This window comes from Tychonema sp. LEGE 07196, assembly GCF_963890365.1.
Taxonomy (GTDB): Bacteria; Cyanobacteriota; Cyanobacteriia; order Cyanobacteriales; family Microcoleaceae; genus Microcoleus.
This window is the reverse complement of record NZ_CAWPRX010000152.1, coordinates 1-55,679: the sequence shown is the minus strand read 5'-3', so window position 1 is coordinate 55,679 and position 55,679 is coordinate 1. Positions and strand designations below refer to the sequence as shown.

The 55,679-nt window shown below is 44.9% G+C and carries 66 protein-coding genes and 1 tRNA gene (1 of these 67 running past the window's edge); 44 read left to right on the top strand and 23 right to left on the bottom strand.

What is annotated here, in order from left to right:
* Positions 1–284: the 5' portion of a phycobilisome rod-core linker polypeptide gene (locus tag AACV78_RS17820; RefSeq protein ID WP_194012807.1), read on the bottom strand. It extends 2,506 nt beyond the left edge of the window; only the first 284 of its 2,790 coding nucleotides appear in the window; it begins with the start codon at positions 282–284; its stop codon lies off the left edge, out of view.
* Positions 285–464: 180 nt separating this feature from the next.
* On the opposite strand from AACV78_RS17820, the gene AACV78_RS17815 reads away from it, so the two are divergent.
* From AACV78_RS17815 to AACV78_RS17795, 5 genes are all read left to right on the top strand, one after another.
* On the top strand, positions 465–689 hold the full coding sequence (locus AACV78_RS17815; RefSeq protein ID WP_194012806.1) for a hypothetical protein: 225 nt from the start codon (positions 465–467) through the stop codon (positions 687–689).
* Between the two features lie 228 nt (positions 690–917).
* Positions 918–2,141 carry a class I SAM-dependent methyltransferase gene (locus tag AACV78_RS17810; RefSeq protein ID WP_194074318.1) on the top strand — a complete coding sequence of 408 codons (1,224 nt, stop codon included), beginning with the start codon at positions 918–920 and terminating at the stop codon, positions 2,139–2,141.
* A gap of 458 nt (positions 2,142–2,599) precedes the next feature.
* A complete protein-coding gene (locus tag AACV78_RS17805) occupies positions 2,600–2,866 on the top strand; it encodes a hypothetical protein (protein ID WP_194009245.1) in 267 nt (88 codons plus the stop codon).
* A gap of 315 nt (positions 2,867–3,181) precedes the next feature.
* Positions 3,182–3,406, top strand: a complete 225-nt coding sequence (locus tag AACV78_RS17800; RefSeq protein WP_194009246.1) for a DUF433 domain-containing protein — start codon at positions 3,182–3,184, stop codon at positions 3,404–3,406.
* Positions 3,407–3,559: 153 nt separating this feature from the next.
* Positions 3,560–4,153 carry a Uma2 family endonuclease gene (locus tag AACV78_RS17795; protein WP_194009247.1) on the top strand — a complete coding sequence of 198 codons (594 nt, stop codon included), beginning with the start codon at positions 3,560–3,562 and terminating at the stop codon, positions 4,151–4,153.
* Positions 4,154–4,185: 32 nt separating this feature from the next.
* Here AACV78_RS17795 and AACV78_RS17790 read toward each other — a convergent pair whose 3' ends face one another.
* From AACV78_RS17790 to moaA, 3 genes are all read right to left on the bottom strand, one after another.
* A complete protein-coding gene (locus AACV78_RS17790) occupies positions 4,186–4,482 on the bottom strand; it encodes a helix-turn-helix domain-containing protein (RefSeq protein ID WP_194009248.1) in 297 nt (98 codons plus the stop codon).
* Positions 4,479–4,829: a type II toxin-antitoxin system RelE/ParE family toxin gene (locus AACV78_RS17785; protein ID WP_194009249.1), complete on the bottom strand. Its 351-nt coding sequence runs from the start codon at positions 4,827–4,829 to the stop codon at positions 4,479–4,481. The genes AACV78_RS17790 and AACV78_RS17785 overlap by 4 nt, the downstream gene beginning before the upstream one ends.
* Positions 4,830–4,917: 88 nt before the next feature.
* Entirely contained in the window at positions 4,918–5,907 is a 990-nt protein-coding gene (gene moaA, locus AACV78_RS17780; protein WP_194009250.1) for a GTP 3',8-cyclase MoaA, read from the bottom strand.
* 275 nt (positions 5,908–6,182) lie between these two features.
* Here moaA and AACV78_RS17775 point away from each other — a divergent pair, with 275 nt between their 5' ends.
* From AACV78_RS17775 to AACV78_RS17735, 9 genes are all read left to right on the top strand, one after another.
* The gene (locus tag AACV78_RS17775) at positions 6,183–6,632 is read left to right on the top strand and encodes a nitrate reductase associated protein (RefSeq protein WP_194009251.1); all 450 of its coding nucleotides are present in this window, start codon (positions 6,183–6,185) and stop codon (positions 6,630–6,632) included.
* Between the two features lie 457 nt (positions 6,633–7,089).
* Entirely contained in the window at positions 7,090–7,521 is a 432-nt protein-coding gene (locus tag AACV78_RS17770; RefSeq protein ID WP_442922495.1) for an ATP synthase subunit I, read from the top strand.
* A gap of 27 nt (positions 7,522–7,548) precedes the next feature.
* A complete protein-coding gene (gene atpB, locus AACV78_RS17765; protein WP_194009252.1) occupies positions 7,549–8,304 on the top strand; it encodes a F0F1 ATP synthase subunit A in 756 nt (251 codons plus the stop codon).
* Between the two features lie 140 nt (positions 8,305–8,444).
* Positions 8,445–8,690, top strand: a complete 246-nt coding sequence (gene atpE, locus AACV78_RS17760) for an ATP synthase F0 subunit C (protein ID WP_194009253.1) — start codon at positions 8,445–8,447, stop codon at positions 8,688–8,690.
* Positions 8,691–8,717: 27 nt separating this feature from the next.
* Positions 8,718–9,185: a F0F1 ATP synthase subunit B' gene (locus tag AACV78_RS17755; protein WP_228042322.1), complete on the top strand. Its 468-nt coding sequence runs from the start codon at positions 8,718–8,720 to the stop codon at positions 9,183–9,185.
* 101 nt (positions 9,186–9,286) lie between these two features.
* Positions 9,287–9,814, top strand: coding sequence for a F0F1 ATP synthase subunit B (locus AACV78_RS17750; protein ID WP_194009255.1), 528 nt, complete (start codon positions 9,287–9,289; stop codon positions 9,812–9,814).
* Between the two features lie 3 nt (positions 9,815–9,817).
* Positions 9,818–10,363, top strand: coding sequence for an ATP synthase F1 subunit delta (atpH, locus tag AACV78_RS17745; protein WP_194009256.1), 546 nt, complete (start codon positions 9,818–9,820; stop codon positions 10,361–10,363).
* Positions 10,364–10,665: 302 nt separating this feature from the next.
* The gene (atpA, locus tag AACV78_RS17740; protein WP_194009257.1) at positions 10,666–12,183 is read left to right on the top strand and encodes a F0F1 ATP synthase subunit alpha; all 1,518 of its coding nucleotides are present in this window, start codon (positions 10,666–10,668) and stop codon (positions 12,181–12,183) included.
* A 344-nt stretch (positions 12,184–12,527) separates the two neighbouring features.
* The gene (locus AACV78_RS17735; RefSeq protein ID WP_194009258.1) at positions 12,528–13,478 is read left to right on the top strand and encodes a F0F1 ATP synthase subunit gamma; all 951 of its coding nucleotides are present in this window, start codon (positions 12,528–12,530) and stop codon (positions 13,476–13,478) included.
* Between the two features lie 162 nt (positions 13,479–13,640).
* On the opposite strand, the gene AACV78_RS17730 is transcribed toward AACV78_RS17735, so the two are convergent.
* The 4 genes from AACV78_RS17730 to AACV78_RS17715 are packed head-to-tail and all read right to left on the bottom strand — an operon-like array spanning position 13,641 to position 14,728.
* Positions 13,641–13,937, bottom strand: coding sequence for a DUF2442 domain-containing protein (locus AACV78_RS17730; RefSeq protein WP_194009259.1), 297 nt, complete (start codon positions 13,935–13,937; stop codon positions 13,641–13,643).
* Between the two features lie 46 nt (positions 13,938–13,983).
* Positions 13,984–14,196: a helix-turn-helix domain-containing protein gene (locus AACV78_RS17725; protein ID WP_106149042.1), complete on the bottom strand. Its 213-nt coding sequence runs from the start codon at positions 14,194–14,196 to the stop codon at positions 13,984–13,986.
* A 55-nt stretch (positions 14,197–14,251) separates the two neighbouring features.
* Complete coding sequence (locus AACV78_RS17720) at positions 14,252–14,464, bottom strand: helix-turn-helix domain-containing protein (RefSeq protein WP_194009260.1); 213 nt, start codon at positions 14,462–14,464, stop codon at positions 14,252–14,254.
* Positions 14,465–14,515: 51 nt separating this feature from the next.
* Positions 14,516–14,728, bottom strand: a complete 213-nt coding sequence (locus AACV78_RS17715) for a helix-turn-helix domain-containing protein (protein WP_194009261.1) — start codon at positions 14,726–14,728, stop codon at positions 14,516–14,518.
* 210 nt (positions 14,729–14,938) lie between these two features.
* Between AACV78_RS17715 and AACV78_RS17710 the strand changes: the two genes are divergently transcribed.
* The 11 genes from AACV78_RS17710 (at position 14,939) to AACV78_RS17660 (ending at position 22,415) form a co-directional block, all read left to right on the top strand.
* Complete coding sequence (locus AACV78_RS17710; RefSeq protein ID WP_194009262.1) at positions 14,939–15,382, top strand: hypothetical protein; 444 nt, start codon at positions 14,939–14,941, stop codon at positions 15,380–15,382.
* Between the two features lie 566 nt (positions 15,383–15,948).
* Positions 15,949–16,332 (top strand): hypothetical protein, encoded by a 384-nt coding sequence (locus tag AACV78_RS17705; protein WP_194009263.1) that lies wholly within the window; start codon positions 15,949–15,951, stop codon positions 16,330–16,332.
* Positions 16,333–16,513: 181 nt separating this feature from the next.
* Entirely contained in the window at positions 16,514–17,011 is a 498-nt protein-coding gene (locus AACV78_RS17700; protein WP_194009264.1) for a DUF29 domain-containing protein, read from the top strand.
* A 74-nt stretch (positions 17,012–17,085) separates the two neighbouring features.
* A complete protein-coding gene (locus tag AACV78_RS17695) occupies positions 17,086–17,625 on the top strand; it encodes a Uma2 family endonuclease (protein ID WP_194009265.1) in 540 nt (179 codons plus the stop codon).
* A gap of 143 nt (positions 17,626–17,768) precedes the next feature.
* Positions 17,769–18,944 (top strand): YcjF family protein, encoded by a 1,176-nt coding sequence (locus tag AACV78_RS17690; protein ID WP_194009266.1) that lies wholly within the window; start codon positions 17,769–17,771, stop codon positions 18,942–18,944.
* A 54-nt stretch (positions 18,945–18,998) separates the two neighbouring features.
* Positions 18,999–19,178 (top strand): hypothetical protein, encoded by a 180-nt coding sequence (locus AACV78_RS17685; RefSeq protein ID WP_194009304.1) that lies wholly within the window; start codon positions 18,999–19,001, stop codon positions 19,176–19,178.
* A 160-nt stretch (positions 19,179–19,338) separates the two neighbouring features.
* Positions 19,339–19,872 carry a Uma2 family endonuclease gene (locus AACV78_RS17680; protein ID WP_370528832.1) on the top strand — a complete coding sequence of 178 codons (534 nt, stop codon included), beginning with the start codon at positions 19,339–19,341 and terminating at the stop codon, positions 19,870–19,872.
* A gap of 272 nt (positions 19,873–20,144) precedes the next feature.
* Positions 20,145–20,462, top strand: a complete 318-nt coding sequence (locus AACV78_RS17675; RefSeq protein WP_194009268.1) for a 2Fe-2S iron-sulfur cluster-binding protein — start codon at positions 20,145–20,147, stop codon at positions 20,460–20,462.
* Between the two features lie 57 nt (positions 20,463–20,519).
* Positions 20,520–20,711 (top strand): hypothetical protein, encoded by a 192-nt coding sequence (locus AACV78_RS17670; protein WP_194009299.1) that lies wholly within the window; start codon positions 20,520–20,522, stop codon positions 20,709–20,711.
* The gene (locus AACV78_RS17665) at positions 20,708–21,775 is read left to right on the top strand and encodes a DUF3326 domain-containing protein (protein ID WP_194009269.1); all 1,068 of its coding nucleotides are present in this window, start codon (positions 20,708–20,710) and stop codon (positions 21,773–21,775) included. The genes AACV78_RS17670 and AACV78_RS17665 overlap by 4 nt, the downstream gene beginning before the upstream one ends.
* Positions 21,776–21,821: 46 nt before the next feature.
* Positions 21,822–22,415 (top strand): CPBP family intramembrane glutamic endopeptidase, encoded by a 594-nt coding sequence (locus tag AACV78_RS17660; protein WP_194009270.1) that lies wholly within the window; start codon positions 21,822–21,824, stop codon positions 22,413–22,415.
* 175 nt (positions 22,416–22,590) lie between these two features.
* On the opposite strand, the gene AACV78_RS17655 is transcribed toward AACV78_RS17660, so the two are convergent.
* The 8 genes from AACV78_RS17655 to radA all read right to left on the bottom strand — a co-directional run bounded on the left by AACV78_RS17655 (position 22,591) and on the right by radA (position 27,270).
* Entirely contained in the window at positions 22,591–23,007 is a 417-nt protein-coding gene (locus AACV78_RS17655) for a TIGR02588 family protein (protein ID WP_194009271.1), read from the bottom strand.
* Entirely contained in the window at positions 23,004–23,858 is an 855-nt protein-coding gene (locus AACV78_RS17650) for a TIGR02587 family membrane protein (protein ID WP_194009272.1), read from the bottom strand. The genes AACV78_RS17655 and AACV78_RS17650 overlap by 4 nt, the downstream gene beginning before the upstream one ends.
* A 35-nt stretch (positions 23,859–23,893) precedes the next feature.
* Positions 23,894–24,193 carry a type II toxin-antitoxin system PemK/MazF family toxin gene (locus AACV78_RS17645; protein WP_339383704.1) on the bottom strand — a complete coding sequence of 100 codons (300 nt, stop codon included), beginning with the start codon at positions 24,191–24,193 and terminating at the stop codon, positions 23,894–23,896.
* A 33-nt stretch (positions 24,194–24,226) separates the two neighbouring features.
* Positions 24,227–24,460: a hypothetical protein gene (locus tag AACV78_RS17640; protein WP_194009301.1), complete on the bottom strand. Its 234-nt coding sequence runs from the start codon at positions 24,458–24,460 to the stop codon at positions 24,227–24,229.
* Between the two features lie 42 nt (positions 24,461–24,502).
* Positions 24,503–24,742, bottom strand: coding sequence for a DUF2283 domain-containing protein (locus AACV78_RS17635; RefSeq protein WP_194009273.1), 240 nt, complete (start codon positions 24,740–24,742; stop codon positions 24,503–24,505).
* A gap of 306 nt (positions 24,743–25,048) precedes the next feature.
* On the bottom strand, positions 25,049–25,435 hold the full coding sequence (locus AACV78_RS17630; RefSeq protein WP_194009274.1) for a type II toxin-antitoxin system VapC family toxin: 387 nt from the start codon (positions 25,433–25,435) through the stop codon (positions 25,049–25,051).
* The gene (locus AACV78_RS17625; RefSeq protein WP_228042321.1) at positions 25,432–25,701 is read right to left on the bottom strand and encodes a type II toxin-antitoxin system Phd/YefM family antitoxin; all 270 of its coding nucleotides are present in this window, start codon (positions 25,699–25,701) and stop codon (positions 25,432–25,434) included. Before AACV78_RS17625 ends, AACV78_RS17630 begins: the two co-directional genes overlap by 4 nt.
* Before the next feature lie 12 nt (positions 25,702–25,713).
* The gene (gene radA / locus AACV78_RS17620) at positions 25,714–27,270 is read right to left on the bottom strand and encodes a DNA repair protein RadA (RefSeq protein ID WP_194009275.1); all 1,557 of its coding nucleotides are present in this window, start codon (positions 27,268–27,270) and stop codon (positions 25,714–25,716) included.
* A gap of 164 nt (positions 27,271–27,434) precedes the next feature.
* On the opposite strand from radA, the gene rpaB reads away from it, so the two are divergent.
* From rpaB to AACV78_RS17605, 3 genes are all read left to right on the top strand, one after another.
* Positions 27,435–28,166 (top strand): response regulator transcription factor RpaB, encoded by a 732-nt coding sequence (rpaB, locus tag AACV78_RS17615; RefSeq protein WP_194009302.1) that lies wholly within the window; start codon positions 27,435–27,437, stop codon positions 28,164–28,166.
* A complete protein-coding gene (locus AACV78_RS17610) occupies positions 28,159–28,386 on the top strand; it encodes a hypothetical protein (RefSeq protein WP_194009276.1) in 228 nt (75 codons plus the stop codon). The genes rpaB and AACV78_RS17610 overlap by 8 nt, the downstream gene beginning before the upstream one ends.
* An 80-nt stretch (positions 28,387–28,466) precedes the next feature.
* On the top strand, positions 28,467–29,117 hold the full coding sequence (locus AACV78_RS17605; protein ID WP_194009277.1) for a cofactor assembly of complex C subunit B: 651 nt from the start codon (positions 28,467–28,469) through the stop codon (positions 29,115–29,117).
* 203 nt (positions 29,118–29,320) lie between these two features.
* Here AACV78_RS17605 and hpsJ-A read toward each other — a convergent pair whose 3' ends face one another.
* The 4 genes from hpsJ-A to rfbB all read right to left on the bottom strand — a co-directional run bounded on the left by hpsJ-A (position 29,321) and on the right by rfbB (position 33,068).
* Positions 29,321–29,998: an HpsJ-like protein, cyanoexosortase A-associated gene (gene hpsJ-A / locus AACV78_RS17600; RefSeq protein WP_194009278.1), complete on the bottom strand. Its 678-nt coding sequence runs from the start codon at positions 29,996–29,998 to the stop codon at positions 29,321–29,323.
* A 214-nt stretch (positions 29,999–30,212) separates the two neighbouring features.
* Positions 30,213–30,881 carry a cyanoexosortase A system-associated protein gene (locus AACV78_RS17595; RefSeq protein ID WP_194009279.1) on the bottom strand — a complete coding sequence of 223 codons (669 nt, stop codon included), beginning with the start codon at positions 30,879–30,881 and terminating at the stop codon, positions 30,213–30,215.
* Positions 30,881–31,732, bottom strand: coding sequence for a cyanoexosortase A (crtA, locus tag AACV78_RS17590; RefSeq protein ID WP_194009280.1), 852 nt, complete (start codon positions 31,730–31,732; stop codon positions 30,881–30,883). Before crtA ends, AACV78_RS17595 begins: the two co-directional genes overlap by 1 nt.
* 226 nt (positions 31,733–31,958) lie before the next feature.
* Positions 31,959–33,068: a dTDP-glucose 4,6-dehydratase gene (rfbB, locus tag AACV78_RS17585; protein ID WP_194009281.1), complete on the bottom strand. Its 1,110-nt coding sequence runs from the start codon at positions 33,066–33,068 to the stop codon at positions 31,959–31,961.
* A 369-nt stretch (positions 33,069–33,437) separates the two neighbouring features.
* Between rfbB and AACV78_RS17580 the strand changes: the two genes are divergently transcribed.
* The 6 genes from AACV78_RS17580 to AACV78_RS17555 all read left to right on the top strand — a co-directional run bounded on the left by AACV78_RS17580 (position 33,438) and on the right by AACV78_RS17555 (position 40,016).
* Complete coding sequence (locus AACV78_RS17580) at positions 33,438–33,929, top strand: hypothetical protein (protein ID WP_194009282.1); 492 nt, start codon at positions 33,438–33,440, stop codon at positions 33,927–33,929.
* A gap of 719 nt (positions 33,930–34,648) precedes the next feature.
* Entirely contained in the window at positions 34,649–35,254 is a 606-nt protein-coding gene (locus AACV78_RS17575) for a DUF1517 domain-containing protein (protein WP_194009283.1), read from the top strand.
* Positions 35,255–35,551: 297 nt separating this feature from the next.
* Positions 35,552–36,436, top strand: a complete 885-nt coding sequence (locus AACV78_RS17570; protein ID WP_194009284.1) for a hypothetical protein — start codon at positions 35,552–35,554, stop codon at positions 36,434–36,436.
* A 182-nt stretch (positions 36,437–36,618) separates the two neighbouring features.
* The gene (locus AACV78_RS17565; RefSeq protein WP_194009285.1) at positions 36,619–37,665 is read left to right on the top strand and encodes an S-layer homology domain-containing protein; all 1,047 of its coding nucleotides are present in this window, start codon (positions 36,619–36,621) and stop codon (positions 37,663–37,665) included.
* A 230-nt stretch (positions 37,666–37,895) separates the two neighbouring features.
* Positions 37,896–38,603: an alpha-ketoglutarate-dependent dioxygenase AlkB family protein gene (locus tag AACV78_RS17560; RefSeq protein WP_228042320.1), complete on the top strand. Its 708-nt coding sequence runs from the start codon at positions 37,896–37,898 to the stop codon at positions 38,601–38,603.
* Positions 38,604–38,645: 42 nt separating this feature from the next.
* The gene (locus AACV78_RS17555; protein ID WP_194009286.1) at positions 38,646–40,016 is read left to right on the top strand and encodes a coiled-coil domain-containing protein; all 1,371 of its coding nucleotides are present in this window, start codon (positions 38,646–38,648) and stop codon (positions 40,014–40,016) included.
* Between the two features lie 136 nt (positions 40,017–40,152).
* Here AACV78_RS17555 and AACV78_RS17550 read toward each other — a convergent pair whose 3' ends face one another.
* On the bottom strand, positions 40,153–41,775 hold the full coding sequence (locus tag AACV78_RS17550; protein ID WP_194009287.1) for a peptidoglycan-binding protein: 1,623 nt from the start codon (positions 41,773–41,775) through the stop codon (positions 40,153–40,155).
* Between the two features lie 268 nt (positions 41,776–42,043).
* On the opposite strand from AACV78_RS17550, the gene alr reads away from it, so the two are divergent.
* The 4 genes from alr (at position 42,044) to AACV78_RS17530 (ending at position 45,881) form a co-directional block, all read left to right on the top strand.
* Positions 42,044–43,246: an alanine racemase gene (gene alr, locus AACV78_RS17545; protein ID WP_194009288.1), complete on the top strand. Its 1,203-nt coding sequence runs from the start codon at positions 42,044–42,046 to the stop codon at positions 43,244–43,246.
* 228 nt (positions 43,247–43,474) lie between these two features.
* Positions 43,475–44,320 (top strand): mechanosensitive ion channel family protein, encoded by an 846-nt coding sequence (locus AACV78_RS17540; protein ID WP_194009289.1) that lies wholly within the window; start codon positions 43,475–43,477, stop codon positions 44,318–44,320.
* Between the two features lie 41 nt (positions 44,321–44,361).
* Positions 44,362–45,486 carry a patatin-like phospholipase family protein gene (locus AACV78_RS17535; protein WP_194009290.1) on the top strand — a complete coding sequence of 375 codons (1,125 nt, stop codon included), beginning with the start codon at positions 44,362–44,364 and terminating at the stop codon, positions 45,484–45,486.
* Between the two features lie 306 nt (positions 45,487–45,792).
* Positions 45,793–45,881 (top strand) — tRNA-Ser (locus AACV78_RS17530).
* 112 nt (positions 45,882–45,993) lie between these two features.
* Here the strand turns inward: AACV78_RS17530 and AACV78_RS17525 are convergent.
* Positions 45,994–46,932, bottom strand: coding sequence for a serine hydrolase (locus tag AACV78_RS17525; protein ID WP_194009291.1), 939 nt, complete (start codon positions 46,930–46,932; stop codon positions 45,994–45,996).
* A gap of 95 nt (positions 46,933–47,027) precedes the next feature.
* Between AACV78_RS17525 and AACV78_RS17520 the strand changes: the two genes are divergently transcribed.
* Positions 47,028–47,795, top strand: a complete 768-nt coding sequence (locus tag AACV78_RS17520; RefSeq protein WP_194009292.1) for a C40 family peptidase — start codon at positions 47,028–47,030, stop codon at positions 47,793–47,795.
* Between the two features lie 203 nt (positions 47,796–47,998).
* Positions 47,999–49,003 (top strand): glycosyltransferase family 2 protein, encoded by a 1,005-nt coding sequence (locus AACV78_RS17515; RefSeq protein ID WP_194009293.1) that lies wholly within the window; start codon positions 47,999–48,001, stop codon positions 49,001–49,003.
* A gap of 260 nt (positions 49,004–49,263) precedes the next feature.
* Here AACV78_RS17515 and AACV78_RS17510 read toward each other — a convergent pair whose 3' ends face one another.
* Positions 49,264–50,433, bottom strand: a complete 1,170-nt coding sequence (locus AACV78_RS17510; RefSeq protein ID WP_194009294.1) for an IscS subfamily cysteine desulfurase — start codon at positions 50,431–50,433, stop codon at positions 49,264–49,266.
* Between the two features lie 96 nt (positions 50,434–50,529).
* Between AACV78_RS17510 and AACV78_RS17505 the strand changes: the two genes are divergently transcribed.
* The 4 genes from AACV78_RS17505 to AACV78_RS17490 all read left to right on the top strand — a co-directional run.
* Entirely contained in the window at positions 50,530–51,177 is a 648-nt protein-coding gene (locus AACV78_RS17505; protein ID WP_194009295.1) for a hypothetical protein, read from the top strand.
* Positions 51,178–51,620: 443 nt separating this feature from the next.
* A complete protein-coding gene (locus AACV78_RS17500; RefSeq protein ID WP_194009296.1) occupies positions 51,621–52,952 on the top strand; it encodes a four-carbon acid sugar kinase family protein in 1,332 nt (443 codons plus the stop codon).
* A 526-nt stretch (positions 52,953–53,478) separates the two neighbouring features.
* Positions 53,479–54,576, top strand: a complete 1,098-nt coding sequence (locus AACV78_RS17495) for a hypothetical protein (protein WP_194009297.1) — start codon at positions 53,479–53,481, stop codon at positions 54,574–54,576.
* An 89-nt stretch (positions 54,577–54,665) separates the two neighbouring features.
* On the top strand, positions 54,666–55,679 hold a 1,014-nt coding region (locus AACV78_RS17490), incomplete at its 3' end, for a hypothetical protein (protein WP_228042319.1).

Below are 55,679 nucleotides of genomic sequence, written 5' to 3'. Positions count from 1 at the left end.
ATTGCCATCACAGGTTCTGCTGGTCTTTCCAAAAATGCCAGCGGGGAACCGCCGACAAAAATTCGGTTGGCGGCCCGAGACACTATCAGTTCTGAGTTTCTCGTCAGCGTCTCAGAAATTGCGATCCTCATCGCACCGGAACTGAAATAAGTTGCCAGTTCGCTAAGTTCGCCCCGCTGTAGGAAGCGGTCTTGCTGTTCTGCTTGCGAAATCGTTGCGACCGGTACAGTTTGATATAGTTGCGGACGCGCAACTGAGCTTCCACCACTTGCTTTTACAGTCATTAGACTCCTTCGCTCCCTATCTAAATCGTTGCAGCATTTACCCAGACTAACCTTGCCTTCTGATGCAAGTACAACTAGGTATTTTGCTTTGTTTACTTTTTGCCTTGACCTGTCACGAGGTCGGGGCGCTTACTTTCTTAGATTAAAATGTTTTGGTTTCATCTTTCGTCCTGCCGGGAAATGTCCGACCCGAAGACAGGCACGCGGCACTTCCTCCGCCCTTGCTTTGCCCTAGACCCCCGGCAAAAATTATTTGCAGGAAAGCTCGCGATCGGGCGATCGCAGCAACTGCCGTTTATTCAGGAACAAGAAAATCCAAAATTTTCTTCTGCCTTTTGCTGGGCCTTTTACTTTTTGCCGAAAGACGCCTCCGCTTTACCCGAAAGCTCAGCATTGGGTGATTGACAGTCCTCGTTTGTTAAAAAGCCTGTCGAGACTTATTGTATAGATTTAAGAGAGCTTATATGAGAAAAAATGATAAGTTTTATTACGCGCAAGCTGTCAGTCGATTTGAGATTTGAGATTTTTGATTTGAAATTGACTCGCGCGAAACAATAACAGTGTACCACGTAGCGCCCTTCTGTCGGAGATCGCGACAATCTCAAAACTCACGCACTAACCCCTCACCCACCTATGAATACTACGCCCGATATCAGCGCTGCCGTGCGGCGGCTTTACGATACTTTCCCTTTTCCGCCCGATCCTTTGTCCGACGAACCGCCGCCTGGGTACAACTGGCGCTGGAGTTGGCCTGATGCTTATAGCTTCTGCACGGGACAAAAGCCGCCAAAACTCGATATTCGGATTTTAGATGCTGGCTGCGGCACCGGTTCGAGTACAGATTACCTGATCCACCTCAACCCGGAAGCGTCCGTAACGGCGATCGACCTCAGTTCCGGTGCCTTGAAGGTAGCACAAGAACGCTGCAGGCGATCCGGGGCGCGAGAAGCAGATTTTCGCCACCTCAGCATCTACGATGCCGCCGAGTTAGATGGCGAGTTCGATTTGATCAACTGCGTCGGCGTGCTCCACCACTTGCCAAATCCGATCCGGGGCATTCAAGCGCTGGCGGCAAAGTTGGCTCCGGGCGGTTTGATGCACATTTTTGTGTATGCTGAGCTCGGCCGCTGGGAAATTCAACTGATGCAAAGGGCGATCGGGCTTCTCCAAGGCAGCCAAAAAGGCGACTATCCCGATGGTGTGAAAGTCGGCCGTCAAATCTTTGCTTCTTTACCAGAAAACAACCGCCTTGTCAAGTACGAAAAACAGCGCTGGGCAGGAGAAAATCAGCGAGACGAATGTTTTGCCGATATGTACGTTCACCCGCAGGAAATTGACTACAACATCGAGACATTGTTCGAGTTAATTGACGCTTCGGGATTGGAATTTATCGGTTTCTCAAATCCGGGATATTGGCAGTTAGAAAGACTTTTGGGCAAAGCGCCGGAGTTGATAGAAAGAGCGAAGAATTTGACGGAACGGGAGCTTTATCGATTAATTGAATTGTTGGATACGGAAATCACTCATTACGAGTTTTTCTTGGGTAAAAAGCCTGTAGTTAAAGTTGATTGGTCGGACGATAAGGCACTTTTGGCGGCAATTCCAGAGTTGAGTGTTTGCATTCACGGTTGGCCTAGTCAACAAGTGTTTGATTGCAACTACCAATTGATCGATTTGTCAAGTGCTGAGTTTGAGTTTCTGCAAGGTTGTTCACCCCCCCCAGCCCCCCCTTGCCAAGGGGGGGAGAAAGAGGTACAGAAGACTGTTGGGGATATTTTGGCGGATGTGGAGGTGGGATTGGATGAAGTGCGATCGATCTTATCAAAACAGCTAATATTGCTAACACCGACTTTATAGCGGTTTTTAATTATTTGAACGAACCGCGAAGACGCGAAGAGCGCGAAGCAAGAACAGCATCTTCTTCTTTCTCTTCCTTCGCGTCCTTCGTGCCTTCGCGGTTCGTTTAATCTTACTCCATTACAGAATCCAGCTAAAATCCAAAATCCCAAATGGATTGACACAGGCCCCCGTCTGCGACTACGCTTTGAAGTTAGAGGTTACTTTGCTTGTAGAGGAAGTAGCCGGCGTCCCCTCCGCTTCGCTGCGCCCAAAAATCTAGTTGCACTCCCTCCGCTTCGCTGCGCCCAAAGCTGTTGGTAGCAGCAATGGACAGCTAACCGCCAAACTGGTATCAGCAGTCTGGAGGCTAACGGAGTATCTTAACATCCTCTGTAGCCGCCCTGCTATGCGTTGAAAAGCGGGGCGGCTGGGTTTTTGGGTTTTTCTAGAAAACCCAAAACCAGGAGAACATAATTATGTCACAGGAATTCTTGCCTGACGACAACAAATTCGTTAGCGCAGCCCTCGAAGAGGATCGGCCAAATGACGACTCAGCAGCAGAATCGGAACAGGATGTGGTGTGTGTAACGGTGACAGGTTCGCAATCGGGTGTCAGGGAAACCATACTCACCTTGTACCGTCTGGGATTTGCCGAAGTCGGCGATTGGAGTCCCGTACAGCGTGCAGCCAATCCGAAGCAAGTAATGAGTGTGCTGATTCGCCGTCGGAAGCGCAAAGCGTAGGTGTTTGCTGGTTCCCAGGCCTTAGCTTGGGAACGCATTCCATGAGCATCTGCCTCCTGTTTTTGTTTTTATCCGTTAGCGAGGCAGAGCCTCTGGATCTCGGTTTCCAGGCCTTAGCCTGGGAACCAGTTAAACCAGTTAAGAAGACCAACTAATATCAGGCACGTTACTTTACTGAAACATATATATATAAATCAAGCAAGCTAGGCGGGGAAACTTTTTTTCTCACTACTTGCTCAAACCTGAAATCCTGACCTAAACAAACCAGGATTATTTGCATTTATAATTACGCTTATTAGTACCAAATATTGATTTATGGACTACCGCGACATCATCACAATTGAACCGGGAAAACGCAGTGGCAAACCATGTATCCGGGGAATGCGAATCACCGTCTACGACATCTTAGAATATCTCGCCGGTGGCATGACGGAAACAGAAATTCTCGAAGATTTTTCCGAACTAACTTCGGCAGACATCAAAGCCTGCCTTGCTTTTGCGGCGGATCGTGAAAAAAAGTTATTTGTGGCATCCCTGTGAAACCGTTATTCCACAAAAACCTCTCAGATACAGTCTTATAATATAATTGAAACAGTGCTAGCCAGCTTGTTAATTCAACTAGAGTTACTGCGGCCGCCACTTCCCTCGGATGTGTAAATATTTTAATAACGATAGCAATCCTAGAGGTACAAGATGATACAAGCCCACAAACAAAAACTCACCTTTGAAGAATACCTCACCTACGAGGACGACACCGACAACCGCTACGAATTAATTGATGGAGAGTTAGTAACATTGCCACCAGAATCGGGCCCCAACAATTTCATTGCTAACTATCTACTATTCACTCTGGCTAGTAGCGGGTTCATCCCACTGAGGCTGATCAGAACACATATGTGCGAAATCCAAGTTCCGATCCTGCGCGAGGGCGACGCAGCTAACCGTTACCCCGATTTAGTGATTTTGCGGCCCGAACACATATTGCTGACAGCATCTAGGCTAACCATCACCCAAACTATGCCACCTCCTCAGTTGGTTGTCGAGGTTGTTAGTCCAGGTAGAGTTGGGCGCGATCGCGATTACATTAGTAAACGAGCTCAATATGCAGCGCGGGGTATCCCTGAATATTGGATTGTTGACCCTCAAGAGGAGATAGTAGCGGTACTACGACTAGAATCAGGTGAGTATGTGGAAGTTGGGATGTTTCAAGGGGAACAAGCGCTGATATCGCCGACTTTTCCGCAGTTGAATTTGACGGCGGGACAAGTCTTGGGAGGGGAGTTTTAGTTGTAGAATGCGCCAAGTCGCATAATTTTCAACTAAGCTACCTTCGGGCAAATTTCGACTTTGACCGTCATACCTACCTTGTTGAGCATTGCAATCAGAATGTCAACGGAAAACTGCCCAATTTTACCTTGAGTTAGAGCTTTGATTCGATCGTTGGACTGTTGGAGATGTTGAGCCGTTTGATCGAGAGTCCAACCGCGCTCTTTAATCTGATGAGTCAGGGCGAGAATTAGTTGCGATCGGATTAGTAAGTTATCAGCTTCTTCCGATGAGAATCCGAGGTCTAGAAAGATATTATCGGCTGCTTGGGTAATAGTATTTTCGCTCATTGTTCCGGTTCTCTTGAGTTTAAACGATTTTGTAACAACTCTTGGTAGCGTTTCTGCCCAACTTCGATATTTTTCTTGGCTGTTTTCTGAGTTTTCTTTTGGAAGGCATGGAGCACATAAATAGCTTCTTCAAATCTAGCAATATAGAAAACCCTATAGGCATTTTCTGTCCGAATCCGAATTTCTTCAACGCCTTTACCTACGATCGACATCGGTTTAAAGTCTGGTGGTTGTATGCCCTGCTGGAGAGTCCAAAGTGAAAAACCGGCTTCTTTTCGGGCATCTTCAGGAAGAGATTGGATTTCTTCGCGGGCAGGGCCAACCCACCGAATCGGCTTGATGGTCATCGAGTTTGTTGAGAATCGAATACTGTGACAATTATACTCAAGTATTGCCTTAAGTATTTTATGTCTTCAGCGATCGATTTCGGGCAGTTCACCCGCCGATTTGAGACATGGTGCGGCTGTAATTTCCTTGAGTAGTACCCGAATCCCGCTGCTTGAAATTAATCTCCGGTTTAATCTCCAATATGTGCCGCACTCGATCGCGCAATTCAACCGTAGACACCCCATTCCGCAAAGCAGTTTTCAAGTCAATTTGCCCGGTTTCGTTCAGCAGACAAGGCCGCAGCCACCCGTCAGCAGACAAACGCATCCGATTGCAGCGATCGCAAAAACACTCCGACATTTGGCTAATAAATCCTAAAGTACCCTTCGCCCCCGGAATTTGAAACACATCCGCCGGCCCGTTACCGCGAATTCCCGACTCGGCCAACCCGTATTTTTCGCTAATTTGTTGCCGCAAATCTGCCGAAGCTACCCAACCTTTATCGCCAAACAACTCCCCATTGCCGATCGGCATAAACTCAATAAAACGAACGTGCCAATTCCGGTTAATAGTTAATTCTGCCAAATCCAATATTTCCCCGTCATTAACACCGGGAATCACCACAACATTCAATTTCAGCGGGTCAAATCCAGCTTGATAAGCCGCTTGAATTCCCTCCCAAACTTGCATCCAGCGCGATCGTCCGCGACTGCCAATTATCTTATCAAAAGTCTCCGGTTCCAGCGAATCCAAACTAATATTAATCCGGCGCAAACCAGCATTGTAGAGATTTTGGGCCATTCCCGCCAGCAAAAAGCCGTTGGTTGTCATCGATAAATCTCGCGTTTCGGGCATTGAGGCGATCGCCCTCACCAAATCCACCACCCCAGGGCGCAGCAGCGGTTCCCCACCAGTCAGCCGAAACTTAGTAAATCCCACAGGTATAAAAACCTCCCGCAGCAGAGTTAACAATTCCGAGTGAGTTAACAACTGCTGCTGCAACACGTAGTCCAACTCGCTACCTTCCGGCATACAGTAGAGACAGCGGAAATTGCAGCGGTCTATCAAACTAATCCGAAGGTAGTCTACAGGATTCATGTCAAGAGTTTGTAATATTATTTAATTATAAATCCTGACTCGATTTTCTGCAATTATTAATTGAGAGCAAGAAACCTGCATCGATTTCTCTCTCTTACTCTCTCCTCTGCGCCCTCAGCGCCCTCTGCGGTAAATAAAAAAAAATCTCAATCACAAATCAAACAAACTTCCTACTCAACTTCTTCTCTCTATTGCTCTCTCCTCAGCGCCCTCAGCGCCCTCTGCGGTAAATCAAAAAAAATCTCAATCACAAATCCAACAAACTCCCTAAATATATGTTCTTTGAATTTGAAGCTGACTTTGTAGAAGCCCTGCGCTGCGTTCCGATGCAGGTACGACTGAAATTAGATACTTGCGGAATTAAATTAAAGTTGCAAGATTGGAATCACTTCAACCAAGCAGAACGTCAAATGCTTGTCGAGTTACCTTGTTTGACTGCATCAGAAATTAGCGATTACCGAGAACAGTTAAACAAAGTATTAATCAAACAGACTGGCAAACCGGGTACTGATTTGGCGGTTGATGAAAATCCGCCCTGGATGGATGCTGCAACTATACCGGAGTCCGTTTCTGCAAAAGCTCAAGAGTTGGATATTGTGATTAGTTTGGCACAGTGGGCGAGTTTGCAGCCTCTGCAGCGGTTTGCTTTGATTAAGCTTAGTCGATCGAGCCACGAGAATAAAAATTTCATCCCGGCGCTGCAAGAGTTTAAGGTGATTGAATGAGTTGGAGTTTTAATTAACCGCAGAAATTTACATACCCGACGCCTGTTCTACAGAGGAGCGAGATCGGAGACTGTTCCGCATTATATTAAAAGATTATATATATTGAGAAATACATCAAAAAAAAATATAATTGCAGCATAAGAACAGTGATTGTGGTAATGGCGATCGATCTGTGATACAACCGCTGCCTGCTACGAGCGTAAAACGTTTATGGTATGCACGCTTGCCTCGCCACAGTACCTCGGCTCTACTCTTCTCTGACGCCGATCAAAAAATTCATTTTTTTTTAAGTTATGTTACCTGCACGTGGTATTATTCGATCTGAAGTGTACGAGCTGTAGCTTTTGTCACACTTATCGCTACAAGACGGTTTCAACCGAATTAATTGTAGTGGGAGTCAACTAACACCGACTGCTTTAAAAGTCAAGTAACCTTGTCAGATAAATCTCTCGCATCCATCGCTGAAACGGAGGACATCTCTCATACGGGATCGCCCGAACCGGAGTCCACCGACGCTATGCAAGATTTCTACAAGCTTCAACAACAGTTGTTTGTAGTCACGCTTGCTTTCACGGGAATAGTTTTTGTCTCGGTGTGGATTTTGTATTCGCTCAACATTGCCCTAAATTATGTGATTGGGGCGATCGCCGGTGTGGTTTACTTGAGAATGTTGGCTAAAGACGTTGAGCGCATCGGCCAGCAAAAGACGAGTCTGAGTAAAAATAGGTTGGCTGTATTTATTGGGTTGATTATAGTAGCAACTCAGTGGAATCAGTTACAGATTTTGCCCATATTTTTGGGATTTCTGACGTATAAGGGCGCGATCGTCTTTTATGTGGTGCAAAACCTATTTGTTCCCGACCCGGAGAACGGGTCAGGCAGTCGGTGAATCCTCCACTGTGTGAACTTCTTGTGAATGGAAATGCTAAATGTCTTAAATGCTTTTAATGCTTTTCCCCTCGCTGAGTTGGAAGTAGGTAAGCATTTCTACTGGCACATAGGTAGTCTCAAAGTTCACGGTCAGGTATTCATTACCTCCTGGATTGTGATTGCTATCCTCCTGATAGCTGCCTTCGCGGGAACTCGCAATATGCAGAGAATTCCGCGCGGAATGCAAAATTTTATGGAGTATGCCTTAGAATTTCTTCGAGACTTGGCTAGAAATCAACTCGGCGAGAAAGAGTACCGTCCCTGGTTGCCGTTTATTGGCACTTTGTTCCTGTTTATTTTTGTATCCAATTGGTCGGGGGCTTTGCTTCCTTGGAAACTAATTACGTTACCAGAAGGCGAGCTAGCTGCTCCGACTAACGATATCAACACGACGGTGGCACTTGCTTTGCTGACTTCTCTGGCATATTTTTATGCGGGCTTCAGTAAGCGGGGTTTGGGTTACTTTAGTAAGTACATCGAACCAACCCCAATTTTGTTACCGATCGCGATTTTGGAAGATTTCACCAAGCCTCTTTCTCTGAGCTTCCGTTTATTTGGTAACATTTTAGCGGATGAATTAGTGGTGGCGGTTCTGGTGGTATTAGTTCCGCTGTTCGTACCTCTGCCCGTAATGATGTTGGGTCTGTTTACCAGTGCGATTCAAGCTTTGGTATTTGCCACCTTGGCAGGAGCTTACATTCACGAAGCATTGGAAGGACACGGCGACGAACAGCACGATTAACACTCCTCAATTGGGTAAAGGTTAATAGGGAACAGTCCGCAGTTTCATGTCCGATGACTGATGACTGATGGCTGATTGCTAATGACCGATCGCCCAAAATCTGTATTTCATTCTGTACACTAAGGTTAAGGAAATTTATCATGGATCCGACAATTGCCGCAGCTTCAGTTATCGCCGCCAGTCTAGCTATTGGTTTAGGTACGATCGGCCCTGGTATCGGTCAAGGTAATGCCGCCGCTCAAGCAGTAGAAGGTATTGCTCGTCAGCCGGAAGCAGAAGGCAAAATTCGCGGTACTCTCCTGCTCAGCTTAGCATTTATGGAATCCTTGACTATCTACGGTCTGGTTATTGCATTGGTGCTGTTGTTTGCTAATCCCTTCGCTTAATACTGAAGGACTGCCAAAAGGGGGCGGATGTGTTTCCGCCCCAAAAACAAGGAGGAACTAAAAGTGTTTGATTTTGATGCAACTTTGCCTTTGATGGCGTTGCAGTTCCTAGTTTTGACGGTAGTTCTGAATGCGATTTTCTATAAGCCGATGTCTAAGATGCTCGACGATAGGGACGAATACATTCGTACCACTAAACTGTCAGCTCAGGAACGGTTGGCGAAAGCCGAGAAATTAGCGAAGGAATACGAACAAAAACTGGGAGAAACTCGCAAACAGTCTCAAGCAGTAATTGCTACGGCTCAAGCGGATGCCAGAAAAATCGCGTCCGCCAAAGTAGCTGAGGCTCAAAAAGAAGCTCAAGTTTCGCGAGAAAAGGCAAGCCAAGAGATAGAGCAGCAAAAACAAGAGGCTATGCGCTCGCTAGAAAAAGAAGTAGATGCCCTGAGCCGACAAATTCTTGAGAAGCTATTAGGCAAAGCATTAGTCAAATAGCTCGATCGAACAGTTTTAGATTTTGGGTAAATTAGAAAATCTAAAATCTAAAATCTAAAATCGGTTCATCAAACCTGCACGCGCAATTATGGAAGAGAATCATGGGGACTGTTTTATTGCTAGCCACAGAAGCTAGCGGGGAAGGTGGTTTCGGTTTAAATTTTGATATTTTAGAAGCCAACCTGATTAACCTGATCATTCTTGTTGGATTGCTTTTTTACTTCGGGCGCGGCTTTTTAGGAAATATCCTCAGCGAAAGACGCTCCGCTATCGAAGAGGCAATTAAAGAAGCAGAAACTCGCCAAAAAGAGGCTGCAGCAGCTCTCGCAGAACAGCAGCAACAATTGACTGAGGCTCAAGCAGAAGCAGAACGGATTCGAGCCGCTGCTGAACAAAATGCGATCGCAGCCAAAGAAGCAATTTTAGCTCAAGGGGCGCAGGACGTTGAACGCATGAAAGCAACAGCAGGTCAAGAGTTGGAAGCAGAGCAAGAAAGAGCGATCGCCCAACTCAGAGCAAGAGTGGCTGTAATGGCACTAGAAAGAGTGGAAAGCCAGTTAAAAACTAGCTTGGATGACAGCGCTCAACACCAATTAATCGATCGCAGCATTGCGTTACTGGGAGGCTAAAACGTGAGTAAAGTCAGCACAGAAGTCTTGCAGCCTTACGCATCTGCCTTGATGTCACTGGCTCAGTCGAGCAATCTTGCAGAAAAGTTCGGCGAAGACGTTCGTTCTTTGCTCGGCCTGCTAGAAGGTTCGGAGGATTTGCGTCAATTTTTAGGCAATCCGCTGATTAAACCGGATGATAAAAAAGCCGTAATTGGGCAAATAGCGGGTGAAGAAATGAACCCCTTGATGCACAACTTCCTGAAGCTATTAGTAGACAAAGGAAGAATAGTTTTTTTAGAAGGAATTGGTCAACAATACTTGGCAAAGCTCCGAGAGCTAAACCAAACAGTATTGGCTGAAGTTACATCTGCAGTCCCGCTTTCAGATGCTCAAATGCAGACTGTTCGCGAGAAAGTGCAGGCGATGAGCAGCGCTCAAAGCGTAGAAATTGTCACCAAAACAGACGCAGATTTAATCGGCGGTGTGGTAATCAAAGTAGGCTCTCAAGTAATTGATGCCAGCCTGCGGGGACAATTGCGCCGTCTGGGAATTCGCTTGAATTCTTAATTGAAGGAAGAAGGAAGAAGTCCGAGGGAAGTCGGAAAAAGGAAGCATCAAAGAGGAAGTAGGAATAAGTGAATTTCTGTTTTCAAGTTGTTAGTCCCAAATTCTTACTACCAAATCTCAATTCTTTCTTGAAAAAGGGAGAAGGAAGAAGGAAGCCGGCATTCGGGAAGAATAAAACAGAAAGCAGGAATAAATGAATTTATGTTTTCGAGTTGTTAGTCCCAAATTCTTACTACCAAATCTCAATTCTTTCTTGCCGAAAACATCGATCGAAAACTGACAACTGACACATAATAATTAACATGGCAGCAATCAGACCTGACGAAATTAGCAGCATTATTCGCCAGCAAATTGAACAGTACGACCAAGATGTAAAAGTCTCTAACGTCGGTACTGTTTTGCAAGTAGGCGACGGCATTGCCCGGATTTATGGCTTGGATAAAGCTATGTCCGGCGAATTGCTGGAATTTGCCGACGGCACCGTGGGCATCGCACTGAACCTCGAACAAGATAACGTCGGTGCAGTGTTGATGGGCCAAGGCCTAGGCATTCAAGAAGGTTCGGTAGTTACTGCTACTGGCAGAATTGCTGAAGTCCCCGTTGGTGAAGCAATGTTGGGACGGGTAGTTGATGCTTTGGCGCGTCCGATTGACGGCAAGGGCGAAATTAAAACTACTGAGTCTCGGTTGATTGAATCTCCGGCACCAGGGATTGTTTCTCGCCGTTCTGTTTACGAACCGATGCAAACAGGAATTACCGCTATTGATGCGATGATTCCTGTGGGAAGAGGACAGCGGGAACTGATTATTGGCGACCGTCAAACCGGTAAAACTGCGATCGCAATTGACACAATCATCAACCAAAAATCGGAAGATGTAATTTGCGTCTACGTGGCGATCGGTCAAAAAGCTTCTACAGTAGCTAACATCGTCAACGTCCTGCAAGAAAAGGGCGCGATGGACTACACAATCGTCGTAGCGGCCAACGCTAGCGACCCCGCAACCCTGCAATATTTGGCACCCTACACTGGTGCTAGCTTAGCCGAGTATTTCATGTACAAAGGCAAGCACACTTTGGTCATTTACGATGACCTTTCCAAGCAAGCACAGGCCTACCGCCAAATGTCCTTGTTGCTGCGCCGTCCTCCCGGTCGCGAAGCTTATCCCGGAGACGTGTTTTACCTGCACTCTCGCTTGCTAGAACGCGCTGCTAAATTGAGCGACGATTTGGGCGAAGGCAGCATGACTGCTTTGCCAATTATCGAAACCCAAGCTGGTGACGTTTCTGCTTACATTCCGACGAACGTAATTTCGATTACCGACGGTCAAATCTTCCTTTCTTCTGACTTGTTTAACTCTGGTTTGCGTCCAGCAGTAAACCCCGGTATTTCGGTATCGCGGGTAGGTTCGGCGGCTCAAACTAAGGCAATGAAAAAAGTAGCCGGTAAGGTGAAATTGGAATTGGCGCAGTTTGAAGAACTGGCAGCATTTTCTCAGTTTGCTTCCGACTTGGATAAATCTACTCAAAATCAATTGGCACGGGGTCAACGCTTGCGGGAACTGTTGAAACAAGACCAAAGTTCCCCCCTGCCGATGAACGAACAAGTGGCTATAATCTATGCCGGTATTAACGGCTACATGGATGATATAGATGTGGAAAAAGTCACCAAGTTTACTGTTGGTTTGCGCGATTATTTGCGGACTAGCAAGCCGAAGTACGGCGAAATCGTTCAAGGCGGAAAGGCCTTGACTGATGAAGCTGAGAAGCTGCTGAAAGAAGGCATTGCGGAATTCAAGCAAAGTTTCTTGGTTTCTGCGTAATTAGTCATTGGTCATCAGTCATTAGTCATTAGTTAAGTTTCGATCCCCCCTAGCCCCCCTTAAGAAGGGGGGAACTGGAAGAAGTCAAAGCCCCCTTTCTTAAGGGGGAACTGGAAGCAGTCAAAGTCCCCCTTTTTAAGGAGGAACTATAAGCAGTCAAAGTCCCCCTTTTTAAGGGGGATTTAGGGGGATCGAAACTTGGCTGCAACCCTAATTTAAACTTAGTTTTAGCCTGATAGTTGACTCCAATGCGTAATGCCGTGTCTCTACCTTAGCTAAATTTAAAAACTGATGGCTGGGAACTAAGAACTCAGAAATAAAAGCTAAGGAAAAAGGAGAAAGTTATGGCAAATCTAAAAACTATTCGCGATCGCATTAAGTCGGTCAAGAACACTAAAAAGATTACAGAAGCGATGCGTTTGGTGGCTGCTGCTAAGGTGCGCCGGGCTCAAGAACAGGTGACTGCTACTCGACCTTTTGCCGATCGCCTCGCAGAGGTATTGTACGGTTTGGCGGAACGGTTGCAGTTTGACACCCAGGATTTACCGCTGCTGCAAAAACGCGAAGTCAAAACAGTTGGAATCTTGGTAGTTTCGGGCGATCGGGGTTTGTGCGGCGGCTACAACAGCAACATCATCAGATACGCCGAAAATCGCGCTAAGGAAATCAAAGCTGAAGGCTTAGACTACAAATACGTATTGGTAGGACGCAAAGCTACTCAGTATTTCCAGCGCCGCGAACAGCCGATAGACGCTACTTACACTAACTTAGAACAAATTCCGACAGCACCGGAAGCAGCGCTAATTGCTGACCAATTGCTGTCTCTGTTCCTGTCGGGAACTGTGGACAGAGTTGAACTAATTTACACCAAGTTTGTGTCGCTAATTAGTTCGCGTCCGGTAATCCAAACCTTGTTACCCCTCGACCCCCAAGGTTTGGAAAGTTCCGATGATGAAATCTTCCGCTTGACAACGAAAGGCGGACAGTTTCAAGTATCGCGGGAGAAGGTTGCTGCATCTACAAAGAGTTTGCCGGCCGACATGATTTTCGAGCAAGATCCGGCGCAAATTCTGGAGGCACTTTTGCCTTTGTATTTGAACAACCAATTGCTGCGGGCTTTGCAAGAATCTGCAGCTAGCGAGTTGGCTGCGCGGATGACGGCGATGAATAATGCTAGTGAGAATGCTAGCGATTTGATCCGCAGTTTGACGCTGACTTATAACAAGGCGCGGCAGGCGGCAATTACCCAGGAAATCCTGGAAGTTTCCGGCGGTGCTGAGGCTTTGAACGGCTAAGTTAGGGTTGACAATTTGTTGATTTTATGCTATGCGTCTGGGGGAACTCAGGCGCTTTTTTTTGGAGTGATACTTTCTATAATTCGGCGGTTGAAACCGCTTCTTGTCAAACGAAGTCCGCGCAACGCGAGACTAAGAAGGAGATTGAAGGCGGATTTGGTATTAGAGTATTTTTGCGCGTTCTTCTAACCACGGCTGAAATGACTTCTGACTTTCTCCAGATGGTTTACTGAGAATAATATTTTTGATGCTAATGTCTTCGTCAATATCAGGCCAGTGGATTCGATCATTTCCACCAATAAATCGCCAATTATTGCGTTCGTTTGGTGTGCTGTGCAATAGCCGAGGATACCAAGCTAAAGGTACAGAAATAGTACGACCATCGGATAGATCGACTGTTAGCGCGTCGTCTGTAACAACTACGTTTTGTGCTTGGGGGATTTGTAGCAATTCAACCATTACTGATGTCAAAAGCTTACTTCTCTATATTAGCTTGGGCGATCGCTCACTCCTGCACAATTTCCACCAAGTCTTCAATCATTACATCAAAGGTGCGGGCCAATTTGTGTATAGAAATAAAGTCAATGGTTGACACTCCCGGACAGCGGGCGTAGTGTCTGACGGTGCTGTAAATTACTCCCGATCGCTCTGAAACCTCTTTTAGCGTCCAACCTTTCTCAGCGGCGAATTCTCTAACTTTTAGTCTGACTAAACCCATACTTGACAAATGATGGTGTACCATCATTAAATATTTGATCCCAAAAGGCGATCGGCTACTCTTTCACAACCTCAACCAAATCTTCCACCATCACGTCAAAAGTACGTGCCAGCTTCAGCAGACAAGTAAAATCAACCATCGCCATTCCCGGAGAACGCGAATAGGTGCTGAGTGTGCTGTAAATGACTCCCGATCGCTCCGAAACCTCTTTGATCGTCCAGCCTTTCTCAGCAGCAAATTCTTTAACCCGCAATCTAATTAAACCCATTGACAAAATACTAGATTTAGTTTTTAATAAAAATATCGTAACAGCGATCGCCTAATCTTCCACAATCTCATACAAATCTTCGACCATCACATCAAAAGTCCTCGCCAACTTGTGCAAGGCTGTCACGTCAACTGTTGCTAATCCGGGCGATCGGGCATAGGTTCTCAGCGTACTGTAGACTACGCCCGATCGCTCTGAAACTTCTTTTAGCGTCCAGCCCTTCTCGGCAGCGAATTCTCGCACGCGCAACTTAATTAATCCCATAACCTCTTGACACTTGACTAATATAAGTCATGCAATTATAATGTAAAAAGCGATCGCCCCCAGGTCTGGAAAACTAAAAGACGATCGCCTATCAAAGTTCAAATCCCACATAAGGGACTTATCTATCCAAAGCAGGAAACTTATCAACTAAATTCCCAAACAACCAAGGATATTAACCATCCAGGATATTAACCATCGAGGATATCAACCATGTTAGCAAGCTTTCGACCAAAATCAACCCCCAGACACAGATTGAGCCGGTTCGTTACCAAAGAGGCGATCGCCCGCCTGCTCAAAATCAAGGTAGAACAAATATATCGCTTCGAGTGCTGGGCGCATATCCTGTACGTGCACGCCCAAGGGATGAGTCGGTTTGTGAGTTATGCCGACTTTCCGCCAGTGGTGGGAGTAGAATCGCCCTCTGGTTTAGATTTTGGTTACTGGAAGCGCCGGATGGCGAGTCAGAAACAGAGACACGCGCCGAATTTTTGGGTGGATTTCTATGCGGAGAAATTTCATAAAGCTGTTTCTGTTGCTGAATTGTTCGAGTGGGGGAAAATGGTGGGATTGATTAAATTGATGTTAAGTCGAATAGCTGTGGAGTCGCTGCGAAAAATTTACGCCCAAGAGAAATCTCTGCTGGAACATTTTTAAATTATGACTTACACACGGGTGATTAGAAACCGGGTTTTTTTGCGAAAATACGGCATCCCAGCCCTTAACTAAGTGAAAAACCCGGTTTCTTTGCTGTGCGTAACTCTCATAAATCCGATCTCTGCCACAAATATTCAAAAATTGGTTCAAGCTCGACTGCAACAGTTATAATTTCTCCATGCGTTTCCCTCTCTATCTCTTGTTAAGCCCATGAGTAACCTTTCAAACATCCCAGGCGATCGCGGGAATTACTGGTTAAGTCAGCTCAGTCTGCGGTTATGCGTTTGGTGGGGTTCCCGCCGTCAGAGTCGAAGCAGGCTTTGATTGAGTTGGCTGATTATGTTTTTAGTCAACTTTATTAGGTGCGATTTAACAACTCGATTAGACGAGGGGGACAAGCTAGGGATATAAATTATAGATGCTAGGGAATCTGGGTTGATAGAGGCTGAGGCTGAACGAGGTTTGCAAAGGGCGAAAAATATTACACGCCGAAAAATTGATAGCGTCCGAATAATTGGCGATATCTATGACATCACTTTTACTGAGTTTCAATAAAGTAGGTTTTTATGTCTCGCACACTAGATATTTTTGTAGACTTTCCCCAGAAAATCGAACATTTAATCAAAGAATTAGAGTTGATACTGGCTCTAAATTTAGAGTTAGTTTCTGATGGTACTGATAACTGGTATCAGTTTCGTAACTCAACAATCACTCTTACAGTAGGAAAGCATGATTTTGAAAACGATCGAGATATCAAATTTGAAGAATACCCTTATAACCTATCAATCAGAGCGCTGAATATCTCGAATCAACTTGATAGGCAAAAGTGGCGTGATGATTTTGCTAGTTATGTTTTTCAAAAGTTGAAAGCTACAGAAAGCTATCGTTTAATGCTGGTGGATGACCTACAAGTGAAGTTAGAGGAGTTTGCGCCATTGGTGAAGGTTTGATCGAACATCATAATAGGCTTAGATGAAACAGGAAATTTAAAAGTAGTTTTCCATAGCTTTTAACAAACCGATCGCACTTCTTGCATAATTCGGCTCATTTGGACCCGTAAAGCTAACTTCAGCGATAAATTATCGAATATGTTACACTTATGTCTAGAGAAGAGAAAGGGAGTCAAACAAAATGACAACTATTCAATCAATAACAAATGGAATAACATCCCTTTACGAACAGGATTTTTATCTGTGGTTACAGGCAACTATCAACTTATTAAAAGAGGGAAAGTTTTCTGAAATAGATTTAGAGAACTTACTAGAGGAACTGGAAAGTATGGGGAGAAGCGATAAAAATGCTTTAAAAAGTAATTTGAGGATACTTTTAATGCACTTGCTTAAGTATAAATGTCAGCCAGAAAAAAGAACAAATAGTTGGGTTTACAGCATTCGTGAACATCGTAAACGCATCCGAGATACCTTCAAAACCAGTCCGAGTTTATATCGTTTTTTTGAAGAGATATTTAATGAATCTTATCAAGATGCTAGGGAATTAGCCGCAGATGAAACAGGTTTATCTATTCAGATATTTCCCCCAGAGTCTCCCTTTACTGAAGAAGAAGTTCTTAATCCTGATTTTTTACCGCCTGAGTGCGATCGATCTGAAAATTCTGAAAATATTGAATAATTGAATCAGATATCCTTCTCTGTACCGATCTGTCATAATAGGATCGGCGAATATGCAAAAGCGAAAAAATAACTATGGTCGCTGCTACTGTCGCACAGAAGCATTTTACTCTAGAAGAGTTCACGGCTAATCCCCTCGACCAAATCGAATGGGTGGATGGAAAACTGGTTGAGAAAGATGGAGTCACAGTCAAGCATGGTAAAATTCAATCAAGCCTGGGTTGTGCTTGGGCAAATTACAGAACTTTAAGCAAAAATGGAGGTGAACTTTATATTTCACCACCTTGTCGCACTAGCCGACAAATTCGCCGGCCCGATGTCGCTTATCTCACACCCGAATTAGTTGCACAATATGGCAACCTTGCCACTTTACCCCAAAGTTTTCCCCTAATTGCCGAAATAGTTTCACCCACCGATATCGCTGAAGATGTCTTTTTCAAAGCACAGGAATATTTAGCATCTAGCTGTCAAGAAGTCTGGCTAGTTTTTCCAGAAAGTCGTTTAATATTCGTGATAACTCAAGATAGAATGCTGACATTTAGAGCCGGCGATACTGCCACCACCCAACAAATCCTCAGCGGTTTCAGCATCGAGGTCGATCGACTGTTAGCTTAAACATCAAACTAAATTGCTACAATATCTTTAAGACTCCCCCAGTCTCGCGTTGTGCGGACTTCGTTTGTAGAGCCTCCGAATTCTCTTCGGTGGTGTTTGAAATCCAGATTTAATCTCCCATCCTTCTCGGAGCGCAAACCGCCATGTCAGACGACTTTTCCCTAGACGACCTTTTAAACAAAAGTTACGACGCTTTCAAAGAAGCAGAAAACCAGGTGGGACAGTGCAATGTTTTAGTCATCGGCAAAACCGGAGTCGGCAAAAGTACCCTGATCAATTCTGTGTTTCGCCAGCGGTTGGCAGAAACCGGAGTGGGCCGCCCCGTCACTCACGGTATTCGCCAATACACAAAACCGAATTGCCCGATCGCAGTTTACGACACTCCCGGACTCGAACTCAACGCCGAACAAATTAAAATTATTCAATTAAACGTTGCTAAACTGATTGAAGACCAAAGACTCCTGCACCCCAAAGAACACATTCACGTCATCTGGTACTGCATCAATCACAACGCCAATAGAATAGAATCAGTCGAGGAAAACTGGCTGAAAGAAATGGAAGTCAAAGATGTACCAGTGATTTTAGTGCTCACTCAAACTACATCGAAAAAGCCCAGCGAGTTTTTCAAGCAACTGGAACACATTAATTTGCCAGTCAGTCAAATTATCCCGGTAATGGCTGAACCGGAAGAAATAGATGAAGATTATACAGTAAAATCTCACGGTTTAGACAAGTTGGTGGATGCAACTTTTCAACTGCTGCCTGCAGTAGCTCAAAAAGCTTTTGTGAAAGAACAAATTGCCAATGTTTCGCTGAAATCTGACATGGCATTTAAGTATGTAACTGGTTATGTAGCCGGTTCTGCAATTGTCGGTGCGACTCCTGTACCGTTTGCTGATGCGCCGATTTTGATGGCGATGCAAACGGCAATGATTGCTAATATTACTGTGATTTTTGGAATGCCCTTTGACAAGGGGTTTGTTTCGGCGATGCTGTCTGCGATTAGCGGGGCTGGCGGGGTTACTGCTGTTGGCCGAAGTATTGTGACTAATTTGATTAAAATGATTCCCGGTGCTGGTACTGTTGTCGGCGGTGCTATTTCCGGTGCAACGGCGGCAACTCTCACCCTTGCCCTCGGTTTGGCTTACATTGAAGTGCTTAAAACTTACATGAAAGCTCAAATTAATGGGGAACAAATTTCTTTGCAGCAGTTGACAAAGATGTTTGTAGATTTGTACAAGGATTATGCTGCCTCGGGGCGCAAAACTTTGAAGGATGATGTGCCGAAGCCGCCGCCGAATCAAATTGATATTGAGTAGATTGGGAATTGGGAATTAGGGAATTGGGCTCTAGCGTTGCGGAGGGATTGGGAATTGGGCTCTAGCGTTGCGGAGGGATTGGGAATTGGGCATTGGGAATTGGGCTCTAGCGTTGCGGAGGGATTGGGAATTGGGCATCTTGCCCTGAGCGAAGTCGAAGGGTGGGCATTGGGAATTGGGAATTGGGCTCTAGCGTTGCGGAGGGATTGGGAATTGGTTAGTTTCAATTACTAATTACCCATTTTTTATTGCCAATTACCAATTAACAATTAACAATTAACAATTAACAATTGCCAATTAACAATTAACAATTAACAATTAACAATTAACAATTCCTAAAGATGTCTATAATACAATTAGTAAATTCTGCAATAAGGAGTAAATGGTTGTGGTAATGACACCCGTTTTATCAGACAATGTTTCTCTAGAAGACTTTATAGCTAATCCCCCGGACGATATGGAATGGGTGGACGGGCAAATTGCAGAGAAAAATGGTATGACAGTAAAACACAGTAGAATCCAATCTAGACTAGATCGTTCTTGGGGAAATTACAAAGATTCTAGCGGACAAGGTGGCGAAGTCTATACGGAAGTTCCTTGTCGCACTGACAGGCGAGTGCGTCGTCCTGATGTTGCTTATTTGACGGCTGAACTTGTTGCTGAATATGGCGATGTTCCTACTTTTCCTCAAAGTCCGCTGTTAGTTGCGGAAATTGTTTCTCCTACTGATGTGGCGGAAGATGTTTTTCTGAAAGCACAAGAGTATTTAGATTCTGGTTGTTTGGAAGTTTGGATTGTTTTTCCTGAGAGTCGCTGGATAATGATTGTGATTCAATCTCAAAAGTTAGCTTTTAACTTGGGTTCTACAATCAGCACTCAGTTGGTTTTACCGGGTTTTAGTGTTGCTGTTGATGAGTTGTTGGGTTGATGGCAAATATTGGTTAATTAGTTATATTTAACTGCTTTCTGGCAGAGTTCGCCGGTGCTGTTTGCGATTGTTTGTGAAAAAATGCTTGACAAAATGCCGTAGCTTGCGGGGCTGGACGCGATCGCACTGCAAGTTAAGTTAATGAAAGTTATTGGCAATAAACAGTGTAGTTTTAAATTTGCACAAAATCGCCGACAGCGGTAATATACTTATTGCTTCGTTTGCAAATTTAGCGTAAATTCCGATCGAGAATTAAAACGATTAATAGAAATATGTCCAAGATTTACACTGTTGAATTGATCCACCAAGGCACTACCCATACCGTACAAGTGCCGGAAAACAAACAAATTCTGCAGACGGCGGCCGCTGCGGGTATTGAGTTGCCGAGTTCTTGCAATGCGGGGGTTTGTACTACCTGCGCTGCAAAAATTATTGAAGGAGAAGTCGAACAAAGCGATGGGATGGGCGTGAGTCTGGAACTTCAGGCGGAAGGTTATGTATTGCTGTGCGTTGCTTATCCGAGATCCAACTTGAAGATAGAAACAGAAAAAGAAGATATTGTGTACGCTCGGCAGTTTGGCAAACCATAGAAATAAACTAAAATTGACATAAATATCGATCGCGGTAAACCTATTATGGATCGCCCTATGACCACCCATTTCATTTCCGCAGAAGTTGACCTCCACGATACCGCCGAAGAACTGCACTCGGCGATTGAAATTGAACTGCAAAAGCACGGCGAACCGCTGCGCTGGGCTGTCACAGATGTGGATGTCGATCGGCAAAAGGCTGTGATAGAAGGCTACGTGCTCGTGGAATCATCCCCCGTAGCAGCGTGAACTCCCCCCCTTTAACAGTGGTTTTGATAGTCCCCACAGGGGTTGGAGCCTCGATTGGTGGCTTTGCAGGAGATGCGCTGCCGGTGGCTAGGGCGATCGCCCAAGTTTCAGATACGCTGATTACTCACCCCAACGTCCTCAACGGCGCTCAACTTTATTGGCCGATACCTAACGCTCTCTACGTGGAAGGTTACGCCCTTGACAAGTTTGCAGCAGGATGCTGGGGGTTGCAACCAGTACATCAAAATCGCATCGGCTTAATCCTAGATTCCGCGATCGAACCAGAGTTGCAGTTGCGGCACTTGCAAGCCGTTGACGCTGCTAGGGCCACATTAGGTTTGAACGTAAGTGATTGTATTTTGACCGATCGCCCCCTGGAAGTAGAATTGCGTATTTCAGAATCAGGGGCATCCTGGGGGACGATCGGCAATCCCGACAGTTTATTGCGCGCCGCCGAAAAATTGATCCGACAAGCAAAAGTCGAGGCGATCGCCGTTGTGGCGAGATTTCCCGACGATGAAGGCAGCATCGCCCTCGAAAACTACCGCCGCGGCAAAGGAGTTGACCCCCTCGCCGGCGCGGAAGCTGTCATCAGCCACCTGATCGTCAGAACTTTTAAAATTCCCTGCGCCCACGCCCCGGCGCTGTCTGCGCTTCCCCTCGATCCGCAGCTTTCCCCGCGATCGGCTGCTGAGGAAATCGGGTATACTTTTTTACCTTGCGTGCTTGCCGGCCTGGGCAAAGCTCCCCAATTTGTCGGGCCAGAAAGCGCTCTAGGGAGTCAATTATCGATTACTGCCGATCGAGTCGATGCGGTGGTGATACCCGCCACAGCCTGCGGCGGCAGTGCTATCCTGAGTTTGAGCGGGCGATCGTCGGTACAAATTATCGCTGTGGGCGACAACAAAACCCAGATGCAGGCGACTCCAGAAAAACTCGGAATCAAAGCTTTGCAGGTAAACTCATATTTAGAGGCGATCGGAGTGTTGGTCGCTTTACGAGCCGGCATCAGTCCAGCTTCCTTGGGTACAGACATCTCCTCCCTGCGTTGTTTGTCTGACTAAACTAAACAAATCTAAAATCTCAAACCTCAAATATAAAAGTGATTAAGTGGCAGAAAAAATTCCCGAAAATCCTGAAATTGAACCCTTGACGCGCACCCAAGTTTTAGTAGCAATGGGTGTAACAGCCATTATGTTGCTGGCGGTAGCTAAAGTGTGGTTGCTATTTGGATCGGTATCGCTTTTGCCAGTCAAATTGAACGTAATGGATTTGCTCGCAGGATGTGCGATCGGATTGGCAATTACAGGCGGTAGCGCGATCGTTTATCGCCTTTGGCCCGGTTATCGCCGGAGTGCTGACGTTTACTTAGAAGTAGTGCTCAAACCCCTATTTTGGCCGGATTTAATTTGGCTGGGACTGCTACCGGGACTGAGCGAAGAATTGTTATTTCGAGGCGTGATGCTTTCTGCCTTGGGAATGAATTTTACTGGTTTAATTTTATCAAGTTTTTGCTTCGGCATTCTGCACTTAGGAGGCACGGATCAATGGCCTTATGCTGTTTGGGCGACGGCGGTGGGATTGCTGTTAGGTTACAGTGTTTTAGTGACTGGGAATTTGTTAGTGCCAATTACGGCTCATATCTGTACAAATTTGATTTCTAGCTGTGTTTGGAAGTGGGAAAATAATCAAGTGAAGCAGTAGGGCGATCGCACTTCCAAAGCGGCGATTGAAATCGCGCCTGCGCGGAATATAGCAATAAATGCCAACGCGCCAGGTTTTTTTTTAGATTGAACGAACCGCGAAGACGCTAAGGGCGCGAAGGAAGAGGAAGAGTTCACAGAGGTGAAAAGGTTTTAACCGCCGATTTTTATCTGTGTTAAGGCAGTTTGTAGCTGCTCGATCGCACCATCAATTCACCTTGACTGGGGTTGCGGCTGAAAATAAAAGCTCCTTCTTGAGTTTCGCCGCTTGACAAAAAGTCAATTTGTTGGTCGCCGGATTCCAACACTTCACCGTTGACTCGCAGTTCCGCAATAATTTGCACTGATTCAGCCGTTTCGCCGCCCGTGTTAGTCACTGTAAACGGCACGTAAAATTGCCCTTGGGTTTCGCGAATTGGTGCATTGCGAGTGACAGAAATCACCGGAGGTTTCTGTTCTTTAGTCGCCCAGTTGTAGAGTACGAGTCCGGTGAGGCCAGAAAGGATGAAACAGGCGATCGCAAATGTCACCCATTCAGCAGGATTTCTTTTTTGTTGCTGTTCGCGATCGCTTTCTGTATTGTTTTCACTCATACCGTTAACCTCCCCGCAGCGCCGCCAATTGTCGCCGGCAATCCCAATACTAACGTATAGCTCAACCAAATCGACCACGGATCGTCAAAGTTGAGTTTTTGGAAGAAAAATAGCATAAATGCAGAAGCCGCCAGCGACACTAAATACGCCATTACAGTTTCGCTGAGGGGACGCTGAAAAATCCCTTGTTGTTGTTGGCGCTTTTCTTGATAAGTAAAGCCTGCTACAAATACAATACCGTAGGAAATTAGCAGCGAAGCGGCGATAATTGCTAATTGCCAAGGCGGCGAAATAGCTGCCGCTAACATGGGAACTTCGTCGGTTGGGGCGATGTTGAAAGCAACGATCGTAGCGCCGATTAAAGTAGCGCCGATATCTGCTACAGTTGGATTAATTGTAGGTTCGCTGTCGCCGTCTGAGCTTTGATAGCGATCGCCGCTCAAGAAACCCCTTGCTAGTGCCACTCCCAAAGCAAACGGTAAGCCTTCAAAGATGATTTTCCCCAAATTTTCTTGCAGCGGAGTCTCCAGCCTAATTTCCCTGAGCAAAAACAGGATCGCAGCGGCGCAGACAATCCCAATTGCGATCGCTTCTACGGTATCCATTGCAGCATCTCGCCAGCGGATGTCCCTAGTTTTGCGAAAACCTTCAGTACGAATCAGCAAGAAAACGGCGATAAAAGTAGTTGCAATGGCGATCGAAATGTCGATCGGTTTACTGTGCGAACCAATCCACCAAACCTCCATCGTATAAAGCAGGGGAATTCCGAACAAAAAGCCCCCCGATGCACCTCGAATAATGTCGTTGAGTTCATTTGACCACTGATTTTTACGTCTTTTTGACTTGTTCATGTTGGGGTGAAAAAGCTTGCGAGCTTGTATGTTCATCAAAGAAAAGACCAGATTTGTTTGACTCTATCTCGCACTTGCGCCAAATCATCTGGGGTTAATATTCCCAGTCTCCTTTCCACTAAACTTTTTTGTAATGTGTTCAGTTTATGTAAGCGAACCACTGAAGGTCGCTTTAATCCTGCTTGTTGCCATTGCTGAATTTCGACATCAAAGGTTGTACGAGGGATTTGACTGGTTATTTTAGCAACGATCGTGTCTTCATCTCCCGTGTCCAACAGTATCAAACCTGGACGGCGTTTAGTTTCGGTTGTACCTGCAAAGATGAATGCGACTATAACTAATTCTCCAAACTGATAATTAGTCAGAGCTCACTCCTCATCGTAAATTGCGTCTGCTTCGCTGAAATCGGCAAAGAATTGTTGGGCGGCAAGACGATGCCAATCTGTTTTTTCCTCTACTTCATCGGGTTCGGAGTTTGTTGGTTCTTGCACCAAAACAATAACTCTGACTTCTTGGTTAGCTGTCAAGTATTTTAAGATAGTATCGGGAAATTCTATTTTCCCTTCATCTGTGACTTTTGCTGGAAACTCGTAAGCTTTCATGGTATATTTTAATCTGTATTTTATATCGATATATGAAGGCATTTATAGTGCCAGTTGAATCTCTGCTGATTTTCCCAAAGCTTCGTTGACAACAATCAGTTTTTCTTGACTGTCTGCCCCTAATTGTTGATGGGCATTGAGTAATTCAATTCCATAAATAGTACCGTTTGGGGCAATATCTACATTCATTTGATCGCTAACCTGGATAGTTTCTACCTGTGCGGTTTTTTCTTGCAGGTATATATAAGCTACGTTGTATCTCGGATCGTAAGTCAGTTTCACGGGAACCTCCTGCTCCAAAGAATTTGACAATTACAGTGAGAATTATCCAGTCTTCGCCTTCTGACGCTGCGATCCTGCACTTCCTTCATAGCATAAACTTTTCCCTGCCACTCAGCATTGAAGGAAAAGTTGCGCCTAAATCCAGTTCTGCCAAACCCGGCCGGAAAAGTTGTACCACTTTCTACAGTAGCAATTACTTCTGCCTCAGTTGCACCTCACTCAATCGTGCTTGAGCATGGGGATGTAATCTAACGCTCACGTTGCTATTACCTCCTTTTTGCCTCTTTATTTTTATACTAACTTAATTCACCAAAGCCGCGCGATCGCATAAGCATCAAAAATAGCATCAACGCTCAAAACCGGTATCTGTTCCGACATTGATTGAGCAATTATCAGCCTGTCAAATGGAGCGCGGTGATGCAAAGGCAGTGAAGCCACAACCTCAATGTGGTTGAGATTAATCTCCAGTAGCCCGATATTGCTAACACTGAGTTGATGTTCCACAAACTCCATAAAAGGCAGACTAAAGTTTAGCCTGCCTATGCTGTGCTTAATTGCCATTTCCCAGATGCTAGCTATACTGACTAGCTTCTCGTTATTTTCATCTTCAATTAGCAGTTTGACATTGGCGCTAAGTCTAGGGTTGTCCGTGACATACCAAATAAAAGTATGAGTGTCCAACAACAACCTCATTCCATGTACTCCTTAAATTCTTCTAGCGGTTCGTCAAAATCATCAGACATCCAAACCATGCCTTTAGCACTCCCAGCTTTGGATGGCCACCGCTTCTTATTAGCTGGCGGTATCCCTACCAATTTTACAACAGGCTGGTTATCTTTACTAATGGCAACTTCTTCACCTCTCATCGCCGCTTCAATTAATTCAAGCAGTTTTTCTTTTGCCTCAATAATGTCTACTTGATACATAATTTTTGCCTCCTTAATCTCAATTGACAACATCACTATTCTAACTCAATTCGATAAATCTTCTTCCTCCAAATCAAGAGACGGCAACTCCATATCATCAGACTGCAACTGAGCCGGAGTAGCCGGAATTGCGGCAATAATTGCATCGATTACTCTCGCCACCGGAATAATTTCCATCCCCAAATCTGGCACCGGTTGATTCTTCGGAACGATCGCCCTTTTGAACCCCAACTTAGCCGCCTCCCTCAGTCGCAATTCTAACTGAGAAACCGGCCGCACCTGTCCTCCCAAACCAACTTCCCCCAGCAAAACTGTGCGCGCATCAATTACCCGATCGCGAAAACTGGCCACAACCGCGATCGCAACTGCCAAATCCGACGCCGGTTCCTCCACCTTCAACCCGCCCACCGAAGCTACAATAGTATCCAATTTAGACAAAGGAATCCCCACCCTTTTCTCCAAAACAGCTAAAATTTGCTGCAATCTACTATTATCAACACCCGTAGTAGAGCGGCGCGGCGAACCAAAACTCGCAGGACTGACTAACGCTTGAATTTCTACTAAAATCGGTCGAGTTCCTTCGCAAGCAACCGTCGTAGAAGTACCGGGAGAAAATTCATCCTTATTACCTAAAAATAACTCCGACGGATTGTCTACTTCTCGCAAACCCTCTGCTACCATTTCAAAAACACCGATTTCGTGAGTCGCCCCAAAACGGTTTTTCATCGATCGCAAAAGTCGGTGAGAAGCAAAGCGATCGCCCTCAAAATAAAGTACAGTATCTACCAAATGTTCCAACACCCTCGGCCCCGCCAAACCTCCATCCTTAGTAACGTGACCGACAATAAATAAAGTAATATTTTCCCTCTTCGCCACCTGCATCAAAGCCGACGTACATTCCCGCACCTGAGCCACCGAACCCGGAGCCGATGTTAAACTAGCAAAATAAATAGTTTGGATGCTGTCAATCACCGCCACATTCGGTTTGAGCGATTCCAACTCCCGCAAAACTACTTCTAAATCCGTCTCGGGAAGCAAGTAGAAATTCTCCGCTGACTTGTCCTCGAAATCCGCTTTAGCTTCCCCGTTGCTGCCGGATTTATGTCCGCCGTTGCTTGACAAATCAACGGGATTAGCTACACCCAAACGCTGCGATCGCAATTTCACCTGTTGGCCAGACTCCTCCGCACTGACATACAGTACCCGATCCTTGCGCGCCAACATATTCGCCACCTGTAAAAGCAGCGTTGATTTCCCGATACCTGGTTCCCCGCCAATCAACACCAGGGAACCCGGAACAATCCCGCCTCCCAAAACTCGATCGAGCTCCCCGTAACCAGAAGGCCAGCGAGACTGAGTTTGGTCAGCAATCTGCGATAATCTAAAAGATGCTCTCGGTTGACCCTTCGACTTATCAGGAGGCGAACCGCCCACCGTCTTAGTTGTCACCCCAGTTAAACCAGCCCGCGAGCCACCAGCAGTAGGTTGTTCCAACTGCTCGTCAAAAGAATCCCACTTGTGACAGCTAGGACACCTGCCAAAATATTGTGGTGAATCATACCCGCATTCCCGACAAATATATTGTATTCGAGGCTTAGCCATTGTTTATGATGATAAATAGTCACCCTAACATTTAGAAAAATCTGAGTTAAAGCAATTATAAAGCTTTCAGATCGATCGCCACCAATGATTCAATCTGTAGCTTCTATGATAGGGTACAAAAAATTAACATTATCTGAAATGTAACTTAAGGAGTGCTCGGTAAATTGGAAAACCATAAAGAAAAAATTCTGGTAGTCGATGACGAAGCCAGTATCCGGCGCATTCTGGAGACTCGCCTTTCGATGATTGGCTACGATGTCGTCACCGCTGCTGACGGCGAAGAAGCTCTCGAAACATTTCGCAACAGCGAACCAGACTTAGTGGTTTTGGACGTGATGATGCCGAAGCTAGACGGTTACGGCGTCTGTCAGGAGTTGCGTAAAGAATCAGACGTACCCATCATCATGCTAACCGCTTTGGGAGACGTAGCCGATCGCATCACCGGTTTAGAATTAGGCGCAGACGATTACGTCGTCAAACCTTTCTCTCCCAAAGAACTAGAAGCCCGCATCCGTTCGGTACTGCGGAGAGTTGACAAAAACGGCACCTCGGGAATTCCCAGCTCTGGAGTCATTCAAGTCACGAATATTAGGATTGATACCAACAAGCGCCAAGTTTACAAAGGCGACGAGCGAATTCGGCTCACAGGCATGGAATTCAGCCTGTTAGAGCTGCTAGTGAGCCGTTCTGGAGAGCCTTTTTCGCGATCGGAAATTTTGCAGGAAGTTTGGGGATACACGCCAGAACGCCACGTAGATACCCGCGTAGTGGATGTTCACATCTCCCGGCTCCGAGCAAAGTTGGAAGACGACCCCAGCAATCCCGAATTAATTTTAACGGCGCGGGGAACGGGTTATTTGTTCCAGCGAATTGTTGAACCTGGAGAAGTTGGGTAAAGTTAGTTGGCAGTTGGCAGTTGGCAGTTGGCAGTTGGCAGGAAAGCACTTGGCAGTTGGCAGGAAAGCACTTGGCAGTTGGCAGTTGGCAGGAAAGCACTTGGCAGTTGGCAGGAAAGCACTTGGCAGGAAAGAAGTAGTTATTAGTCAACAGTCAACAGTCAACAGTCAACAGTCAACAGTCAACAGTCAACAATTTCCAACAACAAATAACAAATAACAAATAACAAATAACCAATAACCAATAACCAATAACCAATAACCAATAACCAATAACAAATAACCAATAACAAATAACTAATGACTAAATCCGATCCAAATAAAGTTTTGCGGCAATTGCCCTTAGTTGCAGGAGGATTGTCAGGTACGCTGCTGATGGTAAACCGCTTACTAACAGAGCAGATTACAGACTCTCAAGCTCGATCGGACGCTTTGGGAGTAATTATCAGCGCCCTGCTGATTTTAACAGGCTTGCTGTGGCAGCAGGTGCAAGCGCGATCGCCCGATTCGGTACAGCTAATCGGCTCTGAAGGCTTCGAGTTTGCGCCGGATTTACCCGATGCCGTCAAGCTAGAATTAGCCTGGGCGTCGCGTTTGCTGTTGACAAATACCGCCACAAGGGCGATCGTCATTGTGTATCGAGGAAAAGTTTTATTGCGGCGCGGCATTTTAGGCATCAATCCCGAAGTCAAACCGGGCCCAATATTGCAGCGAGCGATCGACAAAAACAAACCAGTTTATTTAGTAAAGCTCGATATTTATCCCGGCAAAATCGAATTCGACTATTTGCCAGAAAATACTCAAGGAGTCATTTGTCAGCCGATCGGCAGTCAAGGCGTTTTAATCTTAGGTGCCAACGCGCCCCGCAGCTATACAAAACAAGACGAAAACTGGGTAGAAGGCATTGCCGAAAAACTAGAAAATACGATCGCTCAGCACCTAAGTTCTTAACTTTGTAGCTGGATACTCATATATCGTATTCCAGGTTTATGAAGTACACACTCCTAACCGGGTTTCTTTACAGTTCTCGCCGGATAACTGATTCTGTTCTGTGAAACCCGGTTTCTCGCTCTCTACATCTACATGGAATATGCTGTATAAGTTCGTAAGGTGCGCGTCGGCACACCTTACATCTAACTCAAAACTCAAAACTACTACCGAGCCCAATCAGTGCCGCGCCATATCGTAAAAAACAAAACACTAGAAATCAGTGCACCCAGCAGCCACTTAACAGCATTTTTAAATAACCCCAAGCGCTGACTTGACTGAACCGTGGCGCTTTGTGTCTTCAACCGTTCCTTAGCCGGAGTAATTCTTGAAAGAATTTGGCTTTTTAATTCCTGCGGGTTTTGCGTATCCGCTGGTACCCCCAAACGGGTAAGTTCCCCCGCCAAATTCCTTAAATCTTCAGGAGTGCCCTTGTTCAGCCGTTCTTCCACTTGCTGCAACTGAGCTAATTGTTGATCTGCTTGAGTAGTAATTTGCTTGCTGTTTTGGTTGTTGACGTAGATAGTGCCAAAAATTCCCAAAGGCAACATCAACAGAAAAAGCAGCGCCAACAGCAAAGAAACCCAAGACAAAAGCTTTAACAAAGGGTCTTCAAAACGCCTGCGATCGTAATCTTCCCCAAAAAATATCAGCGCCATAGCCAGCAGCGGAACTGGTACCCGTTCCACTACAGCGCCAATCGTCTGCAATTCCCAGACGCGATTGCCGAAGTTTGCTGGTATCAAAACTGCGATCGTATCTAATAAAGACAAAATTAATAAACCGTAGCCAATCCAACGCAGCCTGTAAATAGAAAAACCTTGTTCGCCTTGTATGTCATTCATAAAATCCTCACTGTTGTTGTTAACAAAAAAATCTATCTCTCCGTTAAAAACGGATACAAGCTACATATTGAAGTCGTCGAATCTCCAAATTTTAGACCAAAGTTAGAGTTCCCAGATTCATCAAGTCGAGTAAATCTAAAATCTAAAACTTGTTCGCTAGCGACTTGTGAGCCAGCGTAGCCGAAGCAAGTCGAAGAATCTAAAATCGACTTACTTAAGGTTCGGGAAATCGTGGCTGCCACCACCCATACCAAGAAACCCAAGCATTCTCTAGGATTTTTTTGGCATCTTCTGGAGTTGTTTTATCCAAAGGCATAGACATCTGAGTCCACAAACAGCGCTTGTCTTGAATATTTCCCCTACCCAACAGCCAAAACAAAATGCGGTTCGGCTGCAAATCGCTAGTATTTCGATTGTATCTAAACTGTTGGGAAGTTACTGTAGGACTGCCGCGAGGATTGATACAGGAACTCAAATACAGTCGATTTTGCTGTTGCAAAATTCCGTGAAACCCGGCAGCTTGAGTGCTTGCTAATGCTAGTTTACCAGGAGACGACTTGAGAATAGTATGTCCCTTCATCATACCTTCCACGTCCCCAATGGTATTCACCAAATAGCGCATCTCTATTTCTAGATCCTTGCTATTTTTTTGATATTGATACTTTCGGGCAGCCTTGACTTGTGAAGTATCGGTGATTTCCAGCGGCGCGCTCTTGATTAGTTTCCACTCTGCTAAAGGCACAGAGTCGGGAAAATTAAACTGGGTTACTAGACTATTGCCTGTTGATGGATAGAATGTCAACTTTCCGGCCACTAATAAAACTCCTGCCAAGGTAACAGCCAAAAGAGAAATTCTCATTGGTTTCCAAGAGGTAATAGCCATTAGCAATTTTGTTGTTTATTATTTGGCGGTTCCGATTGCAAGATTGCAAACCAGCAGAATAGCCCGAAAAAGAATACAGAAATCATCGAAAAGACTACCGATCCACTACCTTCGTGCCAGTATTTAAATGCTTCTGGTTGAGATAGCGATACCAGCACTGCCAGGAGAGCAATCCGCGCGGCATTCACGACAAATGCAATAAGTATTGCTACGATTGGGACTACAATTTTCTGTCCCCTAGTTGTCGGAAACATCAGCAAGAAAACTAGGGATAGTCCTAGTAGTTGTAGCATGGCATTCACGCCAGAACAGCCGTGATAGACTTCGACGCTGCCCTTTTCTAGGATGAGAAAAACTCCTTTCCGTATAACTTCAAATCCTAGATAGTGCAGGATGAAAGCTGAAAATTTGGCTGTTAGTAGGGCTACGTCAACAAATACTCCGATCGCGCCGGGAGGAATAATAACATAGGCAAGTATTAGCAGTTCTTGCCAATATTGTTTCAGTCCTTTTGTGCCGGAAGCTAGCAAAGCCAGACTGATTCCAGATAAGAAAGGGGCAACTCTGATAAACAAGTCGTAGCCCGATATGGAGGAAGTTTTGAGCAAAGTGAAGGCAATTAACGATGCTCCCAAAAAGCTGGCGAAAACTCCGCTTTCAAAAGTTAGGGATTCGTGTTTTTCCCAAATCAGAAATACCACGACTCCCCAAAACATTAACATTGTGCCGAAGAGGTCTGTGTCGTTTGTTCTGGCAGCCAGAGTCAGTTGCAAGGCAATCAAGCCGGCGGCTATGCCTAACAGCCAATATTTAGGTTCTTGGATTTGTTTGATCCAGTTGATTTCTATCATTGCTGCTTTTTGTTTTTTACTAAAAGCTTATAAAATGCTCGAGCAGGTAACTCTATAGAAATTATCAGCCACAAACACTGAAATTTATGCGTTTGGGATGAATGTTAACTAAATCTTCACAATAATTGACAAGAGTGAATGTTTGTGATATTAGTTTTCATCTAATTAAATCAGAAGAATTTGTAGGGTGCGGAATTCGCACCTTACCCGAATTAGCAATTACCAATTACTGATGAGCGTAAATTTTTTGGTAATAAGTTTGATATTCCTCCGAAAGCAGGGGTTCCCACCACTCGCGATGGGCTAAGTACCATTCTACGGTCTGCCGCAGGCCTTCTTCAACTGTTACTGAGGGAGTCCAACCTAGTTCTGTTTCTATTTTGCTGGCATCAATAGCGTAACGCCGATCGTGCCCGGCTCTGTCTTTGACAAACGAGATCAGTTGTTCGCAAGGGCGCGCGGGCAAATCTTCGGCTAATTCGTCCATTAGCTGGCAGAGCATTTTGACTAAATCGAGATTTTTTACCTCGTTGTTGCCGCCAACATTGTAGGTTTCTCCTGGTTGGCCGCGGTGGATAACGGCATCTAAGGCGCGGCAGTGGTCGAGGACATACAGCCAATCTCGGACGTTTTGACCGTCGCCGTATACTGGCAGGGGTTTGCCGAGTAGCATATTGATGCACATTAATGGAATCAGCTTTTCGGGGAAGTGATAGGGGCCGTAATTGTTGGAACAGTTGGTGATGATTGTGGGGAGGCCGTAGGTGTGGAAATAGGCACGGGCGAGGTGGTCGCTGCCGGCTTTGGAGGCTGAGTAGGGGCTGTTGGGGGAGTAGGCGGTGGTTTCGGTAAATGCTGGGTCGTCGGGGCCGAGACTGCCGTAAACTTCGTCGGTGGAAACGTGGAGGAAGCGCATTTGTGCTTTGAGAGACGAGTCGTCTGTTGCTTCAAAGTGCTTGCGGAAGGCTTCTAGGAGTGTGAAGGTTCCGACGACGTTGGTTTGAACGAAGGCTGCTGGCCCGATAATTGATCTGTCAACGTGGGATTCTGCGGCAAAGTGGGCGACTATGTTGATGTTTTCTTGTTTGAGCAAGCTATCGACTAGGGCTCGATCGCAAATATCCCCCTGCACAAACCGAAAATTTTCTCCTCCTTCCAAGGTTGCTAGGGTTTCTCTGTTGCCGGCGTAGGTTAAAGCGTCGAGTACGATTACTCGATCGCCCGGATAGCTGCTGCACCAGTGATGCACAAAATTCGAGCCGATAAATCCAGCCCCGCCCGTCACCAACAATCGATGAGGTTCTCGCTCAATGCGTTGATTCCCAATGTTTGTCATAAAAATAAAAGTTTTTCCAATAACTAAGTCTTTTTAAAAGTAGCCTTAAATGTAGTTTGTCATCAAGTGTTTGTCGCTCTGCGATCGAATTTTCTGTTGTCGGACTTCAGATTTTCTGATTTTGGGGCGCTGAAATATTGATTCAACACACTTAAATTTCTATCGATGATTTTGAGCGTAACGCTTACATAACAAGGTTTTTATTGTTTATTTTTGGTAATCTAAAATTATATTTGCGATCGGGCGATCGCGGATATTTGCGATCGATCTGTGATTTGCGCGGCGATCGCCTGTCGATCTAGTTGATCTATTTGTAAAGAGCTGTTACCATTTATTTTTTAATGATCCTTTACAATCTTCCAGATCACTATGAAGAAGTTTCAAGTGTTCGCTGGCATTGCTTCCACCATCGCGATCGCCAGTAGCATCGCCATAGGTGACGCTGCATCTGCTTTCCCCTGTTCCTACAAAAAATCAGGGGCGGCTCAATCTGGTTCTACGACAACGCTCCTGGGTTCGGGTGGCTCCGATCAAATGAATCCGTGGAAATCCGACAAAATAGCGACTCTGGGTTTTCTGGGTTTGTTTGGGGTTTTGGGTGGCGGTGCGGCTTACATGAGCTATCGCGCCGGCCAGCGGGCCTCTGCGGCTTGTGCTGCGATTAACGATAATTTTGAAGTTTTTGAAGAGCCTGTTGAGCCGATCGCAGATGCAAGTGTAGCTGAGACTGCAGATGCGGTTGCTGTGGTTCGCGAACACCCGGAAGCTCCAGGCGGCGAGCTAGATTTGCCGGTGGAGCAAGTTGCAGAGTTACTTTCTGAAAGTGCGATCGAACCAGTCGAAAGTGCGATCGTCAAATAGACTGCAATCAGTCAGGTTCGTAGTAAGGTTCGTAGTGCAGACTTCAGTCTGCAGCCAAGCAAGCGTATGCAAGTCCGCACTACGAACCGTTTTTTTATGGTAATCGAACCGACACGATCTCAAATAGCGATCGCCCGCCAAAGCCTTCGCTGAGGGAATATTCCATCTTGCAAGATTGGATGTTTTTTAATTTGCAATTGGGGAGCATTTGTGTTTTGCGTTTAATAATGCACCTCAAGAACTCGTGACGGAGCATTTCCTACATTACAAAAAGGGTTTTTTTATAGTGCGATCGTCCCCGCTCGCTTGCTCTGTAAAGCACGCGAGCAGGGACGCTCGCACTACTACAAATGCAAAACACAGATGCTCCCTCGCAAACTCTTGAGGCGATCGCGCACTGAATAAAAAATGCTGTTTTCCCAGCCGAATCTGGCTCTTCGCTCCTGCTTTTTACAGGCTTTTTACGATTGGGCGATCGCGCACTGAATAAAAAATGCTGTTTTCCCAGCCGAATCTGGCTCTTCGCTCCTGCTTTTTACAGACTTTTTACGATTGTCTGATATCGACTTTTTGAAATTAGATCGCTCAAAGCGATAATATAGGCTGCGGGGGCGATCGCCGAAAAAAATCTCGTTCTCAATCTGAAGGTAGATAACAATAGTTGCAATAGGGTGATATGATAGAAAGCATTGCCAAAAAGATGACAACTATAGGTGATTATGAGTGGTTTGCGCGATCGGTTCAATCAATTTACAGGTAAAACTAGATTAGCAGTTTGTCGCGTGTTCGTTCAGCTAACAGGTGAAGAAGTTGCACCGATGTTAGGAGTTCTCAACAGCACCGCCAGAGAAGCAATTGATGCCGATGGCGATGTAACAGTTTTGGGAGAAGGCCTTGTAGAAATTTGCAATCACTTGTTACAGTATGACAACTACTGGCAAGCAGCCGCTAATGAAGGTGATGTTTTTTGGGATGAAGGCGAAGCGGGCGATTATGTGGATGAACTTTTCACTGATTCAGCCTCCCGCTATCTCAGCGAACCTCAATACAGCACATCTGCTGACGAGAAAAATTCCCCGTTGTCTTTGCCGGTAACTAGAAATGTGGTAGTGATGCTGACAGTTGCTTATGAAGGTGAAGTTCCAGCCCTAGAAACAGACCTCGCTGACATGAGCGCCCTGAAAGCTGGTTTGAAAGCATTGATTAATTTACAGTACCAGGAAAAGCTGCGAGCCGTGCAAGTTCACTTTTCTCCGGCACAATTGGGAGACGAACTTACCAACGACCAAGTTTTGGTCAATTTCCCAGAACTCATTCCCCTTTAAAAACTGGAAAAGTTGCCATCAACACAACGAACCAGTGCTTTGGTAAAAATAATTCGCTTTGACAAAAACAATGTTAGCCGACACGATTTAAAAAAAAGAAGAAAAATAAAAAGGTTCGATCGTTCGGATTTTTTACCGAGGAAAAACTACGGGCTTTGTAAAAAGCTTTTTTTTATAGGGCGATATGAAGATGCTTGCGGTTAGCTAGAAGACTCGCCGCAACATTCATCTCGCACTCTTAAAGATGGCGCAGAAATGCTTTCACGACCAACAACCAATGAGCAAATATTATTGACTATGCTGCGAAAACTGACAGTTTATTTGATGGCTGTAATTTTGTTGGTGACGACAACCGCTTGCGGCTCTCCTTCAGTCCAAGCTCCGACAAATCCTGCTGCTGGAAATCAGGAGATTAACAGGGTGCGTACTTCACCAAAGAATAACTTGAGTCAAGGGGAATATCCCGTACAGCAAGCTACCTACGACGATGGCGATGGCGAGTACAGTTTGATGTTGCTGAATACTCCCCCCGGTACTTCTTCTATTTATCGCAGTACCGATTTACAAATGGCTCGTTTGACGGAGGAAGAAATATCGGCAGGTAAGAAAAGTTATCTAAAAATTGATAACAATAATGCGAGCCTGCATTTGACAGAAGATTTTAAAATTGAGTACGTTCATAACGTTACTGAAACTGTTGCTAATCCTCAAACAGGTCAGCCGCAAACGGTGGTGGTGCGGCAGCAATCGGGCTTCTGGGCTCCGTTTGCTGGGGCCGTGGCAGGTCAGGCGATCGGCAGTTTGTTATTTACACCGCGATATTACGTGCCGCCACTCTATCAGCCTGGGGTAATTATGAACGGATATGGCGGGTACGGCAATACTTACGGCCAAGCTGTCTCGCAATATCAAACTCGCTACCAAGCCCCGCCTGCTGCTGTGAGAAACCGTCAAGTTTTAAGGACGACCGGCCGCTTGCGATCGCCCACATCGAATGCGCCAGTAAGACGGCAAGCACCGCCGAATGCCAATCGATCGACCGGTTCGGGTTACGGCGGCAGCACTTTGAAACGATCGCAGCAGCCGCGTCAAAATGAATACAAGCGCCAGCCGAGTTTTGGTAGCGGCGGGGCTTCTCGCAGGCCTAGTCGCAGTGGCTCTTCCCGCAGCAGAGGGCGCTAATTAGAAGATTGCTAAAATCAGCAACGCCCGATCGATAAAAGTGGATTCGATCGCTCTTCTGTATACCACGCCGCCGCAGTTATTGACGGTGAGAATTTGGGAATAGTTGAGCGATCGATTTGTGTATTTACCAGACCCAAAAAATATGTGATTTAATTGCTACATTGATATGTGGTGACAATATGTCTTCTTCACAACCCCCATCAGGGGAAAGAAACCCTCTAGGATTCGACGAATTGATTGCCATCTTGGTTGCTTTCGGCACGATGGGAACAATTTTCTTTTGGGCCACCAGCAAGAATCCCAATCAATTCGGCATGAGAAATTGGCAATTTCCAGCCGTTTTTTCAGCGCCTGCTGTCACACCCGGAAACTCGACAATCTTAACACCCCTGCCGAGTTCGGATGTGCGATCGCCCGCGCCTGCGCCCGCTACAAAGCTGATTCCCGCGCAACCTAATGCGGCACCGATTGTACCGATTGTACCGATTGTACCGATTGCGCCTGTTGCGCCTTTAGGGCCGATTTTACCGGCAATTCCTCCCCAGGGGGCGATCGTGGTTCCCCAAACGCCAATTGCGCGCGAGACTCCCCCTGCAATCATTACCAAACCGAAAGCCCCTAAACCAAAAGTCGGGCCGGTTACATTCTCCGATATGCCTGACAAATATTGGGCACGTCCATTTATTGTCGCTTTGGTCGATCGGCAAATCTTTACTGATTTCACCGACAACAAATTTCGTCCCGATGAACCAATGACGCGAGCCGAACTAGCCCGCTTAATTGAGCGAATGTCAGACAAAAAAGAGACCCGAAAACCGATTAATTTTGAAGACGTGAAAGACAAGAACCCTGCCGCTAGCGCGATCGATGGCAGCGTACAAAAAGGATTTCTTAAAGGATATCCAAATAATGAGTTCCGTCCCACAAAAGACGTTCCCCGTGTCGAAGTCATAGTAGCATTAGCTAGCGGTTTAAACCTGAAAAAAGAAGGGAAGCCCACCAAGATTTTAGAAGTTTATACAGACAGACAAAAAGTGCCGAAATGGGCAGTTGACAAAGTAGCAGCAGCAACAAAAGCTGGCATTGTTGTCAACCACCCCAAGCCCACACTTTTGCAGCCCAACAAAACAGCAACTCGCGCGGAAGTAGCAGCCATGATTTACCAAGCTATGGCAAAAAAAGGTAAAGTACCTGCTAAACCTTCTAAGTATGTTGTGCCGCTTTAATTAGAGGAATGAAGCCCTTCTTTTTTCTATTAGTCTGACTTGGGCTTGCGGGTAGTCAGAAACCGGGTTTTTTGCGACAATACTTCGTTATAGCTGACAGAATCAGCCAAAAACCCGGTTTCTTGGTTTTGCGGGCCGTCAGAAACCAGGTTTTTTGCGACAATACTTCGTCATAGCTGACAGAATCAGCCAAAAACTCAGTTTCTTGGGTTTGCGGGCAGTTGAGATCGATGTTAAAATCACAGCAATCATGCCAAATCATCATTCCACACTCATTGATTCGATTTGAGGCAATTATTATGTATCATCAGATAAGACTTGGGGATAATCAGCTAGATAGCAGCGATCTTCAAGAAACAGTAGTTATTGATACTGATGGAGAAGTGATCTTATATCCCAATTTTTTTAGAATCGAAGAAAGCGATCGTCTTTTTTCAGATTTATATTCTAGTATTAACTGGAAACAGGATATTATTCATTTTTATGGAAAAAAGATACCTTTACCCAGACTTACAGGTTGGTATGGAGATGAAGGCAAATCCTATACATATTCCGGCATCGAACAGCATCCTGATCCTTGGACTCCCACACTCAAATTAATTAAATCAAAGGCTGAAGAGATATCAGAAGTTACTTTTAATAGCGTGCTTCTCAATCTATACCGTCACGGTAAAGATTGCGTTTCCTGGCATAGCGATGACGAGCCAGAATTAGGTGAAAATCCTATTATAGCCTCAATTAGCTTTGGGGGAACTCGCCGATTTTCCTTAAAACATAAAACATCAGAAAACTACAAAATTAATCTGGATTTGCCCAATGGTAGTTTACTATTGATGAAAGGTGAAACCCAGCACTTTTGGAAACATCAGATAGCTAAAACTGCTAAATTTGTGGAACCCCGAATAAATCTAACTTTTAGGGTTATAAAAGCCGTTTAAAATCAATCTCATTAACACTATAAAATCACCGCTAATCAAATTATGAAAAATTTACTTTTACTAGGGACATTAAGTTTTAGTATTGCTTTTGGGTTGGGTCTAGTAGTAGAAAAAGATGTTACTAAAAGCACGATTATAGGCGGTATAGCAACAATTAGCACCATTAGTAGTGCGTTCGTTTTAACCAAGAAATCTGAACGAGAACTTAAAAACACCCACAGCCATACCGAAAACTTAAAAAGTGTTGAAAATCAGATTTTAAGTCTGAAAAATCAAAGGAGAGAACTTGTACAAGCAATTGGTAGCAAAACTCAATCAAAAATAACGATTGAAGCAGAATATAAGTCGATTGTTGTAGAAGTTGATCGGCTGAAAGAAGAGATTAAATCTCTAAATGCACAGCGAGAAAATTTGCAAAATGTAATTATTAATCGTGGAACTCAAAAAACACAAATTACACAAAAAATTAGTGTTCAAACTAAACTAAAAAGACCAATTAAAAAGACAAAAGGCACAACATTGTACAATTGCATTTTAGAGGGATTAGAAAAATCTCTAGATTTTTATAACAAAAACAATCACGGCACATTTGAAAGCTATTTGCAATCATTACAAAAACCCGCAGAACAATTGTGGTCTTCTTATAGATCAAATCAGGTTAAAGTAAGCTATTCTGAACCGTCGATTCAAGCAGTTTATTTAATTCGCTATTATCCCCATTATGTTTACGTGAATTTCCAAATTTTAGAAATTATACACAGTCAAAATTTATTTCAAAATTTCATAAATGAAACACTAGAAGTATGCTTGTTTGGTGCAGGCCCATGTCCAGAAATTGTTGGTTTAAGTAAATTTTTATCAGATAAGTATCAAAACATTAAAAAATTAACTGTTAATGTATATGATATTGCTTCTGACGAATGGACTTTAAGTAGAAATATTACCCAAAAATTTGTGATACCGAAATATTGGTCAGGAGATTTACAACTAAATAGTAATTACCTAAATTTATGCGAATTTAATTCTCTTCACTCAATCAAGGGAACAATTAAAAAAAGCCAAATCTTCATTTTTCAAAATTGTCTGAATGAAATTTATAATATATCTACAGTTCAAACGAATCTCAATTTCTTGCTGAATGAAATACCTTTGGGTAGTGTAATAATAATTATTGACTTGAATTATCGACAAAATGTAAGCATCATCGAGCAATTGAAACAACAAGTAAGTAATAGAGATGATTTTGAAATTTATGCCCCTGCACTTGAAGACATAAAAATTCAACCTTGCCCTAATCTTCCACAAATTATTAAACAAAATCTGTTAACTGGAAAAGGTAAGTTAGTACCTCGTAGTAAAGACATCGACTGTGTTTTTATAAGTTTGCACAAAATCAGTCTAAAAAGTTTGTAATTAAATTAAATCCTTTTGCAAAGGCATCGCCACATTTGCTACGGCCTTAATTCCGATGACTTGCATTCCCTACTACAAACAGGTTCGTAGTGAGGAATGCAAGTCCTTATTTCTGAGATTTAAATCGCCTATCGCTCTAATCTTGAAACACCATAATACTGCCCGAATAGCAAGCTACCCAAACCTGATGAGTTTCAGGATCGTAAGTAATTCCGATCGGACTTGAATTAACATTCACTGTTTGCAAAACTTTCATATCGCTCGTCCTAACTTTGCTAACAGTATTCGAGAAATAATTAACCACGTAAATCAGTTGACCATCATCCGAAATCGCCATGCTGCGAGGTGCATTTCCAGTCCTCACTTTTTGAGCCACTTCACCAGTTTTTAGGTCAATCTTTGCCACATTTCCTTCACCGTTTAACGTGGCATAAAGATAATTTCCGTTGGGATCTATTGTCAGATGACGCGGCGCATTGCCAATATTTCTCAGCCATTCTACCGAAAAATTTATCAAATTTACTTTCGCAATATCCGAAGAACCCATGACGGCTATATAGGCATTCTTTGAGTCAGGAGTTACCGCAATCCCACGAGGATATGCACCTAGTTTTATCCGCTCGATTTCGAGATTTTTATTAATATCAACTACGCTCAAATCCCAACTGCACCAATTGCTGGCGAGGGCGAAGCGATTGTCTGGCGAAACAGCATTGAATTTGGGAACAGCACCCACAGGAATTACGTTTTCTATTTTTAACGTTTTGGTATTGATGCGGTAGAGGAAACTTTGGTCGTGTTTGGCCGATGGAGTACATCTATCACTCCCCGGATTGTCGAACCCTTTACCGTACATCTGGTAGTTGGATACGTAGGCATATTTGCCGTCTGTTGAAAAAGCAGCTTCTACGGGAGCACCTCGATAATTACCTTTGAATTTAGCAAATCCGAACTTGGACAAGTTTATTGTATCGGGAATAGTCTTGACTAATTTAAAGTTCCTGTCGTAAACTGTGATTGTGTGGCTGTACATCATGTTTTGAGCAAAAAACAATCCCGACCCTGAATAAACTATTGATTTCGGCGATATTTTGCCGTAAATAGTTTTTTTCAATGTCATGTTCCGGGTAATTTTTTCTGGATATTTTACCTGCTTTTCGGGTTGAGATTCAGGTGTTTCTGCTTGGGATTGTGGCGCGGGAGTTTCTGTTTTAAATGGTGGTAAAAATGGTTCTTGAAAAAAAGGTTTTTTCGGCTGGCTTTTAGCTGTATCTTCGAGTTTGTTGGTGTTTTCTGTGGTGCTAGGCGATGGGGAATATTGATTTTCTTGGGGATAGCTACGCCGATCGTACTTTGACTGCGTTTCGTCAGCGGGTTGATTGTCAGCTAGAGCGCTTTCCGGTTTAACGTTAAGTGCTGACAAGGTTTGAGGGCCGACAATTCCGTCAATTTTCAGGTTGTTGTCTGCCTGGAACTTTTTCACAGCAGCTTGGGTTATGGAGCCGTAAAATCCTGTGGGTTTCTGGCTAAAATATCCTGCGTCTTGTAGTGTTTTCTGGAGTTCGGCAACTTCGGGGCCTGAATCGCCTTTTTTGATGGCCAGGGTGGGGTTGACTATATTTAAAATTGTGAGAGCGATCGTAAAGAAAAGTAAAGGAGGAAAGGCTAAATTTAGGTGTTTTGTCGAGTTGGGCGATCGAGTTTGAGGCGCAGGCGTTTCCCAAGTTTCAGCTAAATGCAGGTAAGCTAATCCGTCCATAGTTTTTACCAGGTATTTTGGATGCTATAGCAATCCTAAATGATTTATGGTACTACTCGCGATCGGGTTCTGCCTGGGAACCAGTTATAAATTAGTCCTGGACGCGCGAGTGGTGAGAAACCGGGTTGTATTGCGAAAATACTGCATCTAGACCTTTAATCTCGATTTAAACCCGGTTTCTGTGGTATTAATGCGTAATTCCTGATAATTAAACCTAGGATCAAATCTCCGAGCAGTGTTTAATTGTGTAAGCAAGATAGGAGCGACAATGTTGAGCGAGGAACAAACAACCGCAGGATCGACAACCCAAAATTCCCCCCAGACGGTGCTGTGGGAAGGTGATGGCGGGCTTTGCCAGCGGGCTTGGGTAGAAATTGATTTAGCGGCTTTAACTCACAATGTAAAACAGCTTAAAAATCTGTTATCTCCCCAAACTGAATTGATGGCAGTTGTGAAGGCGGATGCTTACGGGCACGGTGCTGTTGCAGTCAGTCAAACAGTATTGCAAGCTGGTGCTAGTTGGCTTGGTGTGGCGACGATTCCCGAAGGCATAGAATTGCGAGAAGCTGGGATAGAAGCGCCGATTTTGCTGTTGGGGGCGACTCATACAGCGGCGCAGGTAAGGGCGATCGCCCAATGGCACTTGCAGCCCACTATTTGTACTGCCAAACAAGCCCTAATTTTTTCCGAAGTTCTCGCCAGTCTCGATCGCTCTTTGGCGGTTCACGCTAAGTTAGATACGGGAATGTCTCGGTTGGGTACGCCCGCGTCGGAAGCAACAGAATTTGTGCAATTAGTCAAGCGGTTGCCCAATTTAAAATTAGCTAGCATTTACTCTCACTTGGCGACAGCCGACAGTCCCGATCCCGCTGTTATGACTGTTCAGCACGATCGGTTCAAACGGGCGATCGAGCAAATTCAAACAGCAGGAATTAATCCCCCCCGGCTGCACTTGGCAAACTCGGCGGCGGCCCTTTCCGACCCAGATTTACACTACGATTTAGTGCGAGTCGGTTTGGCTACCTACGGTATTTATCCAGCTCCTCACTTGCAGCCGATCGCTTCTTTGCAGCCGGCAATGCAGGTAAAAGCCCGGATTACTCAAGTGAAAACAATTGCAGCAGGCACCGGTGTCAGTTACGGCTATCAATTTATCGCCTCGCAGCAGACACAGATTGCCGTAGTTGGCATCGGCTATGCAGATGGGATTCCGCGCAATCTTTCTAATAAAATTCAGGTTTTAGTCAGGGGCAAATTTGTGCCGCAAATCGGGGCAGTGACGATGGATCAATTAATGCTGGATGTCTCGGCAATTCCCGATTTAGAAGTCGGCGAAGTGGTGACGCTGTTGGGCAAAGATGGGGAAAATGAAATTACTGCAGACGATTGGGCCGCAATTTTAGGAACTATTTCTTGGGAAATTCTCTGCGGTTTTAAACACCGATTGCCCCGCGTAGCAGTAAACTCTTAACTAGGACGATTAGACGGCGGTTGAAACCGCCATAAAGTCAAACGATGTCCGCCTGCGCGGACTGAATAAAATCATGTAAAACTTAATTTTCACCGCCTATTCTTCAACCCGCGCACCATCCGGGTTTTGTTTGTATAAACCTGGTTTCAACCGCAGGCTTTATATAGTATAATTTCGATGTAACCAAATTTGATATTACCAATTATCAATTACCAATTAGCAATTGCCATGACATCCAGCACAATTATACTAATAGCTCAAACCTTGACGGCGCAGCTAGATTTAGAAAGAATACAGGCGATGCAATTCGCCCAAGAATTCTCGAAAAAGTTCGTAGAATTGGGTTTTAAAGTTGTACCTCAAGTGCTGTGGGCGATCGGCATTTTGTTAATTACGCGATTTGCGATCGATGTGGCGGGGCGCGTGACTCGCCGAGCTCTGAGCCGCACGGAGGCCACGCTGCGGAAATTCTTGGTTCAAGCTGCAGAAATTACGATTTTGATTGTCGGAGTAGTCGCGGCTTTGAGTCAGTTGGGAATTCAAACTACTAGCGTGGTGGCGGTGGTGGGTGCGGCGGGTTTGGCGATTGGCTTGGCGTGGCAAAATACTTTGTCGCACTTTGCTGCTGGGGTAATGTTGATTAGTTTGCGGCCTTTTGAAGTGGGAGATGCAATCGAAGCTACTGATGTGAAGGGAGTTGTCGATAGCATCGGGATTTTTTCAACTACTGTTGTGACGGACGATCGCATAAAAATTATTGTCCCTAACAACCAGCTATTTAACGGTACACTGAAAAATACGACGGCAATGGGAACGAGGCGAGTAGACTTAAAAATTGATATTGGCGATCGCCCGATCCGTCCAACGATGGCTGAGTTATTAGAAATTGCCCACTCTCACCCGCTGGTGTTGGAAAATCCGCCCCCGACTTGTTTGGTAGCCGAGATTACTCCAGATACAACTATTTTATCTCTCCGGCCTTGGTGCGCGTCGGTGGCCTACGAACAAGTGCGATCGCAAGTTCAAGAATACGTCAAAGAAGCAATGAATCCCAACAAAAATCAAGAACAATAGATATCAATCCAAAATCCAAAATCCAAAATCCAAAATCTAAAATGAGCAACTGGTATCCGCAGCAAATTTTGCAAGAACCCGGTGTCAGGATGTCCGCCACCGAAAGACAAACAATTCTCAGCAAATTTCCGCCTCCCGACGAAAACAATCAAATCTATGCCGACGCAATTTTTGAAGGCGGAGGCGTGCGCGGAGTTGCATTTTTAGGAGCGCTCAGATGCTGCAGCGATTTGGGCATCCGCTGGCGAAAATTGGCAGGCACTTCTGCCGGTGCAATTACGGCTGCCGTATTGGCAACAGACTTGTCAATCGATGACTTAGAAGAATTGTTGGGACAGCTAGATTACAACATATTTTTAACTCAAAAAAATAGTCCTCTAATTTTAAACGGCGACCCCGCGGACGACCTGCAATCTCCTGCTTGGACGCTACTTTTTCTAACAATTAGCCGCCAGATGGGTGAATATTCTTCGCAGCCTTTCCGGCAGTGGTTGGAAGCAACACTTGCTAAAGGTCACTTGCATACTTTTGCTGATGTCAAAAAAATCGTAAAAGACCGGGAATTAAAAGTAGTAATATCCAACCTCACTCGCGGTGAAATGTTGGTAATTCCCGATGACTTGCACCGACGCGAATCGGCGGATTCCGATGCTTTGTACGAGAACTTGCAGCTCAAAAGTGCGGAAGATTTTAGCGTCGCTGAAGCGGTGCGGCTCTCGATGAGCATTCCCCTATTTTTTGAACCGGGAAAACTCGGAAACGACTTAATTGTCGATGGGGGAATTTTGAGCAATTTTCCGCTGTGGATTTATGACACGCAATCGGGTTCGACTCCGGTTGCACCGCGCTGGTTTACCTTTGGGTTTCGGTTGGTTGATACTGGCCTGGAAAATCAAATTAAGATTAAAAATCCGGTGTCGATGCTGTCGGCGATGTTCACAACGATGATGAAAGCAAGAGACCGCTATCACCAGCGGGAGATGGATAAAGGTAGGGTGATTAATATTGATGTGACTGAAGCTCAGGTGACGACGACGGATTTTCAACTTGATGCCGATCGCAAGGCTAATCTGTACCGGTTGGGCTATTTGTATACTAAGAGGTTCTTTTTGAGTTCCAATTTTAGTTGGGAAAAGCACTTGAAGGCTAGGGGCTTTGGGGAGTAGGCATTGGGAATGGGCCCGCGCAGGGCATGGGCCCGCGCAGGGCAGTGGGCCCGCGCAGGGCATTGGCCCGCGCAGGGCATCGGCCCGCGCAGGGCATTGGGCATCGGGGATTGGGAATAGTTGATTTTTCTTTCTTCTTCCTTCTGACTTCAATATTTGAGTCAAGCTGAATAATTCATCTGTGTATCCGTGTCAAAATCCCTGTTGTGCCCTTCTTGCTTCGAGACAGAGTAAGGGTTTCAGGAATTTTGGATTTAGGGGTTGGCAATAGCCAGATGTGTGTGCTATAGTAAGTTGCTGTCATCCGGAGAGGTGGCTGAGTGGTCGAAAGCGGCAGATTGCTAATCTGTTAAGGGTGTTATCATCCTTCGGGGGTTCGAATCCCCCCCTCTCCGTTCTAGAACTTGTAAGAAAAAATTATTGTTAATCAAATTTTTGGACGGGCTTTGAGCATCGTCCAAATTATTTTTGCAATTCAAGTCTAGTCGCAATAATCAGCTACTAACTCTAATTAAGTGCCTTCATCGCTTCGACAAATTGCCGCGATATAAATGGCAAAATTTCTTCATTCTTGCTATTCTCTTTACCCTCAGTAAATACAACTAACAAATACGGCCGCAAACCGGGTATTTCAATATAAGCAGCATCGTGGCGAACTTGACTTGTCAGCCCTGCTTTTGACCACAATTTTGCATCTTCTGGCAATCCGCCGCCTAAAAAACCTGTAACTTGATTTTCGGGATCTGCCTCTAATTCTGCTGGTGCTAAACTGCGTTTCATTAAGCCCATCATCTCTTGCGATGCTTTGGCAGAAACAGCTACGCCGCCGATTATACTGTGCAGCAAACGCGCCGTGGCATTTGTAGTCAGCATATTTCTATTTTCCATTAATTCTCCCAGAAATGCTCGCTCGCGACCGTAGGGCCCATCGCACCAGGTTTTTTGATTGGCGTTAATGTTGTGTAATTCCGGCCAATCTAATGATTGAAAGTAACGGTTGACGATGTTTCGCTGCTGTTTCCAAGTTTCAAAGGGGCCAGGTGATAATTCTGGGCCGCTGGTGGTGCCGGTGAGGGCATCTACTACTAAACCGGTGGCGTCGTTGCTGGAATCAACTATCATATCTCGGACGGCGCGTTCTAATTCTGGCGATGTTTGAATCATGCCTTTTTGGGCCCATTCCCAGATGGCAACGAGGTAGAATAATTTGACGATGCTGGCGGGATAAATTCGTTCGGATGCTCGGTTGCTAAAACCTCGCGGTTGATATTTCCAAAATTCTGGTGCGCTGAGGGCGCCGCCCGTGTTGACTCGCACCGGCGGATCGTAGACTATCCAGGTAATGGCTGTACGATCGCCCGTCAATCCTGTAAATTCTGACTGTGCAGAGTCTATAATGCTACTGCCGAGGGTTTCTAATTGTTCGTCTTTGTGGAAAAATGTCATGGTTTATGGCGGACGGTTAACGGTTAACGGCGGTTTGCTAATGGCCATAAATCGTTGGATGCGAACAATTAACAGCAAATAATTAGCAATTAGCAATGGTCAATTCTCAATTATCTGATGTTGTGGAGTACCGGGTGCGATCGCACATAAATATTTACGATTCCCCAAAGTGCGATCGATTGGCAACTCAAGCAGCGGTTGGGCGGCATTTGCTTTTTTTTGACCCCCCCCTGCCCCCCCTTATTAAGGGGGGGAGAAATGGCATAGACTCGGTTGTTCAGGGGAGAAATGGCATAGACTCGGTTGTTCAGGGGGATACAAGCGCTGTGATGGTACGGCTGTGCGAAGACGATTATCCCGGATGGTTGGATCTTCGAGATATTGACTTGCTCGAAGTCACAGAAACAGTGTATCATCCCTTGGTGCTTTCTGAGTTTCAAATCAGGGAAAAATTACCCGTTGCAATTACTTTTGCTCGTGAAGCCATGAACCAATCTAATTATTATCTTTGGGGCGGTACAGTCGGGCCAAATTATGATTGTTCGGGATTGATGCAAGCTGCTTTTGTGGCTGCGGGCATCTGGTTGCCGAGGGATGCTTATCAGCAGGAAGCTTTTACTAAACCTATTAATATCAGTGCTTTAGAACCGGGGGATTTAGTATTTTTTGGTACTCCAGAAAAAGCCACTCATGTAGGATTGTATCTCGGAGATAATCGCTACATTCACAGTTCGGGACAAGCACAAGGTCGCAACGGTATCGGTATCGATGTTTTGTCGGAGGATGGCGATGCAGTCAGTCAAGTTTATTACCAGCAATTGCGGGGATATGGTAAAGTGGTCGCCAGTTATCAACCTAGTTAGTTTATTTGGCGATCGCACTACGAACAAAGAAACCGGGTTTTTACCGAGATTAAGGGTTGGAACAAATGATTTTCGTAAAAAACCCGGTTTCTGGCCACCACGCCTAAGTTCTGTAGTTCTTAATTAATGACTAATGACTAATGACTAATGACTAATGACCAATGACTAATGACTAATGATTACTGATGTTATCGAATAAAAAAATGGACGCTGCATTATTTTTGGAAAAATTGGCTGGACAACAGGCTGGCGCTGAGGTTGTTCTCGACGTTTCGGTAGTAGTGCCGGTGTATAATGAGGTGGAAAGTTTGCCTCATCTGATTGAGGCGATCGCCTCTGCGATTCAACCATCAGGACTCAGCTATCAAATTATTTGTGTAGATGACGGTTCTAAGGACGGCTCTGCTGAACTTCTCAAACAATTGACCGGCAGTCGCGATGACCTTTGTGCCGTGCTTTTGCGGCGCAATTACGGGCAAACTGCTGCGATGTCGGCAGGTTTCGATCGCGCGACAGGCCGTGCTATTGTTACCCTAGACGGCGATTTGCAAAATGACCCGGCTGATATTCCGCTATTGTTAGCCAAGTTAAATGAAGGCTACGATTTAGTTAGCGGCTGGCGCAAAAATCGGCAGGACAATACTATCAGCCGCCTGATTCCTTCTAAAATTGCCAACTGGTTAATTGGTCGCGTTACAGGCGTAACTTTGCACGACTACGGCTGTTCTTTGAAAGCTTACAAATCTGAGTTAGTCGCCGACTTGAATCTCTACGGGGAATTGCACCGATTTTTGCCTGCTTTGGCATTTATTGAAGGGGCGAGAATTGCCGAACTGCCGGTGCGCCATCACGCCCGCCGTTTTGGTCAAAGCAAGTACGGAATTTGGCGGACTTTTCGGGTGTTGATGGATTTGTTAACTATTTCTTTTATGAAAAAGTTCCTGACTCGACCGATGCACGTTTTTGGACTTTTGGGACTGAGTTCTATGACGTTGGGAACGGTTTTAGGAATTTATTTGACTTTCGTAAAATTTGGTCTCGGTCAAAGTATTGGTAATCGTCCTTTGCTGATTTTGGCTGTGGTGTTGTTGTTAACTGGCGTGCAGTTATTTTGTTTTGGTTTGCTGGCGGAAGTGATGATGCGGACTTATCACGAGTCCCAGGGAAAACCGATTTATCGAGTGCGCGAGGTGTTTGGTTCTAAGTGAACGATGCTGTTAGTAGATCCCCGACTTTTAGCATTAGCTGCGCGACAGCTTATTGAACCGTCCAATCCTAAATGGTAAGGTGCGTCGCCCGAAAAAATCTGCAAGTTCCATTGAGTATCTCACAGCGACGCACCCTACAGATTATATCAATTCCGGTTGCACCGGAATTATTGTTGACTGTTGACTGTTGACTGTCAGTGAACAGCAAAAACCCATAACGGATTTTCGCTGTTAACAGTTAACAGTTAACAGTTAACTGTCTAACTCATCACTTTTTGAGCTTGGCGGAGAGATGTAATAGTTGCGATCGCGTGTTCGGCGACTGCATCTATTTCTGCTGCGGTATTGAACCGGCCAATTCCAAACCGAATTGAAGCATAAGCTAATTTGTCCGATCGCCCGATCGCTGCTAAAACATGAGATGGAGCAATTTTCGCCGAAGTACAAGCCGAACCCGAAGAAACAGCCGCCGCCGATTGCAAACCCAATATCAACGCTTGACCGTCAACCCCGCCTACACTAATATTAAGATTACCGGGCAATCTCTTAGTAGCGTGACCGTTGAGAAAAACATCGTCCAATTCACTCAAATTTTCCCACAAACGCTGGCGCAAATTAACAACTCGTTCTGTTTCCGACTCCATTTCCGCAACGGCTAATTCTACCGCTTTGGCGAATCCGACTATTTGCGGTGGGTAGAGAGTTCCCGATCGCATTCCCCGTTCGTGGCCTCCTCCGTGCATTTGTGGCGCTAGCTGCACTCTCGGCTTGTTGCGCCGCACGTACAGAGCACCGATGCCTTTTGGCCCGTAGATTTTGTGGGCTGTCAAGGACATTAGATCGATGTTCATTTCCTGTACGTCGAGGGGAATTTTGCCGATCGCCTGTGCCGCATCTGTGTGAAACAAAATGTCATTTCCGCGACAAATTGCAGCAATTTCGGCGATCGGTTGAATCACCCCAATTTCATTATTAGCCGTCATCACTGAAACTAAAATTGTCTCAGCCCGAATCGCCTTGATCAAATCGCCAATATCAATCAATCCGTCGCTTTTCACCGGTAAAACAGTAATATCAAACCCCAATTTTTCCAAATACGTACAGGGGTCAAGAATTGCATTGTGTTCAGTTTTTACTGTAATAATGTGCTTTCCTTTGCTGAAATAACTTTCGGCGACACCTTTAATCGCTAAATTATTTGCTTCCGTTGCACCGCTAGTAAAAACAATTTCTTCTGGAGAAGCGTTGATTGCTTCTGCTATGATTTGCCGCGATTTTTTGACCGCTGCTTCTGCTTCCCAGCCGTAGACGTGGTTGATGCTGGCTGCGTTGCCGAATTGTTCGGTAAAATATGGCAGCATCGCATCAAGTACCCGTTTGTCTACAGGGGTTGTGGCGTGGTTGTCGAGGTAGATAGGACGTGCGGACATAGTGCAGTTTTGGTTGAAAAAAGTGTTAGATTTATTGTAGACGAGGCTTTTGTTCTACCACAAAACTTTATATTTAACAAATATTTGTGAAGATTTATGCGAGCTGACATTCAAGGATTAGAAATTACTGTCGGTGAGCTCAGGCACCTGTGCGGCGCGGGGCCCGATCGCGTATACAGACCGGCCACTGCAACTAATTTTGCGCGCGAAGTTTTAAAAACCGTCGGTTTAATTGTTTTGGTTATAATCAGTTGTTGGTTGCTGGTTGCGATATTTCCTAGGGCTTATTTGTTTTGGTTCGCCCTCCACCTCGCTGCGATCTGCGGTTTGATTTTTGAGGATGCGTGGAAAATTTGGAGCAGCCAAAATAAAGATTTAATTAATTTGTTTGATGATGTCGATCGCTATAACGGTATAATCAAAGCGATCGAAATTAACGATCGGATAGAAGATGCGGGCAATGCGGAAGTCAAAATAGGCGATCGAGCCAAAGTCATTCAAGCCTTGCAGGCCATCAGAGAGGATTTAGTTCGAGCTTTGAAAACTGAAAGAATTCTCAGGGAAAACAAGAAATTTGTCGCTACTAACTCCGAATTGTTTGCCAATAATTTGAGAACTTTGAATGCCTTGCAAATTAGCGATCGAGCCAGCAAGCAAGGGCGATTGCTCAACGAAGCTTTGCAGTTAGCTACAGAAGTTCAAGCAGAAATAAAAAAATTGCAAGATCGAAACACTGCTAATTGAAAAAATTAAAAATATCGGACGGCGGTTGAAACCGCCAGAAAGTCAAACTAATTCCATGCCAAGCAGAATGAAGAGAATAACGTAATTTTAGCCAGATACGGTTCAGTTAAAAAGCTAATTTCTCCCCGCACACATCAGTTAATTTATAACTATCATAATCTCGGCAATGCGATCGCCGACCATCGCGAAAACTAACACTAAGAAATCTCTTCTGACACCAGCGTTAACCCAACCTTATTAAATTTTAACCGCCCCTTCTTCAACCCGCTCTTTAGTGGCTGTAAGGTAAGTATAAACCGGGTTTCAACCGCCCGGTATTATTCAACACATCTTAAAATTCATGAATAATGAGAATTGTTAAGAAATATCCTAATTGTAAATTTTTGGCTGTTAAGTAACAGGTAAGGATATCTTGGAAAGGTGACGTTAACAACCAAGTAAGTATGCCTTCTACCAAACCCAAAATTATAGTTCTCGACGACGATCCAACAGGTTCGCAAACCGTGCACAGTTGCTTGCTGCTGACACGTTGGGACGAAGAAACCCTGCGTTTGGGGCTGCGGGACAAGTCCCCGATTTTTTTTATACTGACAAATACTCGATCGCTAACTCCCGAAGCAGCAGCCTCCGTCACCCGCGAAGTGTGCCAAAATCTTAAAAAGGCGATCGCCAGCGAAGAAATCACAGACTTCCTAATCGTTAGCCGTTCCGATTCTACCCTGCGCGGTCACTATCCGATCGAAACCGACGCGATCGCCGAAGAACTCGGCCCCTTCGACGCACATTTTCTAATTCCCGCCTTTTTTGAAGGAGGCAGAATTACCCGCAACAGCGTACACTACCTCATGGTTAACAGCGTTGCAACTCCTGTTCACAAAACCGAATTTGCCAAAGATTCAGTCTTCGGCTACAGTCACAGTTACCTGCCAGACTACGTAGAAGAAAAAACCAAAGGTCGCATCAAAGCTGATACAGTCGATCGCATTTTACTCGCAGACATACGCTACGGAAGTTTAGATCGACTGATGGACATGACAGACAACCAATGTGCAGTTGTTGACGGCGAAAGTCAAGGCGATTTAAACACATTTGCCAAACACATTCTCGATGCAGCCAGTCAAGGTAAAAAGTTTTTATTCCGCAGCGCGGCCAGTATTTTAACATCCTTAGCTGACATCGGCCACCAGCCCGTAGCAGCCGAAGAAATGGCAAAATATGTGAAAGACGGCAAACCCGGTGCAGTAATAGTGGGTTCCCACGTTAAGAAAACTACAGATCAATTGCAACGATTGTTAGAAGAACCCAATACAGTTAGCATTGAAATAGATGTATCTCACTTGTTAGAAGATTCGCCCGAGTATCGCACCCAAATTCTCGATGAAATTATCGAAAAAGTCCGCACAGCTCACGCCGACGGCAAAACGCCTGTAATTTATACCAGCCGCCAAGAACTACAATTTCCCAATGCAGAAATTCGGTTAAAATTTGGAGCTGCTGTTTCTGCTTTGTTGATGGATGTCGTGCGGGGCTTGCCGGCAGATATCGGTTTTTTAATTAGCAAGGGCGGCATTACTTCCAACGATGTTTTGAGTACCGGTTTGTCGCTCAAAAGTGTCAGGCAAATCGGTCAAATTATCGCAGGTTGTTCGGTGGTAAAAACAGCAGCCGACCATCCTCTGTTTCCCAATTTACCCGTGGTTTTATTTCCCGGAAATGTGGGAGATAGCAATGCTTTGGCTACGGTTTACAAGCGGCTGAGCAAGCGGGCAGATTAATCTAAAAAAACACAAAACCCAGAACCCCGACTTCTTAAAGAAGTCGGGGTTCTAACATCTTAAAATTTTCCTGCCAGAGCCTGTCTTGACAATCCCCTCAAATAAGCCGAATGCTGCAACTCTTGTAAAACTCGCTCTTGAGATTACGAATAAAACGGCAGCCTCGTTGCGCTTCCAATAGTTAAATACAACGTTACAGATTCTAGGGCAAGATGGTAAAAAACTGCGGTATATTGTATCGATAGCTACTTTTTACACCCATCCGGGAGAGCCGTTCTACTGCTGGTATTAGGGAAAATTGGTCTAAAAAAGTTCAGTATTTTTACGGTTTAAATATGAAGGCATTCCTGCTAATATATATTCAAATAGCTGAGAAGTGACTTTCAACAAGCAATGCTAATTGATGTGAGCAAGCATTTTTTCTAGTTTTTATTGCATTTCATCATTTTTAGAGTCCTGGCATTAAGTAAAGTAGAGAAAAGAGTTACTGTTAATTAAAAATTTTGGCATATAAAGGGTAATAAATATGACAGATTTTAATTCAAGTGACAACAATAAAGTGGAACAAAAGGGTATTGATATAGAAATCTGGGAACCAGATATTCTAGTGGTGCCCGTACCGAACAACAGTACGAATGCAACTACATTTGTAGAGATTCATGTAGAGATTACTAATAATACACCAAGATTGTTTCCTTTCATAGATAAATATTTAACGCCCGAACTTTTTACTGTTGACGGTAAAGAAATACGCCCTCACAAAACTAGCGATAGACAAATAGCAACTAACTATTACAAGGGTATAGCAATTCCCCAAAACATAGCTATAGTGCGGTCTTTTATGGCAAAGCTCTTTTGGCAGAATAACTGCCTGCAACTCCAAACGAGTCTTTTTTATGCTACCACAACCATTATTGATCCTGAGAAATTTTATTTGTTTCAACCTTTACGACTAGGAACTTACCAGCTTCGATTCATCTACTTAAGTCCGGGCCATAATTTCTTATTAAAAGATTCACCGACAGCGGAAATAATTAGAATAGAAGAAAGTGAGAGAAGTTTGTTTGCAAGTCCTGCGATGAATTTACGATTAATTGAACCTATGCCGCATCACAACAATCGAGTAGAAGTCGATGGTATGTGCTTTGAAACGCTAGTTCCTGAGCCAAGCTTAAGAGTTCCACTAACCGCATCATCTGCGAAAATTCCCGTACAGATTGGGATGAAGATTACCAACAATACCTCAACTCCTTTTCGCTTTATCTTATTTGATACATTGATTCCCCAACTAATAGGAGAAAATGGTATGATACCTCGCCTAGCCTGTGGCGGTAGTCTGGGATGGGTTATTCCTCAAGAATCCGACTTACAACTTGTGAAACCAGGAGAAAGCATTACTTTATTTCTCAAGGCTAGCCTTACAAGGGAAGCAAATAATCTGTTAAGCCTGATAGTTTCAGGTGGAGGTAGATCCTGTTGGAGGTTTAACGATCTCGCCTTCGGTACATACCAGATTCACTTAACATACAGATCCCTCACAGAAAAATTAGAGTTTTTATGTGAAGACCTCTGGATGGGAATGGTGAATACACCTTTTGTGGAGTTTAGGTTGATTCCGCCTTAAAGTGAACTGGAAGACAATTTTTCTGATACCTAAAATTTTTACTGTCGCTGTTATTTTTTTTGTAAACTTAGTTTTAAAATAACCTCAACATGCTATCAAAAAAATCCTTTTTAGCACTCTGGACGACCACTGTTCTAGTCACTATCTCAAGCCAGTCAAGCTTTGCATTCACCCTTACACCTGGACAACCGGGAGACAGCGATGGGACTTTCGGTCACTCACGATGGTATGATAATCGTCAGGGCTTAGTAAGCTTAGATGCTTGGCCTGAAGTAGATCCACGGCGTTACTTCCCTCAGCCGGGAGTCGTTCATACCATCAAACCAGGAGGAACAGATGGTTTGCTGGATCTGCTAAATAATCAATTTGGTCATTCGTGGGAATTTATACCGAAAGGTGATCTCGAAGGTAGTTTCAATGTCGAAAATTATTACACTTGTAATCCAGACGTTCGCTGTGAAGCGGATGGAGCTAGAGTAGACTTCGCGGTTGGGGCTTTTTTCAAGTTAAATTACTTACCAAAAGGTAACGATCCTGTCGGCAGTACAGTTCACTGGATTCAGCGGGTACTTACTAATTATGATGTTGATAACGAGGGTAACGTTATAAATGAAGGAATTCCTCTAGACAAGATCGATATTCGTTCGGGGGCAAGAACTCCTTACTACGATCAATCATTTGGTGGCTCGAATTCAACTACCTTCCGAGATTTGCCACACGTCACACACTCTCATACACGCACAAACCACTACTTCTACGCTGAAACGTATTTAGTTAACGAGGTTCCAGGGAGAACTACAGATCTAAATACAGATATCGTGAAATCGATAGTGGAAATTTACAGTGGAGTTAGATGGGGATGGGAAAACAAATTTGGAGATGGTTTGGGCTGGAGAAGATTTTTTGGCAACCTATCCTCCGGGACTCAAGTAGACAAATACAAGCTGGATGGACTTACTCCAGGTTCAAAATATAGAGCCTGGACAAACAACGACCTTCCCTCCAACCGCTGCAACCCAAACACATTCTTAAGCACTGACAATAACTCAGGTTTTCAGTTAGGATTTGACGACGACAGTAGCCCTGTAGGAAATGGCTTTGCC

Coding starts and splice junctions, on each gene's coding strand:
- AACV78_RS17640 (WP_194009301.1), bottom strand. CDS start 24,460: ATGAAAGCTTACGAGTTTCCAGCAAAAGTCACAGATGAAGGGAAAATA.
- crtA (WP_194009280.1), bottom strand. CDS start 31,732: ATGATAGAAATCAACTGGATCAAACAAATCCAAGAACCTAAATATTGG.
- radA (WP_194009275.1), bottom strand. CDS start 27,270: ATGGCTAAGCCTCGAATACAATATATTTGTCGGGAATGCGGGTATGAT.
- AACV78_RS17560 (WP_228042320.1), top strand. CDS start 37,896: ATGTTAAAATCACAGCAATCATGCCAAATCATCATTCCACACTCATTG.
- AACV78_RS17565 (WP_194009285.1), top strand. CDS start 36,619: ATGTCTTCTTCACAACCCCCATCAGGGGAAAGAAACCCTCTAGGATTC.
- AACV78_RS17695 (WP_194009265.1), top strand. CDS start 17,086: ATGGTCGCTGCTACTGTCGCACAGAAGCATTTTACTCTAGAAGAGTTC.
- hpsJ-A (WP_194009278.1), bottom strand. CDS start 29,998: ATGAATGACATACAAGGCGAACAAGGTTTTTCTATTTACAGGCTGCGT.
- rfbB (WP_194009281.1), bottom strand. CDS start 33,068: ATGACAAACATTGGGAATCAACGCATTGAGCGAGAACCTCATCGATTG.
- AACV78_RS17715 (WP_194009261.1), bottom strand. CDS start 14,728: ATGGGATTAATTAAGTTGCGCGTGCGAGAATTCGCTGCCGAGAAGGGC.
- AACV78_RS17605 (WP_194009277.1), top strand. CDS start 28,467: ATGACTAAATCCGATCCAAATAAAGTTTTGCGGCAATTGCCCTTAGTT.
- AACV78_RS17510 (WP_194009294.1), bottom strand. CDS start 50,433: ATGTCCGCACGTCCTATCTACCTCGACAACCACGCCACAACCCCTGTA.
- AACV78_RS17750 (WP_194009255.1), top strand. CDS start 9,287: ATGGGGACTGTTTTATTGCTAGCCACAGAAGCTAGCGGGGAAGGTGGT.
- AACV78_RS17625 (WP_228042321.1), bottom strand. CDS start 25,701: ATGTTGTCAATTGAGATTAAGGAGGCAAAAATTATGTATCAAGTAGAC.
- AACV78_RS17675 (WP_194009268.1), top strand. CDS start 20,145: ATGTCCAAGATTTACACTGTTGAATTGATCCACCAAGGCACTACCCAT.
- AACV78_RS17790 (WP_194009248.1), bottom strand. CDS start 4,482: ATGAGCGAAAATACTATTACCCAAGCAGCCGATAATATCTTTCTAGAC.
- AACV78_RS17535 (WP_194009290.1), top strand. CDS start 44,362: ATGAGCAACTGGTATCCGCAGCAAATTTTGCAAGAACCCGGTGTCAGG.
- atpE (WP_194009253.1), top strand. CDS start 8,445: ATGGATCCGACAATTGCCGCAGCTTCAGTTATCGCCGCCAGTCTAGCT.
- AACV78_RS17500 (WP_194009296.1), top strand. CDS start 51,621: ATGCCTTCTACCAAACCCAAAATTATAGTTCTCGACGACGATCCAACA.
- AACV78_RS17655 (WP_194009271.1), bottom strand. CDS start 23,007: ATGAGTGAAAACAATACAGAAAGCGATCGCGAACAGCAACAAAAAAGA.
- AACV78_RS17805 (WP_194009245.1), top strand. CDS start 2,600: ATGTCACAGGAATTCTTGCCTGACGACAACAAATTCGTTAGCGCAGCC.
- AACV78_RS17735 (WP_194009258.1), top strand. CDS start 12,528: ATGGCAAATCTAAAAACTATTCGCGATCGCATTAAGTCGGTCAAGAAC.
- AACV78_RS17700 (WP_194009264.1), top strand. CDS start 16,514: ATGACAACTATTCAATCAATAACAAATGGAATAACATCCCTTTACGAA.
- AACV78_RS17800 (WP_194009246.1), top strand. CDS start 3,182: ATGGACTACCGCGACATCATCACAATTGAACCGGGAAAACGCAGTGGC.
- atpB (WP_194009252.1), top strand. CDS start 7,549: ATGGAAATGCTAAATGTCTTAAATGCTTTTAATGCTTTTCCCCTCGCT.
- AACV78_RS17795 (WP_194009247.1), top strand. CDS start 3,560: ATGATACAAGCCCACAAACAAAAACTCACCTTTGAAGAATACCTCACC.
- AACV78_RS17815 (WP_194012806.1), top strand. CDS start 465: ATGTCCGACCCGAAGACAGGCACGCGGCACTTCCTCCGCCCTTGCTTT.
- AACV78_RS17525 (WP_194009291.1), bottom strand. CDS start 46,932: ATGACATTTTTCCACAAAGACGAACAATTAGAAACCCTCGGCAGTAGC.
- AACV78_RS17515 (WP_194009293.1), top strand. CDS start 47,999: ATGGACGCTGCATTATTTTTGGAAAAATTGGCTGGACAACAGGCTGGC.
- AACV78_RS17670 (WP_194009299.1), top strand. CDS start 20,520: ATGACCACCCATTTCATTTCCGCAGAAGTTGACCTCCACGATACCGCC.
- AACV78_RS17520 (WP_194009292.1), top strand. CDS start 47,028: ATGGTCAATTCTCAATTATCTGATGTTGTGGAGTACCGGGTGCGATCG.
- AACV78_RS17595 (WP_194009279.1), bottom strand. CDS start 30,881: ATGGCTATTACCTCTTGGAAACCAATGAGAATTTCTCTTTTGGCTGTT.
- AACV78_RS17810 (WP_194074318.1), top strand. CDS start 918: ATGAATACTACGCCCGATATCAGCGCTGCCGTGCGGCGGCTTTACGAT.
- AACV78_RS17580 (WP_194009282.1), top strand. CDS start 33,438: ATGAAGAAGTTTCAAGTGTTCGCTGGCATTGCTTCCACCATCGCGATC.
- AACV78_RS17755 (WP_228042322.1), top strand. CDS start 8,718: ATGTGTTTCCGCCCCAAAAACAAGGAGGAACTAAAAGTGTTTGATTTT.
- atpA (WP_194009257.1), top strand. CDS start 10,666: ATGGCAGCAATCAGACCTGACGAAATTAGCAGCATTATTCGCCAGCAA.
- AACV78_RS17630 (WP_194009274.1), bottom strand. CDS start 25,435: ATGAGGTTGTTGTTGGACACTCATACTTTTATTTGGTATGTCACGGAC.
- AACV78_RS17730 (WP_194009259.1), bottom strand. CDS start 13,937: ATGGTTGAATTGCTACAAATCCCCCAAGCACAAAACGTAGTTGTTACA.
- AACV78_RS17680 (WP_370528832.1), top strand. CDS start 19,339: ATGACACCCGTTTTATCAGACAATGTTTCTCTAGAAGACTTTATAGCT.
- AACV78_RS17775 (WP_194009251.1), top strand. CDS start 6,183: ATGTTCTTTGAATTTGAAGCTGACTTTGTAGAAGCCCTGCGCTGCGTT.
- moaA (WP_194009250.1), bottom strand. CDS start 5,907: ATGAATCCTGTAGACTACCTTCGGATTAGTTTGATAGACCGCTGCAAT.
- AACV78_RS17555 (WP_194009286.1), top strand. CDS start 38,646: ATGAAAAATTTACTTTTACTAGGGACATTAAGTTTTAGTATTGCTTTT.
- AACV78_RS17570 (WP_194009284.1), top strand. CDS start 35,552: ATGCTGCGAAAACTGACAGTTTATTTGATGGCTGTAATTTTGTTGGTG.
- AACV78_RS17550 (WP_194009287.1), bottom strand. CDS start 41,775: ATGGACGGATTAGCTTACCTGCATTTAGCTGAAACTTGGGAAACGCCT.
- AACV78_RS17725 (WP_106149042.1), bottom strand. CDS start 14,196: ATGGGTTTAGTCAGACTAAAAGTTAGAGAATTCGCCGCTGAGAAAGGT.
- AACV78_RS17575 (WP_194009283.1), top strand. CDS start 34,649: ATGAGTGGTTTGCGCGATCGGTTCAATCAATTTACAGGTAAAACTAGA.
- AACV78_RS17650 (WP_194009272.1), bottom strand. CDS start 23,858: ATGAACAAGTCAAAAAGACGTAAAAATCAGTGGTCAAATGAACTCAAC.
- AACV78_RS17710 (WP_194009262.1), top strand. CDS start 14,939: ATGTTAGCAAGCTTTCGACCAAAATCAACCCCCAGACACAGATTGAGC.
- AACV78_RS17690 (WP_194009266.1), top strand. CDS start 17,769: ATGTCAGACGACTTTTCCCTAGACGACCTTTTAAACAAAAGTTACGAC.
- AACV78_RS17705 (WP_194009263.1), top strand. CDS start 15,949: ATGTCTCGCACACTAGATATTTTTGTAGACTTTCCCCAGAAAATCGAA.
- AACV78_RS17785 (WP_194009249.1), bottom strand. CDS start 4,829: ATGACCATCAAGCCGATTCGGTGGGTTGGCCCTGCCCGCGAAGAAATC.
- AACV78_RS17495 (WP_194009297.1), top strand. CDS start 53,479: ATGACAGATTTTAATTCAAGTGACAACAATAAAGTGGAACAAAAGGGT.
- alr (WP_194009288.1), top strand. CDS start 42,044: ATGTTGAGCGAGGAACAAACAACCGCAGGATCGACAACCCAAAATTCC.
- AACV78_RS17720 (WP_194009260.1), bottom strand. CDS start 14,464: ATGGGTTTAATTAGATTGCGGGTTAAAGAATTTGCTGCTGAGAAAGGC.
- AACV78_RS17540 (WP_194009289.1), top strand. CDS start 43,475: ATGACATCCAGCACAATTATACTAATAGCTCAAACCTTGACGGCGCAG.
- AACV78_RS17505 (WP_194009295.1), top strand. CDS start 50,530: ATGCGAGCTGACATTCAAGGATTAGAAATTACTGTCGGTGAGCTCAGG.